At 69.9% G+C, this 57,373-nt stretch carries 49 protein-coding genes and 2 tRNA genes (1 of these 51 cut by a window edge); 18 read left to right on the top strand and 33 right to left on the bottom strand.

The window, feature by feature from the left end:
* The 3 genes from D7W81_RS03390 to D7W81_RS03400 form a co-directional block, all read left to right on the top strand.
* On the top strand, positions 1-784 hold a 784-nt coding region (locus D7W81_RS03390), incomplete at its 5' end, for an alkaline phosphatase family protein (RefSeq protein WP_120553860.1).
* 11 nt (positions 785-795) lie between these two features.
* Positions 796-1,767, top strand: a complete 972-nt coding sequence (locus tag D7W81_RS03395; protein WP_120553861.1) for a hypothetical protein — start codon at positions 796-798, stop codon at positions 1,765-1,767.
* 38 nt (positions 1,768-1,805) lie between these two features.
* On the top strand, positions 1,806-4,898 hold the full coding sequence (locus D7W81_RS03400; RefSeq protein ID WP_120553903.1) for an alpha amylase C-terminal domain-containing protein: 3,093 nt from the start codon (positions 1,806-1,808) through the stop codon (positions 4,896-4,898).
* Here D7W81_RS03400 and D7W81_RS03405 read toward each other — a convergent pair.
* From D7W81_RS03405 to D7W81_RS03415, 3 genes are all read right to left on the bottom strand, one after another.
* Positions 4,895-6,598: a TldD/PmbA family protein gene (locus D7W81_RS03405; protein WP_120553904.1), complete on the bottom strand. Its 1,704-nt coding sequence runs from the start codon at positions 6,596-6,598 to the stop codon at positions 4,895-4,897. The two genes, D7W81_RS03400 and D7W81_RS03405, sit on opposite strands and share 4 nt — an antisense overlap.
* Before the next feature lie 135 nt (positions 6,599-6,733).
* Positions 6,734-8,053 carry a nucleotide sugar dehydrogenase gene (locus D7W81_RS03410; protein ID WP_120553905.1) on the bottom strand — a complete coding sequence of 440 codons (1,320 nt, stop codon included), beginning with the start codon at positions 8,051-8,053 and terminating at the stop codon, positions 6,734-6,736.
* A gap of 72 nt (positions 8,054-8,125) precedes the next feature.
* Positions 8,126-10,201 carry an alginate lyase family protein gene (locus tag D7W81_RS03415; protein WP_208721140.1) on the bottom strand — a complete coding sequence of 692 codons (2,076 nt, stop codon included), beginning with the start codon at positions 10,199-10,201 and terminating at the stop codon, positions 8,126-8,128.
* A 280-nt stretch (positions 10,202-10,481) separates the two neighbouring features.
* Between D7W81_RS03415 and D7W81_RS03420 the strand changes: the two genes are divergently transcribed.
* The 3 genes from D7W81_RS03420 (at position 10,482) to D7W81_RS03430 (ending at position 12,415) form a co-directional block, all read left to right on the top strand.
* Positions 10,482-11,444 carry a histidine kinase dimerization/phospho-acceptor domain-containing protein gene (locus D7W81_RS03420; RefSeq protein WP_158621413.1) on the top strand — a complete coding sequence of 321 codons (963 nt, stop codon included), beginning with the start codon at positions 10,482-10,484 and terminating at the stop codon, positions 11,442-11,444.
* A gap of 123 nt (positions 11,445-11,567) precedes the next feature.
* Positions 11,568-12,212, top strand: coding sequence for a hypothetical protein (locus tag D7W81_RS03425; RefSeq protein ID WP_120553864.1), 645 nt, complete (start codon positions 11,568-11,570; stop codon positions 12,210-12,212).
* Complete coding sequence (locus D7W81_RS03430; RefSeq protein ID WP_120553865.1) at positions 12,209-12,415, top strand: hypothetical protein; 207 nt, start codon at positions 12,209-12,211, stop codon at positions 12,413-12,415. The genes D7W81_RS03425 and D7W81_RS03430 overlap by 4 nt, the downstream gene beginning before the upstream one ends.
* Before the next feature lie 98 nt (positions 12,416-12,513).
* Here the strand turns inward: D7W81_RS03430 and D7W81_RS03435 are convergent, their stop codons facing one another.
* The 6 genes from D7W81_RS03435 to D7W81_RS03460 are packed head-to-tail and all read right to left on the bottom strand — an operon-like array spanning position 12,514 to position 19,746.
* Complete coding sequence (locus D7W81_RS03435; protein WP_120553866.1) at positions 12,514-15,060, bottom strand: hybrid sensor histidine kinase/response regulator; 2,547 nt, start codon at positions 15,058-15,060, stop codon at positions 12,514-12,516.
* 16 nt (positions 15,061-15,076) lie between these two features.
* A complete protein-coding gene (locus D7W81_RS03440) occupies positions 15,077-15,658 on the bottom strand; it encodes a chemotaxis protein CheW (protein ID WP_120553867.1) in 582 nt (193 codons plus the stop codon).
* 11 nt (positions 15,659-15,669) lie between these two features.
* Complete coding sequence (locus tag D7W81_RS03445) at positions 15,670-16,083, bottom strand: response regulator (protein WP_120553868.1); 414 nt, start codon at positions 16,081-16,083, stop codon at positions 15,670-15,672.
* Positions 16,080-17,666, bottom strand: a complete 1,587-nt coding sequence (locus D7W81_RS03450; protein ID WP_120553906.1) for a methyl-accepting chemotaxis protein — start codon at positions 17,664-17,666, stop codon at positions 16,080-16,082. Before D7W81_RS03450 ends, D7W81_RS03445 begins: the two co-directional genes overlap by 4 nt.
* A 59-nt stretch (positions 17,667-17,725) precedes the next feature.
* Positions 17,726-19,186 carry a CheR family methyltransferase gene (locus D7W81_RS03455; RefSeq protein WP_120553869.1) on the bottom strand — a complete coding sequence of 487 codons (1,461 nt, stop codon included), beginning with the start codon at positions 19,184-19,186 and terminating at the stop codon, positions 17,726-17,728.
* Complete coding sequence (locus D7W81_RS03460) at positions 19,183-19,746, bottom strand: chemotaxis protein CheW (RefSeq protein ID WP_120553870.1); 564 nt, start codon at positions 19,744-19,746, stop codon at positions 19,183-19,185. Before D7W81_RS03460 ends, D7W81_RS03455 begins: the two co-directional genes overlap by 4 nt.
* Positions 19,747-19,996: 250 nt before the next feature.
* Between D7W81_RS03460 and D7W81_RS03465 the strand changes: the two genes are divergently transcribed.
* The gene (locus tag D7W81_RS03465; RefSeq protein WP_120553871.1) at positions 19,997-22,054 is read left to right on the top strand and encodes a TonB family protein; all 2,058 of its coding nucleotides are present in this window, start codon (positions 19,997-19,999) and stop codon (positions 22,052-22,054) included.
* 34 nt (positions 22,055-22,088) lie between these two features.
* Here D7W81_RS03465 and D7W81_RS03470 read toward each other — a convergent pair whose 3' ends face one another.
* Genes D7W81_RS03470 through D7W81_RS03485 form a run of 4 tightly spaced genes read right to left on the bottom strand, consistent with a single transcriptional unit; the run spans position 22,089 to position 25,269 of the window.
* Positions 22,089-22,808, bottom strand: coding sequence for an HAD family hydrolase (locus tag D7W81_RS03470; protein ID WP_120553872.1), 720 nt, complete (start codon positions 22,806-22,808; stop codon positions 22,089-22,091).
* A 9-nt stretch (positions 22,809-22,817) separates the two neighbouring features.
* On the bottom strand, positions 22,818-23,783 hold the full coding sequence (locus D7W81_RS03475) for a myxosortase-dependent metalloprotease, MXAN_2677/MXAN_2678 family (protein ID WP_120553873.1): 966 nt from the start codon (positions 23,781-23,783) through the stop codon (positions 22,818-22,820).
* Positions 23,780-24,688, bottom strand: a complete 909-nt coding sequence (locus D7W81_RS03480; protein WP_120553874.1) for a myxosortase-dependent metalloprotease, MXAN_2677/MXAN_2678 family — start codon at positions 24,686-24,688, stop codon at positions 23,780-23,782. Before D7W81_RS03480 ends, D7W81_RS03475 begins: the two co-directional genes overlap by 4 nt.
* Positions 24,688-25,269: a hypothetical protein gene (locus D7W81_RS03485; RefSeq protein ID WP_120553875.1), complete on the bottom strand. Its 582-nt coding sequence runs from the start codon at positions 25,267-25,269 to the stop codon at positions 24,688-24,690. The genes D7W81_RS03480 and D7W81_RS03485 overlap by 1 nt, the downstream gene beginning before the upstream one ends.
* Before the next feature lie 88 nt (positions 25,270-25,357).
* Here D7W81_RS03485 and gltX point away from each other — a divergent pair, with 88 nt between their 5' ends.
* The 4 genes from gltX (at position 25,358) to D7W81_RS03505 (ending at position 27,556) form a co-directional block, all read left to right on the top strand.
* Positions 25,358-26,809, top strand: a complete 1,452-nt coding sequence (gene gltX / locus D7W81_RS03490; RefSeq protein ID WP_120553876.1) for a glutamate--tRNA ligase — start codon at positions 25,358-25,360, stop codon at positions 26,807-26,809.
* A 46-nt stretch (positions 26,810-26,855) separates the two neighbouring features.
* A complete protein-coding gene (locus D7W81_RS03495; RefSeq protein WP_120553877.1) occupies positions 26,856-27,266 on the top strand; it encodes a hypothetical protein in 411 nt (136 codons plus the stop codon).
* A gap of 66 nt (positions 27,267-27,332) precedes the next feature.
* Positions 27,333-27,403 (top strand) — tRNA-Gln (locus D7W81_RS03500).
* A gap of 81 nt (positions 27,404-27,484) precedes the next feature.
* A tRNA-Glu gene (locus tag D7W81_RS03505) sits at positions 27,485-27,556 on the top strand.
* 132 nt (positions 27,557-27,688) lie between these two features.
* Here D7W81_RS03505 and D7W81_RS03510 read toward each other — a convergent pair.
* The gene (locus D7W81_RS03510) at positions 27,689-28,657 is read right to left on the bottom strand and encodes a response regulator (RefSeq protein WP_208721142.1); all 969 of its coding nucleotides are present in this window, start codon (positions 28,655-28,657) and stop codon (positions 27,689-27,691) included.
* A 72-nt stretch (positions 28,658-28,729) separates the two neighbouring features.
* Here D7W81_RS03510 and D7W81_RS03515 point away from each other — a divergent pair, with 72 nt between their 5' ends.
* A complete protein-coding gene (locus D7W81_RS03515) occupies positions 28,730-29,302 on the top strand; it encodes a hypothetical protein (protein WP_244226938.1) in 573 nt (190 codons plus the stop codon).
* On the opposite strand, the gene D7W81_RS03520 is transcribed toward D7W81_RS03515, so the two are convergent.
* The gene (locus tag D7W81_RS03520) at positions 29,280-30,437 is read right to left on the bottom strand and encodes a sensor histidine kinase (protein WP_120553880.1); all 1,158 of its coding nucleotides are present in this window, start codon (positions 30,435-30,437) and stop codon (positions 29,280-29,282) included. The genes D7W81_RS03515 and D7W81_RS03520 overlap by 23 nt on opposite strands.
* Before the next feature lie 135 nt (positions 30,438-30,572).
* Complete coding sequence (locus D7W81_RS03525; RefSeq protein ID WP_244226939.1) at positions 30,573-30,833, bottom strand: DUF2795 domain-containing protein; 261 nt, start codon at positions 30,831-30,833, stop codon at positions 30,573-30,575.
* Positions 30,834-31,028: 195 nt separating this feature from the next.
* Here D7W81_RS03525 and D7W81_RS03530 point away from each other — a divergent pair, with 195 nt between their 5' ends.
* Positions 31,029-31,235, top strand: coding sequence for a hypothetical protein (locus D7W81_RS03530; RefSeq protein WP_120553882.1), 207 nt, complete (start codon positions 31,029-31,031; stop codon positions 31,233-31,235).
* A 64-nt stretch (positions 31,236-31,299) separates the two neighbouring features.
* Here D7W81_RS03530 and D7W81_RS03535 read toward each other — a convergent pair whose 3' ends face one another.
* From D7W81_RS03535 to D7W81_RS03565, 7 genes are all read right to left on the bottom strand, one after another.
* On the bottom strand, positions 31,300-32,949 hold the full coding sequence (locus D7W81_RS03535; protein ID WP_120553883.1) for a pyruvate dehydrogenase complex dihydrolipoamide acetyltransferase: 1,650 nt from the start codon (positions 32,947-32,949) through the stop codon (positions 31,300-31,302).
* A gap of 6 nt (positions 32,950-32,955) precedes the next feature.
* Complete coding sequence (locus tag D7W81_RS03540; RefSeq protein ID WP_120553884.1) at positions 32,956-33,942, bottom strand: pyruvate dehydrogenase complex E1 component subunit beta; 987 nt, start codon at positions 33,940-33,942, stop codon at positions 32,956-32,958.
* Between the two features lie 54 nt (positions 33,943-33,996).
* Positions 33,997-35,124, bottom strand: a complete 1,128-nt coding sequence (pdhA, locus tag D7W81_RS03545; RefSeq protein WP_120553885.1) for a pyruvate dehydrogenase (acetyl-transferring) E1 component subunit alpha — start codon at positions 35,122-35,124, stop codon at positions 33,997-33,999.
* Between the two features lie 131 nt (positions 35,125-35,255).
* Positions 35,256-36,023: a hypothetical protein gene (locus tag D7W81_RS03550; protein WP_120553907.1), complete on the bottom strand. Its 768-nt coding sequence runs from the start codon at positions 36,021-36,023 to the stop codon at positions 35,256-35,258.
* Between the two features lie 45 nt (positions 36,024-36,068).
* Positions 36,069-37,685: a hypothetical protein gene (locus tag D7W81_RS03555; protein WP_120553886.1), complete on the bottom strand. Its 1,617-nt coding sequence runs from the start codon at positions 37,683-37,685 to the stop codon at positions 36,069-36,071.
* A 100-nt stretch (positions 37,686-37,785) separates the two neighbouring features.
* Positions 37,786-39,255 (bottom strand): MFS transporter, encoded by a 1,470-nt coding sequence (locus D7W81_RS03560; RefSeq protein WP_120553887.1) that lies wholly within the window; start codon positions 39,253-39,255, stop codon positions 37,786-37,788.
* 84 nt (positions 39,256-39,339) lie between these two features.
* Positions 39,340-40,020, bottom strand: coding sequence for an NUDIX hydrolase (locus D7W81_RS03565; protein WP_120553888.1), 681 nt, complete (start codon positions 40,018-40,020; stop codon positions 39,340-39,342).
* Positions 40,021-40,207: 187 nt separating this feature from the next.
* Between D7W81_RS03565 and D7W81_RS03570 the strand changes: the two genes are divergently transcribed.
* The 3 genes from D7W81_RS03570 (at position 40,208) to D7W81_RS03580 (ending at position 46,158) form a co-directional block, all read left to right on the top strand.
* Positions 40,208-42,547, top strand: coding sequence for a bifunctional metallophosphatase/5'-nucleotidase (locus tag D7W81_RS03570; protein WP_244226940.1), 2,340 nt, complete (start codon positions 40,208-40,210; stop codon positions 42,545-42,547).
* Positions 42,547-44,529 (top strand): single stranded DNA-binding domain-containing protein, encoded by a 1,983-nt coding sequence (locus D7W81_RS03575; protein ID WP_120553890.1) that lies wholly within the window; start codon positions 42,547-42,549, stop codon positions 44,527-44,529. The genes D7W81_RS03570 and D7W81_RS03575 overlap by 1 nt, the downstream gene beginning before the upstream one ends.
* Before the next feature lie 96 nt (positions 44,530-44,625).
* Complete coding sequence (locus tag D7W81_RS03580; protein WP_208721144.1) at positions 44,626-46,158, top strand: hypothetical protein; 1,533 nt, start codon at positions 44,626-44,628, stop codon at positions 46,156-46,158.
* Positions 46,159-46,236: 78 nt separating this feature from the next.
* Here the strand turns inward: D7W81_RS03580 and D7W81_RS03585 are convergent, their stop codons facing one another.
* The 7 genes from D7W81_RS03585 to D7W81_RS03615 form a co-directional block, all read right to left on the bottom strand.
* Positions 46,237-48,075: a GspE/PulE family protein gene (locus D7W81_RS03585; RefSeq protein WP_120553892.1), complete on the bottom strand. Its 1,839-nt coding sequence runs from the start codon at positions 48,073-48,075 to the stop codon at positions 46,237-46,239.
* On the bottom strand, positions 48,072-49,835 hold the full coding sequence (locus D7W81_RS03590; RefSeq protein WP_147445332.1) for an MYXO-CTERM sorting domain-containing protein: 1,764 nt from the start codon (positions 49,833-49,835) through the stop codon (positions 48,072-48,074). Before D7W81_RS03590 ends, D7W81_RS03585 begins: the two co-directional genes overlap by 4 nt.
* A gap of 71 nt (positions 49,836-49,906) precedes the next feature.
* Positions 49,907-50,668 carry a uroporphyrinogen-III synthase gene (locus tag D7W81_RS03595; RefSeq protein WP_120553908.1) on the bottom strand — a complete coding sequence of 254 codons (762 nt, stop codon included), beginning with the start codon at positions 50,666-50,668 and terminating at the stop codon, positions 49,907-49,909.
* 10 nt (positions 50,669-50,678) lie between these two features.
* Positions 50,679-51,620 (bottom strand): hydroxymethylbilane synthase, encoded by a 942-nt coding sequence (hemC, locus tag D7W81_RS03600; RefSeq protein WP_120553894.1) that lies wholly within the window; start codon positions 51,618-51,620, stop codon positions 50,679-50,681.
* Positions 51,617-52,957 carry a glutamyl-tRNA reductase gene (gene hemA, locus D7W81_RS03605; protein ID WP_120553895.1) on the bottom strand — a complete coding sequence of 447 codons (1,341 nt, stop codon included), beginning with the start codon at positions 52,955-52,957 and terminating at the stop codon, positions 51,617-51,619. Before hemA ends, hemC begins: the two co-directional genes overlap by 4 nt.
* A gap of 2 nt (positions 52,958-52,959) precedes the next feature.
* Entirely contained in the window at positions 52,960-53,772 is an 813-nt protein-coding gene (locus D7W81_RS03610; RefSeq protein ID WP_120553896.1) for a cytochrome C assembly family protein, read from the bottom strand.
* 45 nt (positions 53,773-53,817) lie between these two features.
* A complete protein-coding gene (locus D7W81_RS03615) occupies positions 53,818-54,183 on the bottom strand; it encodes a hypothetical protein (RefSeq protein ID WP_120601668.1) in 366 nt (121 codons plus the stop codon).
* Positions 54,184-54,363: 180 nt separating this feature from the next.
* Here D7W81_RS03615 and trxA point away from each other — a divergent pair, with 180 nt between their 5' ends.
* Both trxA and D7W81_RS03625 read left to right on the top strand, forming a co-directional pair.
* Positions 54,364-54,690, top strand: a complete 327-nt coding sequence (gene trxA / locus D7W81_RS03620) for a thioredoxin (protein ID WP_120553897.1) — start codon at positions 54,364-54,366, stop codon at positions 54,688-54,690.
* Between the two features lie 439 nt (positions 54,691-55,129).
* Positions 55,130-55,471 carry a hypothetical protein gene (locus D7W81_RS03625; RefSeq protein WP_120553898.1) on the top strand — a complete coding sequence of 114 codons (342 nt, stop codon included), beginning with the start codon at positions 55,130-55,132 and terminating at the stop codon, positions 55,469-55,471.
* Between the two features lie 16 nt (positions 55,472-55,487).
* On the opposite strand, the gene D7W81_RS03630 is transcribed toward D7W81_RS03625, so the two are convergent.
* The 3 genes in view from D7W81_RS03630 to mrdA are tightly spaced (at most 16 nt apart) and all read right to left on the bottom strand, a layout consistent with a single transcriptional unit that may run on beyond the window.
* Positions 55,488-56,084, bottom strand: coding sequence for a PilZ domain-containing protein (locus D7W81_RS03630; RefSeq protein ID WP_120553899.1), 597 nt, complete (start codon positions 56,082-56,084; stop codon positions 55,488-55,490).
* Between the two features lie 16 nt (positions 56,085-56,100).
* Positions 56,101-57,228: a rod shape-determining protein RodA gene (rodA, locus tag D7W81_RS03635; protein WP_208721146.1), complete on the bottom strand. Its 1,128-nt coding sequence runs from the start codon at positions 57,226-57,228 to the stop codon at positions 56,101-56,103.
* 7 nt (positions 57,229-57,235) lie between these two features.
* Positions 57,236-57,373, bottom strand: the end of a protein-coding gene (gene mrdA, locus D7W81_RS03640) for a penicillin-binding protein 2 (protein ID WP_120553901.1). It continues 1,923 nt past the right edge of the window; the window shows 138 of its 2,061 coding nt (coding positions 1,924-2,061); the start codon falls outside the window, past its right edge; it ends in the stop codon at positions 57,236-57,238.

Below are 57,373 nucleotides of genomic sequence, written 5' to 3' on the forward strand. Positions count from 1 at the left end.
CCCCACCTTCGGCGTGCCCGGCCGGCCCCAGTCCGCCTCCAACCAGACGGCCATCCTCACCGGCGACCCCGCCCCCGTCCTCGTGGGCGGCCACGTGCTGGGCTACCCCAACACCGCCCTGCGGGAATTGCTCGCGGAGCGCTCCATCGTGCGGCGCCTCAAGGCCGCGGGCCGCACCGCCACCTTCGCCAACGCGTACCCCGCGCCGTACCTGGACGCGCTCGGTGTTCCCCGGCGCCCGTCCACGTCCCCGCCGGAGTTCGCCCTGTCGGAGCGCGCCGCGCGCAAGGTGCGCCCCTCCGCCGCGAAGCTCGCCTTCGCCGCGGGCGGAGAACCGCTGCGCACGCTGGACGACGCGCGGGCGGACGACGGCCTCACCCACGACATCACCGGCGCCAACGCACGCGCGTACGGATTGGACGTGCCCCTCCGCACACCGGGCGAAGCCGCGGCCCTCTTCTGGCGCATCGCCGGGCAGGCGGACTTCACCTTCTTCGAGCACTACCTCGCCGACGAGGCCGGCCACGCCCAGGACTTCACGGCCGCCCGCCTGGCGCTCGACACCTTCGACGCCTTCCTGCGCGCCGTGGCCGCCACCCGGCCCGCAGAGGCACGGGTGTTGGTGTGCAGTGACCACGGCAACGTGGAGGACCTGTCGGTTCGAGGACACACCGTGCACGCCGTGCCCATGCTCTACTTCGGCCCCTCCGCGCCGGAGGTAGTTTCGTTCTCCACCGTCGCGGACGTGGGCCGCGCGGTGGTGCGCTGGCTCGGCGCCGACTGAAGGGACGTGGGATGCGGGTGGGCGGTACCGGACGATGGAGCCTGCTGCCCGCCCTGCTCGCGACGACGGCCCTCCTTTCCGCGTGCGCCTCCGTCCCCAAGCAGTCCGTCAACCCCACCGCCACGCTGACGCTGCCCGGCGGTGAGTTCCTCTTCGCGCACGCCACGAAGGACGCTCCCGCCGCGGAGATGATCCGCCGCGCGGTCGAAAACGCAGGGCCGCGCCTGGCCCGCTGGGGCGCCTTCCAGGAGCCCGTCACCCTGGTCATCCACCCCAACCACGCCGCCCTGGAGCGCGCCGCCCACCGCTCCGGCTACGACTTCCTGCGCGCCTGGGCCCGCTACGAACAGGTGGAGGTCCAGAGCCCCCGCACGTGGACGAGCAACGGCGCCACCCAGAAGCAGGTGGACGAGCTGCTCCTGCACGAGCTCACCCACAGCCTCATGTGGCAGGCGTCCGCCACCGTGTCGGACTGGACGAAGAAGGGCATTCCCCTGTGGTTCAGCGAGGGCATGGCCTCGTACACCGCCGGCCAGGGCTACCGCGTCCCTAGCCTGGAGGACCTGTCCCGCTTCCTCCACGACTACCCCCAGGCGGATCCGCTCGCCCGCGCCGAGTCCCTCTACGAGACGGAGAACGCCACCGTCTACGGCGCCGCCCACCACGCCTTCACCTTCCTCATGGAGCGCTACGGAGAGACGCGCGTCCGGGGCGTCCTCACCGCCATGCGCCGGGGCCAGGACTTCACCGGCGGCTTCCAGGAGGCCATCGGCCTGCCCGTGGACGCCTTCCTCCGCGACTTCCGCCGCTACGTCTTCCTCCGCGGCTTCAAGGGGGGCCGGCTGACCCCACCGCGGCTCCATCCACGCCCGGAAGGGCGCGGAATTCCTGGGAATTCAAAGCTCCCAGCGTCACCTGAACCACATTCGCCCACTTCCACGCCACCGGACACAACTCCGGAGGCCCCAAGCCCGACAAGTTGAGCAAGCCCGCTATGCGTGGGCCGCCGGAGGTCTCCCCCGTGACCGATTCGAAAATCAACCGCCCGAAAACCACCGTGTCCCCCACCACGGGCTCCTCCTCCGTTGATGCCGCGAAGCTGGCCGCGCAGCAGAAGGCTGCCGCCGCGAAGGCCGCCGCCGCGAAGCGCAACCAGTCCGGCTTCGAGTCCGCCCCTGCCACGGGCACGCGGACTCCCGTGGCCGGCACCGGCAACCTGGCCCGCTCCGCCAACGCGAGCGCGCTCCTGGGCGCCGCGCCCACGTCCGCGGTGAAGTCGAACGCGACGGTGGCGAACCCCACCACGCGCACCATCACGTTCACCTACGACGCGGGCCCGCACGCGGCGCTCAGCAACCCGAAGCTCAAGGGCAGCTGGGACGCGGACGGCCGCTTCAGCGCGCAGTGGGCCTCCGGCGGCATCCCCATGAAGTCGCTGGGCAACGGCAAGTACGAGGCCACGGTGAAGGTGGCGGACGACGGCCTGGCGCGCAACTGGGAGTGGGGCGTCAGCGTGGACGGCCCGTCCGGCAAGGACCAGTGGGCGGTGATGGGCGAGGGCAACCTCAAGCTGGACCTGTCCAAGCCCACCGCGTCCTATTCGCCGACGACGTACCACACGATGGGTGCGCAGAAGTCTGGCCAGGACGTGAACTTCAAGTTCTGGGCGCCGGACGCGCGGGCCGTGCAGGTGAAGGTGACGGACAAGCAGGGCCGCGAGCAGCGCATCCCCATGGCGCGCGACGAGGGCGGCAACTGGACCGCGCAGGCCAAGGGCGCGTGGGCGCAGATGGAGGGCAAGGCCTACGTCTACGAGGTCGTGGACTCCACGGGCGCCGTGAGCGACCGGCCGGACCCCTACGCGCGCCGGATGATGGGCGAGCAGCGCGGCATCGACCGGCTCTACCTGGACCCCACGCGCGGCAAGGAGGTGGACCGCTACTTCACCGGCGCCACCGGCCTGATGCGCTTCGACGTGGACGACGCCGAGGACGCGGACAGCGCGTACCTGGTCCTCAAGGACGGCGACGGCAACCCGCTCAACAAGAAGCAGCTCCAGGAGCGCCTGGGCACGTTCGACGACACCCTCATCGACAAGCTGCGCGGCGGGAAGTCCAACGACTTCTGGTCGCGCAACGTCACCGACGACGGCCGCATCAAGATGACGAACCAGGGCGGCGCGTGGACCACGCTCGTCAACGACCCGGACAAGCTCGCGGGCCTGCGCTACGAGTTCCAGGTCTTCGACAAGGACGCGGCGGGCAAGCTGCACCTGCGCGACGACGTGAACAACGACGGCAAGCTCTCCGACACGGAGCGCCTGGCGTCGTCGGAGAACGACCCCTGGAGCGACCTGATCACCACGGGCAGCGGCGTGTCCTTCCGCGGCTCCGTGCTCACCGACCCCACGGCGTTCCAGTTCAAGAACGACAACGTCCCGCGTGAGAAGGACCCGTCGAAGTGGGTGGTGTACCAGCTGCACGCGGGCAGCTTCCTGGGGCAGGCGGGCAACTCCAACCGCTCCACCATGGAGGACCTGATCAAGAAGCTGGATTACTTCAAGGAGCTGGGCGTCACCACGCTGGAGCTCCTGCCCACGAACGAGGTGGAGGGCCCGCGCAACTGGGGCTACCTGGGCGTCAACAGCCTGGCCGCGGAGAGCTCGCTGGGCTTCGAGGACGAGACGGGCCAGTGGGTGGAGGGCGATGAGGCCCTCAAGCGCTTCATCGACGCGGCCCACGGCAAGGGCCTCAACGTGGTGTCGGACGTCGTCTACAACCACGTCTTCGGCGACCACAACGGCCTGTGGAACGTGGGCGGCCCCAGCAACCCGTACTTCAACTGGGCCAAGGAGCCCGGCCAGTTCGAGCAGCGCGACACGCCGTGGGGCGCCGTGCCCGCGTACAACACGCCGCAGGTGAAGCAGCTCTTCGTCGACCACGCCGTGCAGCAGGTGGCGGAGCTGAAGTTCGACGGCCTGCGCTTCGACTTCACGGAGCCCATCAAGGGCACGGGCGGCAAGGACGGCTGGGAGATGCTCCGGGAGATCAACCGCCAGGTGCACTTCCTCAACCCGGACGTGTGGACCGTGGCGGAGCAGTTCGACTACGAGCCGGACATCTCGCGCCCGGCGAAGCCGGACGGCACGGGCGGCGGCTTCGACGCCCAGTGGTACACGGAGTTCCAGCACCGGCTGGTGCGCGACAACAGCAAGCCGGGCCTGGTGCAGGCCGCCGCGCGCGGGATGAAGACGGACGTGGACGCGTTCGTGAACCTGCTGACGAACCCGCGCGGCCTGGACGGCTGGAAGCACGCGCTGTCCATCATCAGCAACCACGACGAAGTGGGGAACGCGGAGCGCACCCTGGACACCGCGGAGGGCGCGAACCCCACCGACTTCCCGGACAACTGGTCGCGCGGCGCCGCCCGCTTCGCCGCCGGCATCGGCATGGCCGGACCCGGCATCCCCATGTTCTTCCAGGGTGACGAGTTCGGCGCCCAGAACCCCTTCAAGTGGGGCAACCCGTCCACCTGGGACAGCGACTGGAGCTGGCAGGACGTGGGCAAGGGCGTGGACTTCGGCAAGGTGACGTTCAACGACACCACCAAGGCCACCTACGAGCGGCTCTTCAGCCTCTCCCCGGACGCGCGCGCGAAGGACAGCGCGTACAAGGCCTTCTCCGCGGACGACAAGAAGCTGTTCGCGGAGGTGGCCGCCCTGCCCGCCTCCGAGCGCAAGGACGCGATGCTGGACGTCACGCGCCGGCAGTCCTTCAGCTTCTACAAGGACTCCATCGGGCTGCGGAACAGCAGCAACGCCTTCAGCGCGGCGGCGGAGGTCAAGCGCGTCTACACCCACAACGACGACAGCGTGATGGCCTTCACGCGCAAGTCGGGCAACGAGGAGTTCCTCGTGGTGGGCAGCCTCAACAAGAAGAACCTGGAGGGCTACTCGCTGCCGCTGCCCCCGGGCCAGTGGAAGGAAGTGCTGAACAGCGACGCCGCGGCGTACGGCGGCGGCAACTTCGGCAACTACGGCGCCACGCTGAACGGCGGGAACACCCCGGTGAACATCCCCGCCGCCGGCTACGTGGTGCTGAAGAAGGTCGGCTAGCGCTTCACGTCCGGGCCGGCCGCCGCCTTCGCAGGGGCGGCCGGACTGGGCAGCAGGGGCGGCCGGTCCTTGCCCTCCATGGTGCGCTGCAGCTCCAACTCCTGGAGCAGCACCGCGGGCGCCACGGTGGACACGGGCACGTTGCCGCTCTCCGCGCCGCAGAAGCCGTTGAACACGCCCAGCCGCTGGCCCGTGGCGAGGATGCGGTTCACCGACGACAGCGGCGTGCCGACAATCTCCACGCCGCGCACCAGCGTCTCCTCCCCTGTCTTCACGTCCACGCGGTACACCATGCGCGGCACGCCCTTGAAGGCCTGGTAGCCGTAGCTGGACGTGTTGGTGTTGCCGCCGGTGATGTCGCGGATGATGAGCCCGTAGGGCTTGCCCTGCCGCTTTGCCTCCGCGATCAGCAGCTTCTTCAACTCCGCGTCGCTCACCTGCTTCGTGCTGTCCACCAGGAGGTTGGCCATGCGCGCCACCGGCTGGAGCGTGCCCTGCCCGCGCCCGTGGCCGTTGGATTTGGGGAAGCCCTCCACCGGGTGACGGCTCATCAGGTAGCCCTTGAGCACGCCCTTCTCCACCAGGCTCACCGGCTGCCCCTTCACGCCCTCTTCGTCGTAGAGGTAGTAGCCGTTGAGCGGCTCGCCGTTCACCTCGCGCTTGGACGGATCATCCCGCAGCGACAGGAAGGCCGGGAGGATCTGCTTGCCCTCCTGTCCCTTGAACGTCTTGCCGTCGGTGTCGCCGTCCTGCCGGTCCGCCTCCAGCCGGTGGCCCAGCGTCTCGTGGAAGAGCACGCCCGCGGCCTCCGGCGCCAGGATGGCCGGGCCCGCGTACGGGGTGATGGCCGGCGCCTGCCGCAGCGCGAGCAGCTCGTCGATGACCTTCTGGGCCGCCGCGTGGACCCGGGCCTCGTCAGGCATGCCCGCTTCCGTGGGCAGGTAGAAGCTGCGCGAGTTGTCCAACAGCTGCCCGTCCGGCGCGCGCGTCACCGCGGAGACGTGGAACGCGTAAAGCGTCTCCTCCGTGATGAGGCGCGTGCCCTCCGACGACACGAACAGCCGCGTGGCCTTGTCCGCGGTGATGCGGACCTCGGAGTCGAACAGCTCCGGGTGCGCGTTGAAGCGCGCGGACACCTCGCGCGCCACGCGGCGCCACTTCTCGCGATCAAACGGGAACGCCACCGGCGGCTGAACGAAGGAGGCCGGCGTCTCCTTGGAGAAGGACGCGGGGCGCTTGGGGTCCTCCACCGTGTAGACGTCCTCGCCCTTCTTCTTCAGGTACTGGAAGAGCGCGGCCTTGTACTTCTCATCCGTGACGAGCCACAGCGCCGTGCGCAGCGCGAGCGGCGAGTCATCCAGCGGCCCGTCCTTGCGCGACGTGAAGCTGGAGCCCTTGCTGGTGCTGAAGCCGAAGTCGAGCGAGTCCGCCACGGAGCTGTCGTAGTCGTAGCTGCCCACGCGCACGTCCACGCCCAGCTTGCGCTCGCGGTAGTCGTCGTCCTGGAACAGCGCCCCGTAGCGCGCGATGAGCAACCGCGACTGGTAGTCCTTCACGCCATAGCTCAGGAAGTACGGCGCTTCATGGCCGGTCACCTTGAGCTGTTGTTGATTGCGCGTGAGCTCCGCGCCCATCGCGTCCAGCAACGGGACGCGGGGGTCGGACGCAGGCGCCGCGCCCATCAGGAGGGACGCGGCCATGAACAGCGGGAACAGGGGATGGGATTCGCCAGGCACGGCCGCGCACTGTAGCGAAAAACAGGCGAGGGCCCTCCCCTCACGCACGAAGCGTGAAGCGAGGACCCTCCTGCCCGCATGCCCTGTTCGCTACAGGCCTTAGGCCTTGATGATCTTCTCGCGGCCCTGGGTGACGGCCTTGGTCGCGTTGCGCGTGTCGACGACGATGTTCGAGCGCTGGACCAGCTCGTTGTAGTCGATGTGCGAGTGGTCGGTGAGGATCATCACCACGTCGTACTGGTTCAGGGTCTCCGGATCGAGCGGGACGGACTTCATCTCCATGTTGAAGCCGTGGCCCTTGTGCAGCTCCTTCACGAACGGGTCGTGGTAGGCGATGTCCGCGCCCTTCTCCTTGAGCAGCGTCATCACGCGCAGCGACGGGGACTCGCGGTGGTCGTCGATGTCCTTCTTGTAGGCCGCGCCGATGCAGAGGACCTTCGCGCCGTTGAGGACGCGCTTGTTCTGGTTGAGCGCCTCCATCGTGCGCTGCACCACGTAGTAGGGCATCTGCCAGTTCACCTCACCGGCCAGCTCGATGAACTTGGTGTGGAACTCGAACTCGCGCGCCTTCCACGTCAGGTAGAACGGGTCGATGGGGATGCAGTGCCCGCCCAGGCCGGGGCCGGGGAAAAACGGCTGGAAGCCGAAGGGCTTGGTGCTGGCGGCCTGGATGACCTCCCAGACGTCCACGTTCATGCGGTCGCAGAGCATCTTCATCTCGTTGACCATCGCGATGTTCACGCAGCGGTAGATGTTCTCCAGCAGCTTGGAGAGCTCCGCGACGCGCGTGGAGGACACCGGCACCACTTCCTTCAGGGCGCTGCCGTAGAGGGCGACCGCCACCTCGAGGCACGCGGGCGAGTAGCCGCCCACGACCTTCGGAATCGTCTTGGTGTTGAAGCCCTTGTTGCCCGGGTCCTCGCGCTCGGGGCTGAAGGCCAGGAAGAAGTCCACGCCAGCCTTGAGGCCGCCCTTCTCCAGCAGGGGCTTGAGGATCTCCTCGGTGGTGCCCGGGTAGGTGGTGGACTCCAGGATGAAGAGCTGACCGGGGCGCACGTACGGCGCCAGGGCCTCGCCCGTCTGGATGATGAAGGTCATGTCCGGCTCACGCGACGCGGTCAGCGGCGTGGGGACGCAGATGATGACGCAGTCGAGCTCGCGGGACTTCGCGAAGTCGTTGGTCGCCTTGAGCTTGCCAGCGTTGGTGAGCTCCGCCAGCGGCGCGCTGGGGATGTGCTTGATGTAGCTCTCACCCTTGGCGATCTTGTCGATCTTGCGCTGGTCCACGTCCAGCCCCGTGACCGGGAAGCCCGCTTCCGCGAAGGCCATGCCCAGCGGAAGACCGACGTACCCGAGACCCACCACGCCCACCTTCGCTTCCCGATTCTGAATCCGACCCAGCAACGGGTTGCCAACCATCACGCGCATTGTCGTTACTCCCCAGCAGTTGACGTGAGGCCTCGCCGGCTCACACGTCCCGACCCACACCAATCACCTGAAGACGAACACCCACCCCAGCCATGCCGGAGGCGTCAGCTGCCTCCGGAACTCCACCGACACCGCCGGCACCACGCGCCCATACCCGGGCGAGTAGCGAGACGGCACGAGCAGGGTCTCCAACCCCTGCCCGAAGAGCACCCAACCCTCGGGCGCCTCCGCCGGTCCAATCTCCAGGGCCCGTGCATCGAAGGCTTCCGGCCCTTCCTGCACACGCCCCGCCCGCGCCATGACTTCCGCCGCGGGCTTGCACCACCGCGCCTGCCCATCGGGCAGATGCAAACGTCCGACCACCTCATGACGGCCCGTTCCGACGAGCCGGTCCCCCACGGCCAGCGCACGCACGTGCCGGTCGAGGAAGAAAGTCCTCTCAATCCCTACCGGGGCCGGCAGGTGGCGGTAGCCGTCGTGGCGCACCACCAGCCGGTCATGCTTCGCGCCGGGCTGGAAGGCCACGACGCGAGCCCGGGCATCCTCCGGCAGCGCGAAGAGCCGCGCCGGATCCAACGGGGCCTGCTCCGCCCCATCCACCTGAAGCGTGTTGTGCGCCGCGGTGCTCCGCATCGCGTTGCGCAGGGCCGGATCCCGCGTGTACGAACCCGTGCCGGGGTCGACGATGACGGGACGGCCATTGAGGTGAAGCTCGAAGGAAAGCTTGTCGTTGTGGCTGTGTCCTCCGACGCCCCGCTGCCCCTGTTTTCCGGCCGAGACGGTGAGCACGACACCCTCACCGCGCAAGATGTGAAAGCCACCTTCCGCAAAGCTTACAGACACCGGCGCCGGAGCCACGGGCAGCGCGTTGAAACGCACGAGGCCCGCGCCGCCCAGCAGCCACGCCGCCTCGTCCGGAAACACGCCGCCGCCCAGGCCCGCGTCGTTGAAGAGCGCCGCGCCCAGCCCCGCCAGGTAGCTGTGATCACCGTCCGCGCGCTCCTGGAACGGGAACACGCGGCCGCTGTCGTTGTCGCCAATCTGCGGCGCCAGACCGGACTCCGAAGACCAGGCGCGGGCCGCGACGAACATCAGTCGCAGACGCGCTTCATACGCGGGCCCCAGCGACACGCCCGCGCCGCGAGCGACGAGGAAGGCCAGCGTGAACAGCTCCACCGACAGGCGGTGGTAGGGAATGGAGCCCTCGAAGGACGTGCCCTCGGGGTGGACCTGCGCCTCCATCTGCGTGCGCAGGCCGTTGGCCGCGAGCGCCACCTGCCGCGGCGCACCGGGCAGCTCCGGGAAGAGCGAGCCCACCACCACGAGCCCCACGTAGTTGGAGACCAGGTGGTTGTTGGGCACCGCGCTGGTGTCCTCCAGGTGGGCCTCCACCCACGCGCAGTGCTCCGCGAGCGCGCCCAGCACGGGCACCAGGAACTCCGGACGGCGCACCTCCGGCCGGTCCGCGAACATCACCAGCGCCTGCGCGAGGTTCGCCGCGCGCAGGGCAATCTCCATGGAGCAGGTCCAGTGGACGCCCATGCCCACGGGGTTCGCCTGCAGGAAGTCCAGCGTCTGCGCGACGAAGGCCGTGGCGAAGCGCGAGCGCTCCGCTTCCGTCTCCGCCACCCACGCGCCCTGGGCCAGGGCCACCACGCTGTCCAGCCGGCCCATCACCCACGGGTACTTCGGATCCATGCCCGTCACGTGCAGCGGCATGCGCTCCACGGGGTCCACGGGATAGTGCCGGCCGCTCACCGGCTCCAGGGACCAGTCCACCGGCTTGCCTTCACCGAAGGAGACCGGCGTGCCGAAGAGGTCCCACTCCTGACGGAGCGCCCGCGTGGCGCGCTCCAGCGTGCGCGCCTTCGCGCCCGGAAGCTTCTCGATGGCGGCGCGAGCGGACTCGCGCTGCGACAGCTCACACCAGGCGCGCGAGGTGCGGTGATCCAGCGCCAGCGTCACCAGCTCCTCGGCGCGGGTGGCGCCGAAGGACTCCAGCAGCTGCGCCTCGTCCACCTGCTCGCGGCGGCTGTAGAGCGCCTTGCGTGCGACGCCCTGGACCCGGCGGACCGCGCTCTTCGCGAGCGCCCCAGGCGCCATCCGAGCCATCGTCGCGTAGTAATCGAGAGTACCCATCCGCCCCTTCCCGCCCTGCCTGACGTGGGCAGGTGATAGCAAGCGGCTGGCCAAAACCTTTTCCCAGTGAGAGCAAGGGTTTGGCGCGAGGCACCTGCCCTTCCGGCGGTAAAAATGTCCGCTCGACCCGATCATGGGGGGTAAAGGATTGCTGCCTGACGTGGAAAGGAAGTGCTCCGCGTTGGAGCCGTTGCGCCTCCATGAAGGCATGACCATTCCTTGGCGCGTGCGGGCTGGGGCTTGGATGGGGCGGCGCATCGAGGACGACCTCGATGCCAGGATGGAAACGACGCTGACGGCGGTGGCCGAGCAGGCGCTGCGCGGTGGAACGCGCGCGGGCCTGGAGGCTCTGTTGAAGGCGTCCTTGCGGCTGACCGGCGCGACCGGCGCGGCCCTCTATGAAGGACGCGTGTGCGTGATGAAGGTGGGCAACGTCCCCGCCCGTCGCGCCGCGAACATCAAGGACAGGAAGTCCACGCAGCGCCCCTCCGTCCTGGAGGTGTGGCCCGCGCCGCTGACGACGTCGCAGCGCAGTGTGGTGGCGCGCTTCAGTGCGTTCGCCCCGGCGCTGCTCGCCGCGCACGCGCGCGAGGTGGCCCAGGGCGCCCGGCAGGCCCGGCTGCTGGAAGCGAAGCAGCGGCTGGAGCGCACCGTCGCGGCGCAGGACAAGCGGCGCTCACGCGCGGCGCACGACCTGCGCACGCCCCTGATGGTCATCAGGGGCTACGTGGACATGATGATCAAGGGCACCGGGGGACCGCTGGGCGCGCAGGCGCAGCGCTACCTGGAGCGGATCGCCAAGGTCGCCGCGGATCAGAAGGACCTCATCGACCGGCGCCTGGCGCCCTCCGTGCCGGGCCTGGACGACCTGCGTCCCGTGCTGGAGCACGCCTTCGCTCCCGTGAAGGGACGGGCCACCCCCACGCTGATGCTGCCGGGGGAGCGGACCGTGCCGGTGCAGGGCGCCCGGGCGGACTGGGAGCTGCTGGCGCGCACGCTGGCGAAGGGCACCACCGGCGCCGTGGCCGTGGACGTCCACCTGGGCCCGGCCCCGGAGGCCTCCCACTGGCTGCTGCGCGTCCGGGCCTGCCCTGGCGCGGCCCTGACGGCCCGGACGGAAGCCATGCTCCGGCAGCTCGCGGGACGGCTGGGAGGCACCCTGGCCGTGGCCGTGGAGCCCCGGCTGGAAATCACCCTGGTGCTGCCGGGGGATGACGCCTTCCCCGTACCCTCCCACCCTTGAGGGTATGAGAAAGCAGGAGGCGTCGGGGTAGCGCGCGAAAGGTAGGTGGAGGTCGCAACTCACCTACCCACCGATGCGATAAAAGGGAAAGCGGTTTTCCTTCCTCCCCCGAAGGCCTCCCCCATGAAGCTCAACCGAAGCTCGAGCGTGCGCTCCACGAAGTCCGACTCGGCGCTGCCCAGCACGCCGCAGCCGCCGCGCCGCAGCAACTCCGTGGATTCGAAGCCCAACACGACGACCTCGTCCGCGACGCCGGCGAAGCCCACGCGGACGAACTCGGCGCCTTCGACGGCCCAGCGGCCTCCCAGCGACATGTCCACGGGGAGCCCGTCGCGCACCCGCCCGCGCAACCCGGAAGGGGCCGCGAGCGTGAACAACGCGCAGGCGAGCGGCGCGAAGAAGCCCACGACGAACACGGAGATCCGCGCCTGGTACAAGCAGCAGATCGCCGGCATCCCCGCGAACGACGCGAAGCTCCAGGCGCAGGGGGCGTCGCTGGCGGAGCGCGCGAAGGCCGCGCATGCCATCCGTCACGAGGCCCGCGTGGGCGCGCGTGAGTTCATGGGCACGTTTGAATCCGCGATGCTCAAGGCGCGCGACTTCTTCAAGTACGGCCGGCTGGACGGCCCCTCGTTCGACCAGCTCGTCGGTGAGGCCAAGAAGAGTGGCTTGAGCGAGGCGCAGGCGTACGACAAGATCATCAACAGCTCGCAGCGCACCAACCAGGCCGTGGACAACATCTACGCCAAGCCGCAGGCAAAGCTATGACCGGTGATCAACTGCTGAAGCAGAAGCTGGAGTGGGTGAAGACGTCGGATCCGCTCCACCCGCTGCGCACCAAGGCGGAGGGCAAGGAGCTGCGCCTGCGCATCGGCGACTTCCCCGAGGAGTCCATGTACACGCTGCTCGTCGACGACCAGGAGGTCACCGAGTTCGACGACTGGCCCAAGGCGTGGGTCCGCCCGCGCTAGAGCGCGGAAACGCACTCCGGCTGAAAAAGCAGACGCCCTGTCCCTCGCTTCAAGGCGGAAGGACGGGGCGTCGTCGTTTCCGGGCCTCTGCCCTGCTTTCAGCCCGCGTAGCTGGGGAGCAGCTGGCGCACGAGCTCCAGGAGCTTGCCGCGCTCCACCTCGCGCTTGACGAGGTAGCCGTCCGCGCCCGCCTCCAGACCCGCGGCGCGGTCCTCGTTGCTGTCCAGCGACGTCACCAGGATGATGGGCGTGCGCCGGAACATGGGGTGGCCCTTGATTCTGCGCGCCAGGCCCACGCCGTCCAGCCGGGGCATCTGCCAGTCGCTGACCACCAGGTGGCAGTGCACGCGCTCCAGCACCTGCCACGCCTCCTCGCCGTCCGACGCCGTCACCACCGGGTAGCCGGCGATCTCCAGCAGGGACTTCATCGCGAAGCGCGTGGTGAGCGAGTCGTCGCACACCAGGATGCGCGGCATCTTGGATTCGCTCGCGGCGGTGCGCGTGTCCGGCTTGGCGGCGCGCAGCAGCTCCGGCGCGTTGAGCACCGGCACCACGCGCCCGTCGTCCAGCACCGCAGCGCCCGCCAGGTGCGTGACGTCCCGCAGGTGCTTGCCCAGCGAGCGGACCACCAGCTCCTGCTGCCCCACCACCTCGTCGATGGCGTACAGCACGCGCTCCTCGCCCAGCGACAGCAGCACCGCGGTCTGCCGCCGGCCCGACTCCAGCGCGAGCGGCATGCGCGGCAGGCCAATGGCCTCCGCGAGCGACAGGAACGTGAGCTGCTCGCCGTCCAGCCGCGCCACCACGCGCCCCGCCACCGTGCCCACGTCGTCCGCGTCCAGCCGCAGCACGCGCTTCACGGTGTCGGAGGGAATCGCGGTGATGGAGGTACCGGTGCGCACCAGCAGGCCCAGCGCCGCGGCCAGCGTCAGCGGCAGGTCCACGATGAAGCGCGTGCCCTTGCCCGGCGTGAACTCCACGTCCACGCTGCCCTGCAGCCGCTGCGCGGTGGCCAGCACGACGTCCAGGCCGACTCCACGACCGGACGTGGAGGTGACTTCATCGCGCGTGGAGAAGCCCGGCTGGAAGATGAGCCGCGCGGCCTGCGCGTCCGACAGCTTGTCCGCCGCCTCCTGGTTCATCAGGCCCCGGCGCACCGCCGTCGCGCGCACACGCATGGGGTCCAGGCCCCCGCCGTCGTCCTCCACGATGACGCCGACGCGCGTGCCCCGCGCCTCCACCCGCACCGCCAGCCGCCCCGTCTCCGACTTGCCCGCCGCCCTGCGCGCCTCGGGCATCTCCAGCCCGTGGTCGATGGCGTTGCGCACCAGGTGCACCAGCGGGTCCTTCAGCGCGTCCACGATGCGCCGGTCCAGGCGCACGTCGGTGCCGCCCAGATCCAGCGTCACCTCCTTGCCCAGCCGGGACGCCGTCTCGCGCACCGTCCGCCGCAGGGGCTCCAGCACCTGAGAGGCCGGCACCATGCGCAGGTCCCGCAGGTCGTCGCGGATGACCTGCGCCACCAGCGACTGCTGCTCGCCGTCGCGGTGCGCCTCCTTCGCCTGCTCCAGGAGCCGCTTCTGCATCATGCGCATCAGGCCCACGCCCGTGCGCAGCGGCTCCAGTGCGGGCCCGCCGCCGGACATGGCCAGCTGCGACGCGGCGCGCTCCAGGTGCAGCAGCACCTCATGCGCCTGATCCGTCAGCGAGCGGAAGCCCTCCGTGCGCCGTCCCTGCTGCGACCGCCCCGACACCAGGTGCTCCACCTGGAGCGCCAGCGAGTCCAGCGTCTTCACCGACACGCGCACCGCGCGGTCCACCGCCCCGCCGCGGCCTTCCGGGGCCGAGGCCGTCGCGCGCGCCGCGGGCTTCGCCGCCGGGGCCGGTGCGGGCTTCGAGGGCTCGGGCTCCCCGGCCGCGCCGGCGTCCTCCGTCACGCCCAGCGCCATGCGCAGGTCCACCAGCGCGCCCGCCACCTCCGACGCCGCCAGCCCCGCCGCGTCCCCGCCCTCCTCCATGCGCGTGAAGCCCAGCGCCGCGGCCTCCGCCAGCGCGGCCACCGCATCCGCCTGGACGGCCTCCGCGATGTGGCGCAGGGCATGCGCCTGGTCCACCGCCGCGCGCACCGCGCCCGCCCGGTCCTCCACCTTGGGGGACACCAGCTGGCCCAGCGCCGCCTCCAGCGCGGCCAGCGCCTTCGCTCCGTCCTCGCCCAGCGGGCCCGCGCTCACGGCGTCTTCGGAGACGGGGGCGGCCTGCTCCTCGTGGCCCAGGGCCTTGAGCAGCGCGGCCACGCCGTCCACCACGGGCTGTTCACCCGCGTCGCCCCGGTTGAGGGCGTTCTCGATGGCGGACAGCCCCCGCAGCATCGCCTCCACGGCGCCGCGCGAGATGGGCTCGTCCCCGCCGACGTGGGACAGCCCGTCCTCGATGGCGTGGACGATGCGTTCGATGTCGTCCAGCCCCAGGCTCGCCGCGGAGCCCTTGAGGCTGTGCACCACGCGCTTGAGGGACGGCATCAGGTCCGGCTCGCGCGCGGCGGCCGGCTGCTCCAGCCCCAGCACCTTCGACCCGATGGCCTGAATCTGCTCGCGCGTCTCCGCGGCGAACACCGGCCAGATGCTGCGCAGCAACTGCGGATCCATGAAGCCTCAGTCCCCTCTAGCCGCGCCGTGCGGCCGCCGGGTTGCCCAGCTGTGTGAGGTCCAGCACCGTGAGCCGGTCCGGCGTCAGGAACAGGAACGGGCCCGGCGGCGGCTGGGACAGCTCCGCGCGCGGCAACTCCAGCCTTCCGTCCACGACCTCCGCCGCCAGCCCGAACGCCTCGTCCTCCACTTCCACCACCACGACCTTGCTCAGGTCGGCCATGCCCCCGCCCTCCAACCCCAGCAACTGCCGCAGGTCCAGCACCGGCACGATGCGCGAGCGCGACAGCAGCGCCCCCAGCACGTGGCGCGGCGCTCCCGGCAGCGAGCACATCCCGCGCGACTCCAGCACGTGGTCCACGAAGTCGATCTTCACCGCGTAGCGCTCACCGCCCACCTGGAAGGCGAGGACGGTGACGACCTCCTGGCGCGTCTCATGGCGCGAGTTGGCCAGCGCCACCGCGCGCTGGTGCAGCACCTCGCGCCGCCTGTGGGCGCTCACCACCGTGGCGCCTTCGAGCAGCATCTGGGCCGCGTCGAGCGAGGCCTTCAGCTCGTCGAAGTCGATGGGCAGCAGCTTGCGGTCGTCGGTAGGCATGGGCGGGCGTATCAGTACTTCGTGGCCGGCAGCTTGAGGATGTCCCGCACCTTGGAGCGCAGGTCGTCCACGGATACCGGCTTGTTGAGGAACGCGCTCGCGCCCACGAGCTTTCCCTTCTGGCGGCTCGCGTCGTCCTTCAGCGACGTGAGCAGCATGAAGGGCGTGTCGTGCAGCTTCGAGTCCGCCCGGATGGCCGCGCACAGCGCGAAGCCGTCCATCTCCGGCATCTGCACGTCGGAGATGATGAGGTCCGGCTTCTGCTCGCGCGCCCGCTTGAGTCCCACCGCGCCGTTGGGCGCGTCCAGGAAGTCCAGCCCCCACCCCATCAGGTAGACCTGCAGGAGGTTGGTGATGGTCTTCGTGTCCTCCACGATGAGCACCTTCGCCGCCTTGCGTGCCCCACCCGTCACGTTGCTGTTCATAGCTGGTACCTGCCTACAAGTTCAGAGAAGCGCTTCGACAAGATGGAGAGGTTGCCGGCCACCTGCTCGATGCGCCGCGTCCCCTCCACTGAATCACTCATGGCGGACGTCAATTCGCCCATCGCCGTGGCGATCTGCTCCACGCCAATGGTCTGCTGCCGCGTGTTGCCCGCGATCTGCCGCGCCGCCCCGGACGACTCGCGGATGACCTCCGACAGGCCCAGGATGGTGGAGCCCGCGCCGCGCGCCAGCTCCATCGCCGCCTGTGCGCGCCGGCTGCCCTCGTCCGTGGTCGTCACGGCCACGCGCGTGCCCTTCTGCACTTCACCCAGCAGCACGCGCACCTGGTCGGCCGCCATGCGCGACTGCTCCGCCAGCGTGCGCATCTCCGTGGCCACCACCGCGAAGCCGCGTCCGTGCTCGCCCGCCTTCGCCGCCTCGATGGAGGCGTTGAGGGCCAGCAGGTTGGACTGCTCCGCCACGTCCTTCACCTGTCCGATGATGTCGCTGATCTGCAGCGTGCGCTCGTTCAGGTCGGTGATGGCCAGGGCAATGGCCTTCACCTGTTCCCCCAGCTTCTCCATGCCCTCCACGCTCTCCGTGACGACCTTCTGGCCCTGCGCGCTCAGCGACTCCGACTTCTGCGTCTGCGCGATGACCGCGTCCGCGTAGGACGTGGCCTGCTTGGAGGTCTGGGCGATCTCCGCCACCGTGGTGCTCGTCTCGTTGATGGCGGACGCCTGCTGGTGCGCCATGGCGGACTGCTGCGTGGACGTGGCCAGCACGCCCGCGGCCTCGTGCTCCAGGTCCGTGGCCGCGCCGCGCAGGTCGTGCAGCAGGTGCACCAGCGCGTCCGCCATGGTGGCGAAGCTGCGCGCCAGTTCGCCAATCTCGTCCGTGCCGTTGGTGTCGATCTGCTGGCGCAGGTCCCCCGCCGCGATTCCCACCGCCGCGCGGGCCAGCCGCTCCAGCGGCACGATGAAGAGGCTGGCCATGCCGGCCGCCGCGAGCACGCCCAGCACCAGCACCAGCAGTCCCAGCCCGGCGGTGCGCCAGGTGCTGGAGGACAGCGACTCCGACAGCGCCTCGCGGTCCAGCGCCAGCTGCACGGTGCCCACGCGCTTGAGCGTGCCGCCCGGCGGGCCGAAGAGGATGGGCGCCGTCGTCTCCACGATGGGCAGCTTGCCGGCCGTCAGCAGGCGGTCCACCACCCCCTCGCCGTCCGCGGGCTCCACGGTCGCGGCGGTCGCGAACTGCTCGTCCGCGGAGCGCGCCAGCACGTTGCCGTTCGCGTCGCGGATCACGATGTACGCGATGTCCGGCACGCTCTTGAGGGCCGCGTCGGCGCCCGCCTGGAGCATGGCCGCGTCGTTCGCCGCCGCGGACGCGCCCACGGCGAACGCCATGCCGATGCCCACCGCGCGCGAGCGCTTGGTGAGCTCATCCAGCAGGCCGTCGCGCATCTGCATCCAGAACGCGAACGTCAGGATGCCGACCAGCACGATGCCGAAGATGCCCGTGCCCCCGAGGATCTTCGTCCGCAGGCTGAGCCTGGTCGAATCCGCCCCTGCAGGCGACGTCATCTTCAAACCTTTCGCTTCCACGTTGTCCCTACCTCACGTGTACCGGCGCGCCCCACGGCTCAGCGCGCGCCCTGCCAGCCCATCTGCGAAGGCCGGGGGGCCAGCGCCTGCCTGAGCCCCCCCGCCGTCATCGTCGTCTCCACGCCTCGCAGCGGGTGCTCGTCATCCAGTCCATCCAGCGCACGCAGCGCGTTCTGCCGCGCGCGCTCCGCGTCCTCGCGCCGGTCCAGGCGGCTGTAGAGCGCCACCAGCGTCGCATGTCCCAGCGCCAGCTGCGGCTCCAGATACAGCGCCTTGCGCACCGCATCCACCGCCGCGTACAGGTCGTTGCGCGACTCGGCCACCATCGCCAGCAGCAGATACGCCTCCGGGGACAGCGCCCGCGCCGCCTCGCGCGCCAGCGCCTCTGCCTCCTCGAAGTGGCCCGCGTGCGCCGCCTCCAGCGCCCGCGTCAGCAGGCCCGCGTCCTGGGCCGCGCGCGCCGCCGGCGTGGAGGAGGCCGGGGCACGAGGCGTCTCCGGGACCGGCGTTGGCCGGGCCGTCCGCGCCGCATAGGCCGGCATGGGCGCGGGCGTGGGCCGGCGCGGCTCCAGCCGCACGCTGCCCGGCACCGGCGTGTCCCGGCGCAGCGAGGCGGCGGCCAAGGCGCCCTGCGTGTCGCGCCGAGGAGACGCGACCGCGGCCTCTCCGGCGGTCCAGGGCTCCAGGGGCATGCGCAGGACGGGGGTGCCGTCCACGTCCAGCGTCTCCAGGCCCATGCCGTTGGTGAGCGGCACCTCCGCGGGCGACACGAAGAGCAGTCCGCCCGGGGCGAGCGCGCCCACCAGCCGGCTCAGCACCGCGCGCACCAGCTCCGGCGTGAAGTAGATGAGGACGTTGCGGCAGAAGATGGCGTGGAAGCCCATGGACGGCACCGCGTCCGTGGCCAGGTTGTGGCGGCGGAAGTCCACCGTGCGCACGACCTCCTGAGCCACGGTGTGCTGCACGTCCTGTCCCGACACGCCCGGGTGCGGCACGAGGAAGCGCTTCTCCAGATCCGGCTCGATGCGCCGCAGCGACCAGGGGCTGTACACCGCGGACTTCGCGCGCAGCAGGGCCCGGCCGGACACGTCCGTCGCCAGCACGCGGAAGCGCCCGCCGTTGCCCAGCCCCGCGGCCATCAGCGCCATGGCGATGCTGTAGGGCTCCTCGCCGCTGGCGCAGCCCGCGCTCCAGACGTGGAACGGGCCGCCCTCGTGCAGCCGGGCCCGCGCGGCCAGCGCGCGCAGGTGCTCCGGGTGACGGAAGAAGTAGGTCTCTCCGATGACGGCCTGCTCGATGAACGCCTCCACCGCCGTCGGCTCGCGCATCAGCAGCTGACGCAGGAAGGTCGTCTCGGACAGGTTGCGGGACAGCGCGGCGCGGGACAGCGCGGGCTCCAACGAGCGGCGCAGGCTGCTCGCCAGCGTCAGGCCGCAGGCGCCCCGGAGCACCTCCTCGACCTTCGCGAGCGTTGCGTCGTCGAGCAGCCCTTCGCTCACAGCCCCTCCGTTCCATTCAGGAGCGCGCTCGTGCGCAGGAGCGGACGCAGCCCCTCCGGCGTGCGGCACAGCCCGGCCATCAGCCCGGTGCCGTCCCACGGCATCTTCTCCTCACCGCCCGGCGTGCCGTCCACCATCACCGGCGTCTCCACCAGGTCCTTCACCCGGTCCACCAGCAGCGCCACCATGCGGCCCGCGTCCACCACCACCAGCAGCGAGTCCAGATCCGGCGTGCGCTTGACGCCCAGCATGCGCGCCACGTCCACCACCACCGCCGGACTGCCGCGGTACACGAAGGAACCGGCCACGTGCACCGGCGCGCCGGGCAGCGGATCCAACGCCACCAGCCGCACGACCTCCTGTACCTGCTTCGCGGGAACGAGCGCGGTCGTGTTGCCTGCCTCCACGGTCAGGTAGAGACCGGGCAGGCGGACCTCGCCCTGCAAGGAGACAAGCTCCTGGCGCAACTTCACCTGCTCCGCCTCCAGCGCGCTCAGGCGCTGTTGCACGGAGACCCGGCGCACCTGCGGAGGAACGGGGACTCTGGGGGTTTCGGCCATCGAAGGAGAACTCCACCCGCCGCATGGCAGGCAGGAATAAAAACCGTAATCCGGGAGGCACGTCCAAAGCAATGCGGGCTTACCCGAAGGTCGCGACTCACATCCCCCCCTGCGACCGGGGTCGTGCTTGCCCCGACGTGGTGGATTCCAGACCCCCTTGGGGTGCGCCGCACCGGCGAGTTGTGCTTGGATACGGATCCGCTGCTTTTGCCGGAGAAACCATGCTTCACGTCGCTTCTAGGGGACACGAATGATCAAGAGCGATTCCCCGAGCCCTGAGGCCCCGGGAACGGATCCGCTCATCGGCCGGACGTTGAACGGCCGCTTCAGCATTCTAGAGCCCCTGGGCGTGGGTGGAATGGGCAAGGTGTACCGCGCCCTGCAGGCACCCCTGGAGCGCGTGGTCGCGCTCAAGGTGCTCAACCCCAACTTCCCCAGCAGCCGCGACCCCGGCTTCCAGAAGCGCTTTCTGCGGGAAGCGTCGCTGACGTCGAAGCTGCGGCACCCGAACACCGTCACCATCATCGACTACGGGCAGACGGACGACGGCATCTATTACATCGCGATGGAGTACCTGGAGGGGCGCACGCTCCAGCAGGTGCTGGGCCAGGCGGGTCCGCTGCCCTGGGCGCGCGCGGTGTCGGTGGCGCAGCAGGTGTGCCGCTCGCTGCGCGAGGCGCACGCGCTGGGCATCATCCACCGCGACCTGAAGCCCGCGAACATCATGATCCTCAATGAGGCGGATCAGGACCTGGTGAAGGTCCTGGACTTCGGCCTCGTGAAGTCCGTGGCGCCGCAGGAGGGGCCGGTCAGCCCTGAAATCACCCAGAACGGCACGTTCCTGGGCTCGCCGCAGTACATGGCGCCGGAGCAGGCGCGCAACGTGGCGGACGCGCGCAGCGACGTGTACTCGCTGGGCATCATGCTGTTCCAGATGCTGATGGGACGGCCGCCCTTCATCGCGCGCGACCACATCGAGCTCATCTTCGCCCACTACAAGGAGCCGCCTCCCACCTTCCAGTCCGTGCGCCCGGACCTCGCGGTGCCGCCGGAAATCGAAATGGTGGTGCGCCGCTGCATGGAGAAGGATCCGGCGCGGCGCTTCCAGACGATGGACGAGCTGCTGGAGGGCCTGCGCGAGGCGCACATGGCCGCGGGCGGCAACAGCGGCGTGTTCCGCCGGCTGGGCGGCGCGTCGACCACGGGGCCCTACCCCTCTCCGCCGACGACGGGCCCCTATGCGTCCCCGCTGTTCGCCAACGTGGGCAACGCGGAGCCCGCGGACGGTGGGCTCGCGGTGGACATCAGCGTGGACGTGCCGCCGGACGTGCAGCGCGCCCGCCAGCGCACGCTGATGATGGGCGCGCTGGGCGGCGTGATGGTGGCGGGGCTCGTGGGCATCACGCTGTTCTTCCTGCGCGGCGGCAGCCCGGAGGAGAAGTCCGCGCAGCCGGTGGCCCAGGCCACGGCCTCCACCCCGACGGCGCCGGTGGCGGAAGCGCCCACGGCCGCGCCCGCGCCGGGCAAGGTGCGCTTCCGGCTGATGAGCCAGCCGTCCGGCGCCCGCGTCTACTACAAGGGCAAGGAGAAGGGCGTGACGCCCTTCCTGATGGAGCTGCCGCTGGGCAGCGAGGGCAGCATCACCGCGGAGCTGACCTTCGCGCTGGAGGGCTACCAGACGGAGACCATCATCACGGGCGGCTCCGGCGAGGTCGTGCTGTCCCAGAAGCTGACCAAGCGCCGGGGCGGCGGCGAGCGCCCGAGCCGCGTGGATCTGGCCAGCGCATCCACCCCCGAGGACTTCGAGAACGTGGCTCCGGCGACGCCGGGCGGACTCGCGGCGCCGGTGATGATGCAGGCGAACCCGACGGCCGCCGCGGTGGTCCCCGCCACGACGACGGACAGGGCGCTGGGCGCGTTGGGCTCGTCGGCCGCGGCGCCGGTGAGCGCGGCGGGCAGCCTGGCGGTGCCGTCGCTGACGACCGGCGCGCTCGCGCCCGTCAACCCGAACGCCGTCATCCCCTTCAACGACGCCATGGAGCGGCCGACGCTGTTGGAAGAGGGCCGCGACATCGCCTACACGCGCGAGGCGCTCGCCATCAAGGCGGAGGGGCTCGTGGCGGTGCGCTGCACCATCACCAACAAGGGCCGCGTGGAGAACTGCCGCGTCCTGAAGATGGTGCAGCACATGGACCGGGCGGTGCTCGACTCGCTCCAGTCCCGCGTCTACAAGCCCATCCAGTACCAGGGCCGTCCGGTGAACGTGGACTACACCTTCACCATGCGGCTCGTGTCCCCGCGCCGCTAGAAGCGAGCGCGCCATGCGCCTCCACCGCGTCCTTTCAGGGGCCGGTGGAGGGCACGAGCGGCGGCGACGGCGGGACGGACGGGGTGGCGCCTCCGGGAGGCACGCCCCAGTCCACCACCGGCCAGCCCCGCCGCCGGGCCTCGCGGCGCAGGCGGTGGTCCGGGTTCACCACCACCGGGCGCCCCACCACCTCCAGCACCGGCAGGTCCGAATACGAGTCCGTGTAGAAGGCGCACGCGGACAGCGGCACCCCGGCCTCCTTCGCGGTGGCCTCCGCGTAGAACCGCTTGCCCTCGCCGAAGCAGACCTCGCCCAGCGTGCGCCCGGTGTGCAGCCCCGCCGCGTCCACCTCGAAGCGGTTGCACAGCACGCCGTCCAGGCGCAGCTCGCGCGCCACCAGGTCGGACAGATAGCCCGAGGACGACGTCAGCAGCACCAGCCGGTCTCCGGCCTCGCGGTGGGCCTCCAGCGCGGCCAGCGCGCCGGGCCGGTACTGCCCGCGCACGGCCTCCGCGTAGAAGGCCGCGGAGCGCGCCTCCAGGTCCTTCGCGTCGGAGCCCGTGAGCAGCGCCGTGGCGCGCAGGAGCACGTCCTGCATGGCCACGAAGCCCAGGTGGTAGCGGGCCAGCAGCAGGCTGGCGCGCAGGGCATCCCAGCGGGAGATGTGGCCCAGGGCCAGCTCGCGGCGCACCCACAGCGACGCGGAGTTGGCGGCGAGCAACGTCCTGTCCAGGTCGAAGAAGGCGACGGCCACGGCCACAGTCTAACCGCGCGGCCCGCCCGGGGCAGCACCTGGGGGACCGTCCAGCGGGGCCGCTGACCGCCTGCCCCTGCGCAGCAGCGCCACGCCCCAGAGCAGCACGGCGGCCAGGCCCGGACCTCCCGCGGAAGCGCCGCAGCCGGAGCCCTTCCCGTCCGCCACGAGCTTCAGGCCCGGGTCCTCCGGGATGCGGCACTGGGTGGGCGGCAGGCCGCGAGGATAGGCGGAGCAGAAGCCGGCCGCGGAGCCCGCGTCGATGACGCGCTTGGATGTCTCGCCCTGCGAAGCGGTGGCCTCCATGGTGGAGCCCGCGGAGAAGACATGGTCCAGCCCGACGACGTGGCCAATCTCGTGCGTCATCGTGTTCTGCACGTCCGTGGCGACGCAGTCGGTGGACGGAGTGCCCGAGCACGGCGGGCCGTTCCCGGTGGTGAACAGGAAGCTGGGGCCGTAGTCCGTCTCCGCCGCGTTGAGCTCGATGTCGGAATCCACCACGAAGCCGTCCTTGAAGCTGAACGACGACGTGGTGAGCCCGATGGTCGCGCCCCCGTGCGCCCAGCACTGGTAGACGTTGCCGCACGTCTCCTCCGCCCAGCACGCATCGTCCGGCGGGGCGACGTCCTGGCAGTTGCGCTCGCGGAAGGTGACGACGTTGTAGTTGTCGAAGGGGTGTTCCTCGTCGTAGCCGACCGCGACGGAGCGCGACCAGTCCTCGCCCCGGATGAAGCGGAAGTCGCTGCACGTCGAGGACAGCGCCCGCCACGCATCGAACGCCGCCTCGATGGCGGTGATCTCCGAGTCCCCGGGCGTGCGGGTGCTGCCGGCCACGTCCAGGTGGTAGACGTAGTCACGCCCCGGCCACACCAGACACAGCGGCCGGCCCGGCACCAGCGTGCGCTTGTAGTCCTGCTGCGCGCCCGCCGCTCCCGCGCACAGCAGCACTCCCAGGAGCAGCAGGCGACGGCTCACCGCGCCCCCCTCCGGCGGCGTGCGAGCAGCGAGGCGGCGGCCAGCAGCGGCAGCACGGCCAGCCCCCCGGATGCCGCGGAGCAACCGTCATCGTCGTCCCCGTCCCCATCGCCGTCACCGTCCCCATTGCCACTCCCACCCGGCACCGGGAAACACGGCTGGCTGGCGCTGCCCTTGGGATACGCGGCGCACACGAAGCTGCGCGAGCCGGAGTCGATGTTGCGCTTGGACGTCTCACCCGGCGGCGCGCTGGGGTTCATGGTGGAGCCCGTCGCCAGCGTGTGGTCCAGGCCCACGAAGTGGCCCACCTCGTGGGTGGCCGTGTTCTGCACGTCCGTGTCCACGCAGTCCGGGGCCGCCACGATGCCGCACGGCCCGCCGTTGCCGGTGGTGAAGTTGAAGCGCGCGGCGTTGAAGGAGATGTCCGAGTCGTACACGACGCCCGTGCGCTCGTCGTACGTGGTGAGCGTGATGGCGATGGTGCCGTCGCTGTCATCCCAGCAGTCGTACTTGTTCGCGCACGTGTCCTGGGTGAAGCAGGTGTCGCTGGAGTCCACGACCTCGCGGCAGGCACGGCCCCGGAAGAGGATGAGGTTGATGTTGTCGCCGGAGCGGTTGTAGCCCACCGTCCGGGAGTTCACGCGCGAGCCCTCCACCAGCGACAGGTTGCCGCAGCTGCTGAAGATGTCCTGCCAGCTCTGGAACGAGCGGGAGATGGCGTCGAACTCCGTGTGGTTCGTCACGTTCGGGTTGCCCACGGTGCTCTGCTGCCAGTTGACGCGCGTCTGCGTCCAGTACAGGCACTGCGTGGCCTCGTCCCCGGGGGACACCCGGCTGCGCACGTACGGCGCGGAGCTCTGTCCCATCACCGCCGCCAGCACCACCCACGACGCGAGCGCGCCCATCACTTCGCCCCCTTCTTCGCGGGCGCCGCCTGCTGGGCCTGGACCGCCGCGCGCACGGAGGCCTTCAGCTCCTCCAGCGTCACCGTCTTCGCGTTGGACACCGTCTCCTGGCGCGTCTTCGGATCAATCAGCACCGCGTCCCCGGTGGACGCAGGCACCGCCTTCGCGCCCGGACCGGTGCGCTGGACCTGGTACTTGCCCTGCGCCATGCCGGCCAGCTGGAACGCGGCCGCGCCGCGCTTCTCCAGGAAGACGACGACCTCCTCGCCCTCGGAGAATGACGCCAGGCCGCTCACCACCTGGCCAATGTCCCCCACCCGGCCTCCCGGCTGCGTGACGAGCACCGTGCCGCCAGGCTGGCCCTTGAGGGCCTCCGTCACTTGAATCTCCACGTCGGTGACGATGCGCTGATTGTCCCCGCTCCAGCGGCTCTGCACGCGCCGGACGACGCCCTGCACCACCGTGTCGGACGTCTGCGCCATCTGGGGCAGGTCCGCCCGCAGCATCGTGGTGGCCCCCACCGGCAGCCCTCCGAGCAGGGTGGCCAGCACCACCGTGCGAACCGCGTGTCGAATCGACATGGAAAGTCTCCTTGGCCGCGCAGCCTAACCCCAAGCGGGCGGCTTGCGTTGACCCTCGTGCACCCGTCCTGCTATCGCGCGCCTGCCCATGGCTCCGTCAAAACCCCGCGTCCGCTTCGCTCCGTCACCTACTGGATACCTCCACATCGGAGGCGCCCGGACGGCGCTCTTCAACTACCTCTACGCGAAGCGCTACGGCGGCACCTTCGTCCTGCGCATGGAAGATACGGACCAGGAGCGCTCCACGCCGGAGTCCGTGAAGGCCATCCTCGACGGACTGAACTGGCTGGGCCTGGACTGGGATGAAGGCCCCGGCAAGGAGGACCCGAAGTACGGTCCCTACTTCCAGACCCAACGGTTGGACACGTACCGCAAGCACGCCGACCAGCTCATCGCGCAAGGGAAGGCCTTCCGGTGCTACTGCACCCGCGAGGAGATCACCCAGCGCCGCGAGGCGGTGGAGAAGGCGAAGGGTCAGGGCAGCTACCGGTACGAGGGCACCTGCCACGACCTGAAGGGCCCGCCCCCCGGCAAGAAGCTGGAGGACGCCGTCATCCGCTTCCGCATGCCCGCGGGCGAGGGCACCGTGTCCTTCGACGACAAGGTGCTGGGCGTCATCACCAAGGCGCACTCGGACCTGGATGACTGGGTGATGATGCGCGCGGACGGCATCCCGCTCTACAACTACGGCTGCGTCATCGACGACCACCTGATGGAGATCGACCTGGTGGCGCGCGGCCAGGAGCACGTCAACTCCACCTTCCCGCAGCTGATGCTCTACCAGGCGCTGGGCTGGACGCCGCCGGCGTTCGCGCACCTGCCGCTCATCCTGGGGCCGGACCGGGAGAAGCTCTCCAAGCGCAAGCACCCGGAAGCGGACGTGATGCTGCACAAGCGCACGGGCATCATGCCGGAGGCGCTGCTCAACTTCGTCATCCGCCTGGGCTGGAGCCACGGCAACGACGAGGTCATCACCCGCGAGCAGATGGTGGAGTGGTTCGACTTCGACGGCGTGGGCAGCACGTCCGGCGTGTGGAACCCGGAGAAGCTCCAGTGGCTCAACCAGCAGTGGTTCAAGCTGCTGCCCCCGGCCGTGGTCGCGGAGCGGCTGGTGCCCTTCCTGGAGGCCCGAGGCTTCCAGGCGAAGGGCGACGCGCGCCTGGAGCCGCTGGTGCTCGCGCTGCGTGAGCGCTCGCGCACCCTGGACGAGATGGCGAACACCGCGTCCATCTACTTCAAGAGCGGCGTCACCCTGGATGAGAAGGCTGCCGCCAAGCACCTGAGCGGGGACTCGCTCAACCTGCTGCGCCAGGCCCGCGAGCAGCTGGCCGCCCTGCCCGCCTGGACCGTGGAGCCGCTGGACGGCGTGGTGAAGACCGTGAGCGAGGCCGCCCAGGTGGGCATGGGCAAGGTGGCCCAGCCCCTGCGCGTGGCCATCACCGGCAACACCACCAGCCCCGGCATTGGCGAGACGCTGCTGCTCGTAGGGCGCGAGGAAGCCCTCAAGCGCATCGACGCGGCGCTGGCTCGCGGGACGTGAGATTGGCGGTGGACGCGGGCATCGCCGGGCCCTATCTTGGCCGGCGATGACGCGACCGCTTGACAGCCTGAGACCGCATTTCTATAAGGCGCGCCCGCTCGGGGCGGTGCTGTTGGCCCTCTGGGCAACGGCCGCTGGCGCCGAGCTGGTGAACGGCGCCCAGATTCCGGATGGTGCCCAGAAGGTGGGCGAGAACCGGTACCGGGCTTCGCGCGACTTTGAAGCGACGCTCGACTACTACAAGAACGTGTACCCGACCTCGAGCTACCCGAGGCGGTCCGTGGTCAACCAGCCGGGCGTCAAGGCCGTGCACATCTCCAACCCCTCCGGGAAGAACTTCGAGGGGCTGAATATTTACGAAGCGAATGAAGAGGTTCGCATCTATGTCGTCCCGCTGCAGGGGGCGGCGAAGCCGGCGAAGAAGTCCGAAGGCAAGCCGGTCAGGAAAACGAAGTAGTTGAAGTCAGCAGCAGAAGCCGGTAGTAGAAGCGCCCGCAACACGCAGCCGCAGCACGCAGCGCCTTGGGGAATCGTCTAACGGCAGGACAGCAGACTCTGACTCTGCTTATCTAGGTTCGAATCCTAGTTCCCCAGCTGAAAATCTCCGGTTGACTGGTCAGAACGGAGAATGTAGGAAGCAGCAGCAGAAACGCAGTGATTGTAGGGAAGCAAGCCGGCCCTGTCGTCTAGTGGTTAGGACGGAGCCCTCTCACGGCTCAAACTCGGGTTCGAATCCCGGCAGGGTCACACTGAGACGCCCACCTTCGGAAACGAAGGTGGGCGTTTCGCTTTGCGGGCTTCGCCCTCCCCGTTCCTCCTCCTCCTCCGGCTCCGGAGACGCCGCGCCCGTGCTGCTGGGCGCGGTCCGGGGACTCCCCTTCAGTTTGGCGTCGCGATGCTCTGGCGGAAGGTGTCCAGCGCGGCGGTGAGCCGCTGCTGGGCGCGCTGGATGCCCCGGCGCATCAGCAGCATGCGCACCTTCTCCGGCAGGACGCGGGCGGCGTTGGACTGGCCGTAGCCCACCAGGTCCATGCGCAGGGTGATGGCCTCCAGCAGGTCGCTCAGGTCCGCGTCCGCTCCGGCCAGGAGCACCACGTCCGGCGAGCGCCCCTGGAGCCGCTCCGCCAGCGTGTGCCACTGCGGGTCGCCGGTCTCCACCACCACCACGTCCGCGCTCTCCAGCTGGGGCGAGTACGGCGGCAGTTCCACCACCTCGAACTCCGCGTCGCGCAGCACCTTCACGGCTTCCGCGCTGCCCACCACCGCGACGTTGCCGGTGTGGCCCATGCGCACGGCCTGCTCGTAGTTGCGCAGCTCCGTCTCCAGCGCCTCGTGCGCGGGCTCCGGGGCGTCGCGGCCCGCGTCCAGCAGCACCGCGGCCTGCCGGGCCATCTCCCGGGCGCCGTCGCGCGTGCGCACCCGCTCCGAGCGGCGCTCCAGCGCGGCGCGCACCTTGGCCCGCAGCACGCGCAAGTCATCGAAGGGCTTCACGATGTAGTCGCTGGCGCCGGCGGCGAACGCGGCGATGACGGACTCGGAGCTGGCGTAGGCGGTGATCATCACCGCCTCCAGCGCGGGCTGCATCCGCCGCGCCTCGGCGATGAGCTCCACCCCGCCCATGCCGGGCAGGTTCTTGTCCGTCACCAGCACGTCGAAGCGCTGGTCCTTCAACAGGACGAGCGCCTCCTCCGCGCTGCCCACGGGGGACACGATGAGGTCCGCTTCCCGCGCCAACAGGCGCACGCAGATGTCGAGCACCACCGGCTCGTCATCCACCAGCAGCACCTTCGAGGCGAGCGTCCCCCGCCCTTCCCCTTCACCTTCGCCGGTCTCGAACGGGAGATCCATGAATTGGGAGGATCGCACAGCTCACGTCCAACTTCGAGGGTGGGAAACAGGCGCGCCCACTATGCTCGCCGAGTGAGCTTCGAAGACGCGCTCCGGGAGAACCGGGTGCCGCCGCGGCTGGGCGACGTACGGCTTTTCTACGACGGGGGCCGGCTGGTGGGTGAGTCCCTGCCGCCGCCCTGGACGCTGCGGCTTTTACCCACGCTGCTCGTGGCCCTGGCCGCCGTGTGCACGGGGGTGGGGCTCTTCCTGCTCGTGCTGGACACGGCCCGGACCCCGGGCACCGCGACCCTGCTGCTGGTGCTGGCGGGGGCGATGGTGGGCGGCGCGCTGTTGCTGGAGGCCCGGCTGCGGCGGCGGCGCTTCGTGCTGCACTTCAAGACGGAGTCCCTGCGGCTGGAGACGCTCGCCTGGGCCCCGGGAGCGGCTCGCACGGAGACGTTCCCCTTCGACGACGTGCGCGCCGTGCACATCCTCCAGCCTCCGAAGGGCGGATACGCACTGGTGGTGGAGTACGGCCCGGAATCCGCGCCCCGGCGCGCACTCCTGGTGCGGGACGTGCGGCCGCAGGAGAGCGACACCCTCTACCGGGTGTGGCGGCTCTTGCACAACGCCTTCGGGCTCAAGGGAGCGGGGCTCGCTTGAAGGTGAGCTCGATTTCGGTGCCCTCGCCCGGCGTGGACGACAGGCGGAGCTGACCTCCAAACTGCGTCACCAGCTCCCGGCAGATGGACAGGCCCAGGCCCGTTCCAATGCCCACGGGCTTCGTGGTGAACAGCGGCTGGAACACGCGCTCCTGGAGCGCCGCGGGGATGCCGCACCCGTTGTCCACCACGGACAGCACCACGTCCTCGTCGCGCGCCCCCCACCGCACGTCGATGCGGCCCGGCCGGCCCGTGCCCTCCATGGCCTGCGCCGCGTTGACGATGAGGTTGAGCAGCACCTGGCACAGCTTCACCGGCCCGAAGACGATGCGGATGGGCTCGCCGGTGCTGGTGAGCCGTGCCCGGTCGCGCACCTCCGCCCGCGCCAGCTTCACCGCGAAGGAGACGACTTCCGCCACGTCCGCGGTGGCCTCCATGTCCTCGCCGCGCGCCTGCGCGCGCAGGCCCAGCGCCACCCCGCGCAGGTGGCTGGCGCCCTCGGACAGGTCCTTGATGAGCGCCGGCAGGTCCTCGATGGTGGAGGACACCTCCGCGTCCGGATCCGTCGCCAGGTGGCGCGACACGTACTGCACCACGCGGTGCATGTCGCGCTCGAGGGACGACACGTTCTGCGTGAGGTAGCCCACCGGGCCCATGAGCTCGTGCGCGATGCCCGCGGTCACCTGCCCCAGCGTGGCCAGACGCTCGGACTTCATCATCCGGCCTTCCACTTCGCGGATGCGCAGCTCCAGCCGGGCAATCTTGAGCGCGTCCTCCAGCGCCGCCAGGAGCTCCGCGCGGTCCCACGGCTTGACGAAGTAGCGCGTCACCTGGCCGCGGTTCACCGCGTCGATGACGGCCTGCATGTCCGCGTACGCCGTCACCAGCATGCGCTTGGCGTCCGGCGCGATGGTGCGGGCCTTCTCCAGCAGCTCCACGCCCGTCATCCCCGGCATGCGCTGGTCGGACAGCACCACGCCAATCTCCCCGCGCCGCTGCTCCAGCAGCGCCAGGGCCTCGTTGGGGGACGAGGACCGGAAGATGCGAAACCGTTGCCCGAAGTTGGCGTCGAACACCCTCAGGTTGAGGGCGTCGTCGTCCACGTACAGCACGGCGGGCAGGTCCGAGGCGTTCATGGAGCTCCTCCAGACCGTGGCTTCCTCATCCGGAAGACAGGCTGGTCGCGCCGAACATAACGCGCACATCCGACTGCGCGCCTGGGGGTACCTTGTACCCAGGCCGGAGACGAACGTCGCAAACAGCACTCCGCCTCAGACGGAGGCGTTCTCGAGCGCGAGGGACACCGTGTCCACCGAGGGGAAACGGCCCCGGGGCAGCGTGCCCAGCAGCGACACCACGTGCGGCGGCGCTTCGTTCTCACGCGCCACCCAGACCAACTGCTCCGCGGTGAGCGGATACACCGCGCCGCGAAGCGCCTGCTGAAGCGACTGCGCCAGGGACACCACCGGAGTCAGGGGGGCCGGTGAAGGCTCCACCTCCCGCAGTCCAAGTCCCAGGCGCTCACGAGTCATGTCGTCGTTCATTGAGTGAGAAGTTAAGCAGCGAACCGCGTCGCCTGCCGACCTTTTTTCGCCGTCCGAAGGGAGTCAGGCAGGCAAGCGCTCTGCGCCTCCATCCCACCGGGTGGCCACTCGGGTGTGGGCATCCCACCGTACCGCCACGGAAGTTCCATCCACGCCCCCGTTTCCGGGGAGGAGTGACGCACCATGGCGAACAAGAAGAACGAGGATGTGAAGCCCGTGAAGCACGTCGAAGCCACGCGCCCGGAGCCCTGGCCCGGCATCCAGGGCCGCTCCCAGGAGCACGAGGAGGACCTGGAGACGGGCACGAAGCGCGCGGACCAGGCGGACGTCACCGAGGCGCAGCGCAAGCTGGAGAAGGAAGTCGAGTCGGACGAGCCGACGCGGGAGTAGTCCCCGCCGTGCTTTCGCCCCCGTGCGTGTCGCACGGGGGCGAAGGCGGCGGACCGCTCGACCGCTAGAACAGCAACCGCGAGGGGTGCTCCAGGAGGCCCTTCAGCTCGCGGAGGTACTCCGCGCCGGTGGCCCCGTCGATGACGCGGTGGTCACCCGACAGCGTCACCGTCATCATCTTGCGCACCGCCAGCTGGCCGTCACGCACCACGGCCTTCTCCGCCACGGCGCCCACCGCGATGATGGCGGACTGGGGCGGGTTGATGACGGCGATGAACTGGTCGATGCCGTACATGCCCAGGTTGCTCACCGTGAGCGAGCCGCCCGTGTACTCGGCGGGCTTCAGGGAGCGCTTGCGGGCGCGCTCCGCCATGTCGCGGGACTCGGCGGAGATGGCCTGCAGGCCCTTGAGGTCCGCGTCGCGGATGATGGGGGTGATGAGCCCGTCCTCGATGGCGACCGCGATGCCCACGTCCACGGTGCCGAAGTGCAGCACCTGATCGCCCTGGAGCGACACGTTCATCTTCGGTGAACGGCGCAGCGCGATGGCCGCCGCCTTCACGATGATGTCGTTGACGGACACCTTGAGGTCCAGCGCCTTGGCCTCCTCGCGGATCTTCACCGCGGCGTCCATCTCCACCTCCACCGTGAGGTAGAAGTGCGGCACGCCGGGCTTCACTTCCGACATGCGCTGGCCAATGACCTTGCGCATGGAGGACATGGGCACCGCCTGCGGCTCCGGACGCGTGCCGAAGGCGCGGACTTCCGGCTGCGCGCCGGCCTTCTTCGCCGCCGGCGCCTGCGCGGGGGCCTTCGCCAGACCCTGGCCCAGCGCCTGCTCCACGTCGCGCTTCACCACGCGGCCCAGCGGGCCCGTGCCGCGCACCTGGGTGATGTCCAGCCCGCGGTCCTGGGCCATGCGCTTCGCCAGCGGGCTGGCGCGCAGCCGGCCGCCAGCGCCAGAGGCCTGGGCCTCGCGGCGCGGCGGAACGACCTGTCCCCCGGCGGGCGCGGACGGAACCGCGGCGGCGGGAGTCTGGGCAGGCGTCTTCGCGGCGGACGGAGCCTGGGGCGCGGCCGCCGGAACGGAGGCCCCGGCCTTGGCGCCCTTGGGCGTGAGGAACGCGATGGGCGCTCCGACCTTGGCCATGTCGCCCTCGCGCACGGTGATGCGCGCGAGCGTGCCGTCGTCGTACGCCTCCACCTCGAGGTTGGACTTGTCCGTCTCGACCTCGGCGATGGCGTCCCCGGAGGAGACCTTGTCCCCCTCCTTCTTCAGCCACTTGACGATCTTCCCCTCCGTCATCGTCGGGGAAAGGGACGGCATCAGGATGGCAATCCCCTCACCCGAGCCGCTGGCGGCGGGAGCCGGAACCTGCTCGGGAGGCTTCGGGGCGGCGGCGGGTGCCGCGGCCTTCGGAGCTTCGGTCTTCTGGGGCGCCGGGGCCGCGGGAGCGGAGGCCCCGGCCTTCTCACCCTTGGCGCCGAGGAAGCCGATGGGCGAACCCACCGTGGCGACCTCGCCCTCGGGCACGGCGATTTCAATGAGGTAGCCGTCGTCGAAGGCTTCCACCTCGAGGTTGGACTTGTCCGTCTCCACCTCGGCGATGGCGTCTCCGGAGGAGATCTTGTCTCCCACCTTCTTCAGCCATTTGACGATCTTCCCCTCCTTCATCGTCGGGGAAAGGCTGGGCATCTGAATGGGCGTCGCCATACGCGTTCAGGCTCCCTCGCGGTACAGCACCTTCTTGATGGCCGCGATGATCTTGGGCGCGTCCGGCTGGGTCGCGTTCTCCAGGTTCGCCGCATAGGACATGTTCACATCCAACCCGGTGACGCGCACGACGGGCGCGTCCAGGTCGTCGAACGCCTGGGACTGGATGAGGTCCACCACGGACGCGCCAATACCGGCCAGCGCCCAGCCCTCCTCGCAGATGACGGCGCGGTTCGTCTTGCGCACGCTCGCGAGGATGGCCTCCTCGTCCAGGGGCCGCAGGGTGCGCAGGTCCAGCACCTCCACGCTGATGCCTTCCTTCGCCAGGGCCTCCGCGGCCTCCATGCAGAAGTAGTACATCCGGCTCCAGGTGATGAGCGTGACGTCCGTGCCCTCACGCTTCACGTCCGCCTTGCCCAGGGGGACGATGTGCTCGCCCTCCGGCACCTCGCCCTTGATGGCGTAGAGGCGCTCGCCCTCGAACATGACCACCGGGTTCTCGTCCCGGATGGCGCTCTTGAGCATGCCCTTGGCGTCCGCCGGGGTCGCCGGGGCAATCACCTTCAGGCCGGGGAAGTGCGCGTAGTTGGCCTCCAGCGCCTGGCTGTGCTGGCTGGACAGCCGGCCGCCCGCGCCGCCCGGGCCGCGGAACACGATGGGGCAGCGCAGCTGGCCGCCGCTCATGTGGCGCAGCTTGGCCGCGTTGTTGACGATCTGGTCCATCGCCAGGATGGCGAAGTTCCAGGTCATCATCTCCACCACGGGGCGCAGGCCCACCGCCGCCGCGCCAACGCTCAGGCCGGTGAAGCCCAGCTCGCTGATGGGCGCGTCGATGATGCGCGCGCTCCCGAACTTGTCCAGCAGGCCCTGGGACACCTTGAACGCGCCGTTGTAGCGGCCCACTTCCTCGCCAATGAGGAACACATTGGCGTCGCGCTCCATCTCCTCGGCGAGCGCCTGGTTCAACGCTTCGCGATACATCAACTCGGGCATCGTCGGCTCCGAACTCGAATCTCGAAAGGGTAGTGGCTTGGGGAGGCGTGAGCGCTAGCGGCTCAGGCCCGCCTTCTTGTCCGCCTGCTCGGCCTCGGCGCGGGGCTCCAGGTCCCAGGTCACCTTCAGCTCCTGGCCCGTCGGGTACTTCGGCCAGTTGGTGACCTTCACGCCCAGCACGCGCTCGCGCGGGCGCACATCCTGCTCGCCCTCTTCCACGATGGTGTCGCGCCACAGCTCGTCCACGCTGGGCTCGGGGGACTCGTCGGCGAACTTCACCGCCGCGTCCACCGCGCGCTTCTCCTCCTCCTCGATGGCCTCGAAGTCCGCGTCGGTGAGCTTGAAGCCCTGCTTCATCGCGAACTCGCGCAGCTTGGGGATGGGGTCGTTCTTGCGCTCGTCCTCCACCTCCTGCTTGGTGCGGTAGTTCGCCGGGTCCGCCATCGAGTGGCCGCGGAAGCGGTACGTGTTCGCCTCCATCAGCACGGGGCCCTTGCCCGCGCGGCAGTACTCGGCGGCGTCCTTCACGGCCTCGTACATCTTGAGGACGTCCATGCCGTCCACCGCTTCACCGCGCATGCCGTACGCGGAGGCGCGCTTGTGGATCTCCGGCACCGCGGACGTGCGCGCGATGGCCGTGCCCATGCCGTAGCGGTTGTTCTCGCAGATGTAGATGACCGGCAGCTTCCACTTCTGCGCCATGTTGAAGGTTTCGTGGAACGCGCCCTGGTTCGCGGCCGCGTCGCCGAAGAAGCACACCGTGACGCGGTCTTCGTTGCGGTAGCGCGCCGCGAAGGCCATGCCCGCCGCGAGCGGAATCTGCCCGCCGACGATGCCGTAGCCGCCGTAGAAGTGGTGCTCGATGTCGAAGATGTGCATCGAGCCGCCCTTGCCCTTGCTGTAGCCGGAGCCCCGGCCGAACAGCTCCGCCATGATCATCCCGGCGTCGCTGCCACGCGCCAGCGGCTGGCCGTGGTCGCGGTAGGCGGACAGCATGTAGTCATCCGGACGGATGGCCTCGTTGCAGCCCACCGCCACGGCTTCCTGGCCGATGTAGAGGTGACAGAAACCGGCGATCTTCCCCAGCGTGTACTGCTGGCCGGCCCGCTCCTCGAAGCGGCGCAGGAGGTACATCTTCCGGTACATCGTCAACAACAGGTCCTTCGAGTACGCGCTGGCCACCGCGGCATGCCTCCGTCTGGGCCGCCCCTGGGGACCCGAGGGGGAAAGGGCGGCGAACGCCGTGCGCCTCTTAGCGCGCGGCCAAGGGACTTCCAAAGCCTTTCAGAAACCGTCTCTCCCCCGCCTTTCTTTCAGGCGCGGTGCGTCACGTCCTCCATGGAGAAATGGGGAACAGACACGATGCCATCCATCAGTTCCACGGCCCGTCCCGAGTGGTCCGTGGCCAGGTGGATGACCGTCGCCTCCGGGAAGCGGTGGCGGTAGTCATTGGCGTGCGTGGGTTCATTGTCGAACGCCGCCACCACGGTGCCCATGCGGCCCAGGCGCGCGTGCGCCTCGCGCTTGAACGCGTCATCGTTCTCCGCGAGCGTGGGCTTCATCACCAGGTGGACGCGGTCCTCCGGCCCCGGGGGCGTCACCATCCCGCAGCGCGCCAGGCACGCGATGGTGCCCTCGCGCATCGCCTCGTGGCGGCCCGTCAGGTAGACGACCTGCGCGCCCGTGGCGGCCACCGCCTGGGTGAAGGCCGCCGCCCCTTCAATCGCCTCGTCGGAGACGCAGTAGGCGCTGGTGAAGAAGCGCTCCTGCCAGAAGGCGCGCGCGTCCGCGTAGCGCTGCTCCACCTCCGCGTCCTCCATGCCGCACGCCCGCATGGCGGCGCGCATGTCCCAGCCGGTGTCCCAGTGGCGGGGCTCGCACACGGAGAGCAGGCCCAGCGAGCGCGCGTCGCCGTACTCGCGGAGGATGCGGGCCTGGCGGGGCCGGTTGTCGAAGAGGGTGGAGTCCAGGTCGAACGCCAGGACCGCCTGGGGGCCGAGCGAGCGGGCCTTCTCCAGGATGCCCTTCAGCGTGTCGCGCCAGTCCGGCCGCACGCGTTGCTTGAGGTCTTCAAAAGCCATGTGCGCCGGAAGATACATGCCCCCGGCGGAAGGCTGGCCATCAAATCACGCGCCCGCGCGCCATGCGGCCGGCTGGATGGGCACCGACCCCGCGGGCTCCGAGGCCTGGGGGGACCCCGCCGGAGCCTCGGCCGGAGCCTCGGCCGGAGCCTCGGGGGCGCGGATGAAGTTCTGCATGCGCTGGATGCCGTTGCGGTCCAGCACCAGGCGCACCAGCTGCGCGGACTCCTTGCGCACGCCCGCCTCCATGACCGTGAAGCGGAACACCAGGTCCACCGGGTAGCGCTTCGCGCCCCGGATGTGCCCCACGGAGAAGTCCTCCAGGTCCACGTACTCCAGCGCGAACTCCGGCTCGTCCATGTCGCGCAGGAAGCGCCCCACGTGCAGCCGCAGGATGTCCGTGACGCCGGTGAGGCCCCGCTCGGAGCGCGGCAGCAGGCGCGCGTCCAGCACGATGCGCTTCTGGTAGCGGATGACCGCTTCCGACAGTTCGCCCTGGGACACGGTGAGGAAGTCGTCGTGCAGCCGCAGCGCGGACACCGCCTGCGGCACCTTCACCGCCGCGCCGTAGTCCACGCGCTCCTCGCAGATGCCAATGGCGCGCGCCGTGACGGGGTCCACCAGGTCCGTGGTGCGGTCGTACAGGTGCGTGGCGGCCACGCGGCTGAACATGCGCCGCAGCCCTTCCTTGATGCGGTCCTTCATCATGTAGCCGACCACGGCCACCAGGAAGAAGTTGAGGCTCACCTGCGTGTAGCGGACCTGCGCCCAGAGCGCCACGGACGTGGCGAAGGCCATGGCCACGCCCGCCGCGATGGCGAACAGCACCTCCTCCCAGCCCTGCCGCCGCTGGCGCCGGCGCGAGGACAGGAAGAGCACGTTCATGCAGAACTTCTTCAGGAAGCCCAGCCGCTGCATGTACTCCTCGTTGTCCCCCGTGGGGCTCAACACGGAGCGCAGCCGGTGTTCCTTGCGGTAGGACTCCTCGCGCAGCACGGCCTCCATGAGGCCCTTGCGCAGGGGCAGCCACGGCCCCGTGCGCGGCAGCGCGTCCATGTCCGCCACCGCGCGGCGGAAGAACTGCTCCACCAGCAGGCTCACGTACTCGTCCACCAGCCGCAGCGACGCGCGCGTCTTCTCCTGGAGCTTCGCCTCGCCCGTGGCGCGCAGCCACGCGCGGAAGCGCTCCAGCGCCACGGGCACGGAGTCCCCCGCCGAGCGCACCACCGACTCCAGGTCCACCTTGCCGGCCTCGCCAGGCTTGGCGTCACAGCGCGTCTCCACCGTGGTGGCGAACCGGCGCAGCGCGCCGCGCAGCACGCACGAGAAGAGCTTCGCCTGGTAGACGACGTCCGACTCCGGCGCCAGCCCCGTGCGCTGCCACGCCTCCAGCTTCACCAGCGGCGAGGCCTCCGAGGACAGGATCTCCCCCAGCTCCATCACCGGCGTCTTGAAGCGCACGTAGTTGTGGATGTCCGCGTAGAAGTCCGCGCGAGGGTACGTCTCCGCGTCGATGTTCAGGCTCGACGGCAGGAAGAGGTAGGCCTCCACCAGGTAGCGCGTCTCGTCCGCGCCCGTGGGCTGGTACTCGAGCTTGATCTCGAATTGCTTGCGATCGTGGACGTCGAACCGGCTGTGGAGCGCTTCGGGGGCCTGGGACACAAACTCCAGTCTACGTCACACGCCTGTCACACGGGAGCCACCCCTACCTGGGGACAGGGGAGCGTCCGGGGTGCCACTCCCGGAGCGCTCCGCGGGTGCCTCAACCGTTGGTGCCCGTACGAGACGATCCACCCTGCACGGCGCCCGGGACGACGTCGCCCACCGGCAGGGGGGCGGCCCTGGGCTGGGGCTTCGCGTTCCACACCCGCGACGCCAGCACCAGGCCCAGGACGGCCAGGGGCAGCATGGCCAGGGGCCACGGCTTCCAGTTGGCGGGGTCCTTCATGGCCTCGCCCGTGGGGAGGATCTTCCCGTAGACGAGCGCGTGGATGGCCGTGCCCGCGTACACCGCGCCGTCGATGATGCCCACCACGATGCCCGCGTTCTTCTTGCCGCCGAAGTCCATGGTGGCCGTGCCGGACAGCATGCCGTGCACGCCGATGACGCACAGGGACATGAACACCACGGACCAGCCGGCTCCGGCCGTGCCCAGGAGGAACACCGCGCCCACCGCGCCCAGGAGCAGGCCCGCGTAGAGCACCGTGGACACGGGGCCGCGGCGCGAATCGAAGATGCGGTCGCTGATGACGCCCGCGAACATGCCGCCCAGGATGCCCGCCACGCAGGACAGCATGCCCCAGTTGGAGGCCACGAAGCCGCCCGCCTCCCCCACCGCCTTGGCGTACTTGGGGTACCACTGCATCACCGCGTTGCGCAGGAAGCCGCTGCAGAACTCCACGCCCAGGATGATGAGGATGACGCGGTTGCTGAGCAGCTTGCCAAAGAGCTGCGGCACGCTGAGCGCCGGGCCCGTCTCCCCGCTGGACGCGTCCGCCGTGTCGAAGTCCGGGTGGCCCGTCTGGGACGGCGTGTCGCGGATGACGAAGAAGTCCAGCACCAGGAAGGCCACGAGCAGCGCCGCGGGCACGAAGAACACCCACCACACCGGCGCCGCGTCCGCGATGAAGCGGCACCAGTCGAACGCGAAGTAGAGCCCCAGCGAGATGAGGATGCCGAACACGCCGCCCAGCTGGCCGCGCTCGCGCACGTGGAACCACGACGCGTTCACCTTGACGATGGAGACCGCGCCAAAGCTCTGGAAGTACATGTTCACGCTGTAGAGGGCCGCGAGCCACGCCACCACGCCACCCGGCGGGGCCCAGCCGTTCTTCAGCACCGCGTACACCAGCCCGCCCATGGCGATGTTCGCCACCGCGCTGCCGCCCGCGGACAGCAGGATGGTGAAGCGGCCGCCCAGCTTGTCCGTCAGCGGGCCGTTGAGGAGGAAGGCCGCGCCGTACGTGAGCGTCCCCCAGAAGAAGATGGTGGCGAAGTCCGCGTTGGACGTCTGCGCGCCCATGGCGCTCGTGGCCACGTTGACGTTGTAGCGCCCCATATAGAGGAACGCGTACGTGAGCCCCAGCGGGAACCAGTTCATGAAGCGGCGGCGGCGGAACGCATCCGTGTGCCCCAGCTCCACCTTCGGGAGCCGCGAGAGCACCAGGCCAATGGCCCCGAGCAGGATGACGATGGGCAACAGCTGGGCCAGCCACGGGGGCAGGGACGACATGCGACGAACCTCGCCTGGAGGAGGAAGCGGAACGGGGCAGCACCCTACCCCGTCCATCCTCACCCCGGAAACAGCAAGCGGCTTTCAGGAAAGCCGGGCGAGCAGCCGCGTGAGGGAGACCTCCGTCTTCGCGTCCGCGATGTCGCCGCGCCGGCACGCGTCCAGCACCGCCAGGAGCGGCCGCCACTGCAGGTGGATGCCCTCCTCCAAGGGAGAGCCGTCCCCCGCCACCTCGCCCTGCTCCACGCCGGTGACGTCCACCGCGGCGGGGAAGACCTTCTCCGACAGGATGCCCGGCGCGAGGAAGAACGCGCCGCCCAGCAGCTGGATGTCCTCCGGCCGCACCGTGTAGCCCGCCTCCTCCTTCACCTCCTCGGCCGCGCGGCGGCGGAGCCCCTCCTCGCCCTTGTCGGAGGGCTCCAGCAGGCCCGCGACGATCTCCTCCACGCGCAGATAGCTCGCCGTGTCAGGCACCGTCATGGACGCGGTCTGCTCGCGGCGGAAGTACGCCGCGGGGCGCAGGTTCATCCGAGTCAGGACTTCCACGTTTCCATCTGACGCGCGGCGGTAGATGAGCACCGACACCGCGTCCAACCGGGGCCGGTCCACCACATCCACCCGGTACACGGAAGAGGAGGAGCCGTCCGCGCGCCGGTTGCGGCAGCGCAGACGACGCACCCGGAGGAAGCCTTCGTCACAACGCGCCGTGGCGGAGAAATCCTCGATGATCTCGATGTCAGTCACATTGGAACTGCTGGGACGCATGTCTGGCTGCTCTCCTGGTGCCCAAGTAGGTGGAGGTGCCACGGTGGCGTTGCTTGCCCGTGCACCCTTGATCCCGTAGGTTGCGCCGTCCTCAAGTCGTCACTCCCTACGAATCACGGATCCGTCACGAATGTGTCGCGCACTGCTCGGCCTCTTCTGCGCCTGTGCCCTGGCTCTCGCCTCGTGCATGCCTGTGCTGGAAGGCCAGGACTACCACCTCGAGGGTCAGGAGGTGCGGCTTACCCTCCTTCATACCTCTGACATCCACTCGCGGCTCGTGCCGTACGACTTCACACCGCTGAAGACGGACCAGGACCTGGAGCTCATCCCGGAGGCCGGTCCCTTCGGCGGCGCCACGCGCATCGCGTCCATCCTCAAGCGCGAGCGCAACAAGGGCGACCGCGTCCTGCACCTGGACTCCGGTGACTGCTTCCAGGGCGCGCCCATCTTCAACGTGAACACGGGCGAGGCGGAGTTCCGCTTCCTGTCCGAGTCCCGGCTGGACGCCGCCGTGGTGGGCAACCACGAGTTCGACGCGGGCGCGCTCAACTTCGTCCAGAAGGCCCGCAATTTCGCCAACTTCCCGCTGCTGGCCGCCAACTACTTCTGGGACGACCCGAAGACGACGGGCAACAACGGCGCCGCCATGGTGACCAACCCCTACACCATCCGGACGGTGAAGGGCCTGCGGGTGGGCATCATCGGCATGGCGAACATCTCCTCGCTCAACTCCATCGTGGAGGGTGGCAACAGCCTGCAGGTCACCCCGCTGGAGCAGAACGAGGCCGCGCGCGGCTACGTGGAGCTGCTGCGCCCGGTGACGGACCTGATTGTCATCGTCAGCCACCTGGGCCTCACCGAGGACCAGGATCTCATCCAGGGCTACGAGGCCTACTATGAGTACGGCCGCGCGAAGCCCTTCATCGAGCGTACGCACGACCAGTGGAAGGTGCTGGAGTGGTTCGGGCCGGAAGGCAACGACAAGTCGGTGGTGCGCGTGCACATCGCGGGCGTCAGCGGCATGGACGTGGTGATGGGCGGCCACCTGCACGTGGTGCTCAACCCGCCGCAGCTCGTGACGGACCCCAGCGGCCGCAAGGTCGTGCTGTCGCACTCGGGCGCGTTCGCCAAGTACGTGGGCCGCCTGGAGCTGGTGGTGAAGATGCCCCAGCAGCAGGGCGATCTCGACGGCGCCGAGGTCCTCAGCCAGGACTACCACGCGTTCCCGGTGGACAGCCTCTGGTGCAACGAGGCGATGCGCAAGTACCGCTTCGACGACGCCATCTTCTGGGACCCGGGCAAGTTCATTGAAGCGCCGGGCGTGCGCGAGGCCATCGCGGAGTGCGGCCGTCAGGAAGACGCGCAGACGACGGACCTGCTCATCCCGTACCTGCTGGGCATGGACGTGAAGCTGCAGCTCACCTCCATCTTCTCCTACGCCCCGCTCGACGTGCAGCGGCGCAACAACTCCAACGGCGGTGACTCGCCCCTGGGCAACATCGCCGCGGACTCCATGCGCAAGCGCAACCGCGTGGAAGCGGAGATGGCGCTCACGAACTCGCTGGGCATCCGCGACAACCTCTACGCGGGCGTCGTCACGCAGGAGGCGATGTTCAACGTGTTCCCGTTCGAGAACACCATCAACATCATGTACCTGTCCGGCGCGGAGATGCAGGAGATGTTCGACTTCGTCACCGAGCGCTCCGCGGAGCGCGGGTGCGTGAGCCAGGCGCAGATCTCCGGCGCGCGCTTCACCATGGACTGCGCCCAGGTGCAGCTCAACGACCTGCGCATCGCGTGCACCCCGGCCACGGTGGCCACGGATTGCCCCCAGGAGGGCCGCGAGGGCCACGCGCCGTGGACCTGCCTGGAGGACACCGCGGGTTCGCGCTGCTGGGCGCACCCGGGCATCGACATCAACATCAACGGCCGGCCGCTGGACACCAACGGCACGTACAAGGTCGCGGTGAACGACTACATCGCCAAGGGCGGCTCCGGCTTCGCGGTGCTCAAGCGCAACACCACGCGCATCGAGACGGGCATCAGCCTGCGCGACTCGCTCATCGGCTACATGCAGGGCTTCTGCAGCTGCGACGACCTGCTCAACGGCCGGGAGACGTCCAGCAACGGCACGCGCTGCGGCTCGCTGGTCAACGGCCAGTGGACGGTGGATGAGAAGACGTTGAACTCCTGCAAGGTGTCCAAGGCCTTCGAGGAAGGGCTCGACCGGACGGTGGGCAGCTGCTCCTGCCGGGATGTGCTCAAGGTGCCCACGGACGCCACCGAGCAGGCCAAGGCCATGGCCCAGTGCGGCCTGCCGGACATGACGCGGGAGGCGGCGCTGGCGGAGTGCGCGCTGCCGCAGGGCCCGTACACCGGCCGCTGCACCTGCCGCGACCTGCTGACGGGTGGCAACCCCACCTGCGGCACCGTGACGAGCCAGCTTCGGTCGTTCTGTGAGAAGCCCACAGCCATGCCCATCGCGAGCGCCATCGAGGATGGCCGCATCGGGCGGAGGGTGAAGTAATGAAGCGACTCTTCCTGCTGTCCACGCTGGCCCTGGCGGCCGGCTGCTACACGAAGGAGTCCGAGGCTCCCACCGGGCTCACCTCGTTCCGCGTGGAGGTGACGTCCATCACCACCGGGGACTCGGCCGCCACGCTCTTGCCGGTGGTGAACGCGTGCGCCGCGAAGTACGGCAACGACCAGGCGGCGGTGCCGCCCGCGGTGCGCGGCTCGACGGACTGCCCCTACACCCTGCCCCGCACGAACGTGGACATCGGTCTGTCCATCACCGCGCTGGACGGCACGGGCGGGGAGATGACGTCCTTCAACGGGCCGGTGTCCTTCCGGGTCATCCCGGGCGACCTCACCGGTGAATACGGCAAGCGCTGGGCGCAGCTCACCAACGGCAAGGGCACCGGCAGCGTGCGCGTGGCCCACCTGTACGGCGAGACGCACGTCTGGGTGCAGGACCAGGACCTGGAGCTGGACTACGCGGACGGCGGCGTCGTGGGCGACCTGGCCCAGCTGCCCCAGGAGCCGGACATCCGCACGCTCGCGACGGGCCTGTCCCCGAGCATCCGGTTCGAGGAGCCCGCCCTCTCCACCATCAACCTGCCGGAGGGCGGCTTCGAGACGAGCGTCTTCATCAAGCAGTTCATGCGCGTGGGCCGCGCGCCGGAGGCCGGCGAGCCGCTGACGCAGAACTGCGACCCGTCCGACCCCAACAACGGCCAGCAGATGAAGCTGCTGGTGACGGGCACGGACTCCAGCGGCTTCTACGTCACGGACATGACGGCCTGCCGCGTGCTGGAGAAGAGCGTCGCGGGCGCGAACGTCCAGACCCCGGAGCCGGACGGCTACAACCCCGGCCGCTTCAACAGCATCTACATCTACAACTACTCCTTCCCGGAAGGGCTGGACTCCGGCGACCTGCTCTGGACGCTGTCCGGCACGGTGGCGGAGTTCACCAACACCACGCAGATGAGCTTCCCCGCCTGGACGCTGCGCGAGAACGTGCGCCTCCTGCCCCAGGACCAGTGGAACAAGTACCTGAAGGATGTACCGCCGGTGGAGGTGAACGGCCGGCTGTGTGGCTACAGCGCGTCGCCGTACCTGGACGACATCCTGTGTGGCTACAGCTACAAGAACTACAAGATGGAGAGCCTGGAGTCCTCGCTGGTGAAGCTGCGCCGGGTGAAGTTCCCCAAGGTCTTCCGCAACTGCGACGCCAACGGCAACAACGAGATGCCCATGTTCTGCCCGGTGGGCAGCAGCGCGTCCCGCAGCTGGCAGAACTGCTTCGCGGAGCCGCCGGATGATCCGGACCTGCCGGAGCGCCAGTGCGTCATCGACTGCACGCTGGGCATTGGCGAGTACGCCGGTACCATCTGCGCGGAGAAGACGACGTACACGAGCTTCGGCCAGTTCGTGGTGGAGATGAACGCCACCGGTCCCGCCGCCCTGGGCATGGACGAGTCCGTCCCCAACCGCATCAACACCGTCACGGTGGGCACCACGTCCGTGAAGCCCTCGAAGTCGATGCCGCAGGGCTACCGGATGAACATCCACTGCACCCAGCCGGTGCGCGCCCGCTTCGGCGGGGACAACGTCACGGTGGACCAGACGGGCACGCTCATCCCGGCGAACACCCGCTTCGAGTACACCCTGCAGGGCTCCGAGGTGACGGTCGCGCTGGTGCGTGACGCTGGCGCCACGGCCAACGCCTCCTGCACGGTGTCTCCGGACACGCGCTCGCGCATCAGCCTGCAGATCAAGGACGCGGTGCCGGACCTGAACCCGGACTGCAATGAGAACGACGCCGACGCGGCGAAGGCGCTCCAGTGCAAGCAGCTGCGCGCGGCCACCTTCGACGTCGTGGGCCACCTGAAGCACGTGGGTCCCGCGCGTCCGCGCTGGAACGTCCTGCCGAGAGACCAGGACGACCTGTGCTGCTACCCCGGGCCCGGGATGGAGTGCCCGAAGCCCATCAAGCCGTGCCCGTAGTCGCCATTCACCTTTGAGCAGTCGCATTGAGCGCCCCGGCTGAATGCCGGGGCGCAGGGAGGAGCGGTCTCCCCCGGACCGCTTCCTGGAGGGAATTTGAAAACGTTGCAGACGCTGGCCCTGACGGGCCTGACAGCCCTTTCCGCGCCCGCATGGGCCGGGGACTTCGTGGACACCCGTTTGTCGTTCGTCTTCGCGGACGACAACGTGCTCGCGGGCGCGGGAGAGACCACTCCCAACAGCCCCAACGCACGCTTTGGCGCGGGTAACCAGAACACGCAGTTCTACGACAACTTCAACACCAAGTTCTCCGGGTTCGAGTCGCTCTCGAACGTCGTGCTCTACAAGCGCATGCCGGCGTTCTTCGAGGGCCTCACCACGGAGGCGGCCCTCACGCTGCTGGTGCTGGAGCGCCCGTCCGGCGGTGTCGACATCCTGGACAACTCCAGCTACGTGCGCCTGAACTACCAGCCGCCGGGCTGGGGTGAGAAGGAAGGCATCTCGCTCACCGGCTTCCCGGTGTCCGCGGACCGCTTCCGTCTGGGGTACGCGTACCGCATCTCCTGGGGCGGCAGCCCCATCTTCACCAACCGCGCCACCGCGGCGGGTGTGCCGGGCGCCAAGCTGCAGCTGACGCGTGACCGCTGGTACGCGTACCTGGGCGGCAAGACGGCCCTGGTGCTCAACGACCTCATCCTGGAGCAGGAGACGCTCTACGGCGTGATGGCCGGCGCGGGCTGGGACGTCCTGGAGACGCTGCGCGTGGAGGCCGGCGGCGGCTACTTCCAGAAGGGCATCGTCCCGGGTCTGGCGAACCAGTCCATCGAGGCGGGCGTCAACGCGGCCGGTATCTCCGGCCAGATTGTCTACCACGTGGGCGTGCCGGTGGGCACGAGCGTGGACTTCCGGCTCTACAAGAACGACCCGGAAATCTACCAGCGCTTCTTCGCGCCGGAGACGTACCCGGGCGGCCTGTCCTACTCGGTCTCGCTGGAGGGCAGCTACCTCACGCAGACCCTGCAGGACCCGGACAAGTTCGGCGCCACCAAGCCCCAGGGGGCCACGGCGTTGGCCTTCCAGGGCCGCGCGAAGCTGAACCGCTTCCGCTTCAACGCGCTGGCGCTGGTGCGCAGCCTGTCCTTCATCCAGTTCGACGTGCCGGGCTTCCCCCCGTTCCAGGACTTCCCCACGGGCACGGTGCTGAAGCCGGAAGTCTTCGGCGCGCTGGGCGTGGACTACAACATCGCGGGCCTGCACCTGACGCCGGGCTTCATCATCGGCGCGCAGCAGCCGGCGTCCTTCCGCAGCCCGGTACCGCTCGTGGGCGGCAGCAACCCGCCCCCCAGCCTCACCGGGACGCGCACGGTGGTGGTGCGTGACGCCAACCAGCTGAGCATCCTGCCCAGCACCTGCGGCGGCTCCAACGCCTGCGAGGCGGAGCTCATCTGGTCCGCCAAGGCCACCTTCCGGTGGGACCTGTCGGAGACGGTCGCGGCGGTCGGCGAGGTCTACTACACGTACGACACCAACCGGACCACGTTCGAGGACGACGTGACGGGCATCGCGCAGCCGAACTTCGAGAAGCCGCACGCGCTGGGCTTCAACACGCTGCTGCAGGCGCGCTTCTAGTCCACCCTGCCCTTGCCGGGTGTCACGCGGGGCCCGCCAGCGGTACGGCGGGCCCTTCGTGTTCGCGAAGAGGCCCGGCTAGAAGGCGGACGTCATCCGCACCACCTCGTCGAAGGCGGTGAGGCCCTGGGCCAGCTTGCGCACGGCGGCCTCGCGCAGGGTGCGCATGCCGCTCCTGCGCGCGGCCTGCACCAGCTGCTCGTAGGACGCCTCGCGGGCAATCAGCTCGCGCACCTCGCGGTTGGTGGAGACGATTTCGAAGACGCCGGTGCGGCCGGAGAAGCCGGTGCCCCGGCAGCGCACGCACCCCGCCCCCTTGGACAGCTTCACGCCGCCGGGCAACAGCGGCAGGGGCGCCTGGAGGGCCAGCAGCTCGTCCGGCGTGAGCACGGCTTCCTCCGCGCAGTGCACGCAGACGCGGCGGAGCAGGCGCTGGGCCATGACGCCCAGGAGGCTCTGCGCCAGGAGGAAGGCCGGCACGCCCAGGTCCTTCATGCGCGCCACCGCGCCCAGCGCGTCGTTGGTGTGCAGCGTGGAGAGCACCAGGTGGCCGGTGAGCGCGGCCTGGAGCGCGTTCTCCGCGGTCTCCGCGTCGCGGATTTCGCCCACCATGATGACGTCCGGGTCCTGGCGCAGGATGTGGCGCAGTGCCCCCGCGAAATCCAGGCCCACCTTGGGCTGCACCTGCACCTGGTTGAAGGTGTCCCACACCATTTCGATGGGGTCCTCAATCGTGGTGACGTTGACGTCCGGCCCCGCCACCGCCTTGAGCGCGGAGTAGAGCGTCGTCGTCTTGCCGCTGCCCGTGGGGCCGGTCACCAGGATGAGGCCGTGGGGCTGGTCAATCCACGACTCGAAGTGGCCCTTCTCATCCGGTTCGAAGCCCAGCTGGGCGATGTCCTGCACCAGCGTCTCCGGGTCGAAGATGCGGATGACCACCTTCTCGCCAAAGGCGGTGGGCAGCGTGGAGACGCGCAGCTCCACCTCGCGGCCGTCGCGCTCCGTCTTGATGCGGCCGTCCTGGGGGCGGCGCTTCTCGGAGATGTCGATGCGCGCCAGCATCTTCACGCGCGACACGATGGGCGGGTGCACCTGCGCGGGCAGCGAGTACACCGGGTGCAGCACACCGTCGATGCGCAGGCGCACCACCGCGGTGGCCCGCTTGGGTTCGATGTGGATGTCCGACGCGCGGTTGTCGAAGGCGTAGCGCAGCAGGTAGTCCACCGCCTGCACCACCGGCCGGTCCGACGCCTCCAGTTCCTGCGTGCCGCTGAGCGACACCAGCTGTTCGAAGTTGGCGACCTGCGACTGCGCGTCGCCGAAGTCGTCCGCGGCCTTGGCCAGCGTCTTCTTGAAGCCGTAGATGTCCGCGATGGAGCGCAGGATGTCCGTCTTCGCGGACAGCACGGGCTCCACCGGCTCGCCGGTGAGGCGGTGGAAGGACTCGAAGAGCTCGCGGTCGAAGGGGTTGGCCACCGCCACGCGCAGCCGCCCCTGTTCGGTGCGCTCCAGGGGCAGCAGCACGTGCTTCTGCGCGTAGGGCCGGGACACCGTGCGGGTGGCCAGCGCCATGTCCATCTTCAGCGGATCCAGCTTGCGGTAGGCCAGCCCCGCGGCGCGCGCGGCGGCCTCCGTGACGCGGTCCTCGTCCAGCACGCCCCGCCCTCCCGGGGCGGGAATCTGGAAGGCGGCCACCACTTCCACGGGCGACACGTCATAGCGGGCCGCGTCCTTGCCCGTTCCGCCCTGCGCCTTGACGACGCGGGCGCGCGCGGCGGGCTCGCGGGCCTGGACCTCCAGCGCCTGCTGAGGGGTCAGCAGGCGCTGGGCCACCAGGGCTTCCAGGAGGAAGCCCAGGGTGAAGTCCGTGGCGCCGCGCGAGGGGCCGCTGCTGCCGGGGGGAGCCGCCTGGGTCAACCGTTCCTCCTTCTGCGGGTGGCCAGGAGCAACACCCCGAGCCCCACGAGGAATGCCGCGGACGTGGGGGCGCTCTGGCAGCCGCAGCCGCCGGGGCCGTTCGACGGGTCGTCCGTGCCGCCGTCCAGGGGCGGAGGCGGGGGCGTGCCGCCGTCGCTGCACAGGGTGCAGGTGCCGCCGTCCGTCGGCTGCGCGTAGGGGTCGTAGCACTGGCCGCCGCTGCCGCAGTACAGGCCGTTGGGGCAGTCCTGGTTGGTGCGGCAGGGGGCGATGCAGGCGGTCCCTTCCGCGAACGGCACGCACTGGAGCGGCGAGCCGCAGGTGCCCGCGCCGCAGTCACGGAAGCAGAAGCGGTCCTCGCCGGTGCCCGCCGGGCGGCAGGTATTGCCGGGGCTGCACGTGCAGGTGGCCACCGAGCACGGCTCCGCGCAGACGCCCTGCGGGTTGCCGTTGAGCTTGAGGCACTGCTGGTTGAAGCCGCACTCCGAATCCTGGAAGCACGGGTCGCCCACGTTGCGCGTGCCGGTCATCTGCGCCACGCAGGCGTGGTCGCACGAGCGGCAGGCGTAGCTGGAGCCGCAGTCGTTGTTGGTGGCGCAGTCCGCGACGCACACGTCGCCCCCGTTGTTGGGCAGCGTGTTGCAGGTATAGCCCTCGCGACAGTCGCCCTTGCCCGGGCGGCAGTTCTTCAGACAGCGCTTGCCCACGGAGCCCACCGTCGTGCACGTGGAACCGGTGGGGCAGTCCGCGTTGGCGATGCAGGACTCCGTGCAGTAGCCGGCCGTCCACGCCGGGAAGGCGGTGGTCTTGTCCGCGGCCGTCAGGCAGCGCGACTCCGCCGCGCCGCACGTGGTGGCGTCCTCGCAGGGGTTGCCCACCTTGGTGCCCGTGCCGATGGCCTCCGGCAGACACGCGTACTGCGAGCCGGAGATGACGGTGGAGGCGCGGCACTGGTAGGGGTCCGGGCAGAAGCCCGGCGTTCCGGACGGGCACGCCTTGGAGCAGATCTTCTGCGAGGCGCCGCTGGTGGTGGACTGGGCGGTGACGCAGGTGAGCCCCGCGCCGCACGCGGTGGTGTCACACGGCGAGCCCACCGCGCCCGTCTGGGGGTAGCGCTGACAGAACGCGCCCCGGTCATAGGACGACAGGGTGCGGCGCTGCTCGCCGGGGTTCAGCGAGAAGAACATCACCGAGTCCGGGTAGACGTACGTGCTGCCCAGGCCCAGGCAGTGCCCCACCTCGTGCATCACCGCCGACTGGATGTCGATGAAGCCCGCTGGCGTGGGGGAGAGCGTGGTGAACTTGTGGGTCGCGGCGTCGAGGAAGATGTCGCACTGGAAGACGAGGCCGCCGTGGCTCAGCGGCACCGCCGCCGACACGCTGTCACCGCCGTTGAGGACCTCCCTGAACTCGACGCTGTCGCGGTTGGTGACAAAGATGGCGGCGACGCTGAAGCCGTCCAGCCGGTCGTTCACGTTCGGGATGGGCTTGATGGTGGAGCGGCCCTGGTAGGTGAAGGCGGGCCACGCGCAGTCCACGTCCTGCCAGGCCTGGAAGGCCTTCTTCACCGCGTCTTCCACCTTGGACAGCTCATTGTCCCCGGGGCTGTTGTTGGTCGCGTCCAGGTAGTACGGGAACGGGTCCTGGCTGTTGTTGAGCACCCAGTGATCCAGGAACTGGTAGCCCTCCTGGGCCTGCGCCGTCGCGGCCAGCGTCAGCAATCCAAGGAGGAAGACACTCCGCTGCAACGCACGAATCATCACCCGCACCTCTTCGTGTCACGTCCCCACGGGGCGCCTTCCTGGCGCCCGGACGTCACCGGGCGGACAGTCTATCCGTGAACGGCGCGGACGGTGGCATCCACCAGCGCTTCGGGCGTGGGGCGCTCCGCGACGGCGGCCACGGCGATGCCCAGCTGCGTCAGCGCGGTCGCGGTGGTGGGGCCAATGGCCACCACCTTCGCGGAGGCGAGCGGCGCACGCCCCACGCCCTCCACGAAGGCCTCCGCGGTGCGCGGCGAGGCGAAGAGCACCACCTGGGGCGGGGCCCCGGCCAGCTGGGACAGGGCCTCCGGCTCCAGGACGGCCGGGGCGCTGCGGTAGGCCGTCACGCGGGTGACGCGCACGCCCAGGTCGCGCAGGCCGTCCTCCAGCTCCCGCCGCCCCTCCTCCGCCGCCGGCAGGAGCACGTCGTCGTCCGGCCCCAGCACGTCGCGCAGCGCGGTGAAGAGCGCCGCGCCGGTGCCCTCATGGGGTTCGGCCTCCACCTTCAGGCCATAGCCCTCCACGGCCCTCGCGGTGCGCGGCCCCACGGCGGCCAGCTTCACGCGGGACAGCCGGTCCAGCGTGCCCGCGAGCCGCAAGGCCTCCACGAAGGCCTCCACGGCGGAGGGGCTGGCGAAGACCACCCAGTGGTAGCGCTGCACGTGCTCCGCGGCGGACGCGAGCGGGCGCGGGTCCTCCGGGGGGTGCAGCTCCAGGAGCGGAAGGCTGAGGACCTCCGCGCCCTCGTCCTCCAGGAGGAAGCACAGCTCCTCGGCCCGCTCACGGGGGCGCGTCACCAAGATTCGGATGCCTTCCAGTCGCCGGTCCACGGCCGGCACTCTAGGCGCGCGGCGCGCCTTCGCGGCGGCCGAAATCGCGCAGGATGTCGCCAGCCCCGCGCGACAGGAGCTCGTCCGCGAGCGCCTCGCCCAGCCGCTCCGCTTCCGGTACGGGGCCCTTCACTTCCCCCCGCACCACCAGCGAACCATCCGGCCGGCCCACCAGTCCGCGCAGGTACACCTGGCCGTCCTCCACCGTGGCGTGGCCGGCCAGCGGCACCGTGCAGCCGCCCTCCAGCTTCGCCAGGAAGGCGCGCTCGGCCCGCACGGCGTTGCGCGTGAGGGCGTCCTCCAGGGGCTGAAGCAGCGCGCGCACGTCCGCGTCCGCCTCGCGGCACTGGATGGCCAGCACGCCCTGCCCCACCGCGGGCAGGCTGTCCGCCACCGGCACCACCTGGGTGATGTGGTGATCCAATCCCAGGCGCTTGAGCCCCGCCGCCGCGAGCATGGCGCCCGCGAGCCCCAGGTCGCGCGTCTTCTGCAGGCGCGTCTGCACGTTGCCGCGCAGGGAGACGATCTCCAGGTCCGGCCGGCGCGCGTGCAGGATGCAGCTGCGCCGCAGCGACGACGTGCCCACCTTCGCGCCTGGAGGCAGCATCGCCAGCGTGTGCCCGTCCGGGCTGCAGAACGCGTCGCGCGGATCCTCGCGCGCCGGCACCGCCGCCAATATCAACCCGTCCGGAAACACCGACGTCATGTCCTTGAGGCTGTGCACCGCCAGGTCCGCGCGGCCGTCGAGCAGCGCCTGCTCAATCTCCTTCACGAACAGGCCCTTGCCGCCCACCGCGGACAGCGGCGCGGACAGGAAGCGGTCGCCCTCGGTGGTCATCTCCACCAGCGACACCTCCAGCCCGGGGTTGCGCTGGGTGAGGAGCGAGGCCACGTGCCGGGCCTGCCACAGCGCCAGCGGGCTCTGCCGCGTCGCGATGCGCACGTGCTTCATCGCCGGCTCCCGGTGGCCACCACGGTGTTGCGCGCTTCCACCGCGGGCGCGGGGCCCTCTTCCGGAGCCATGGCGGCGGCCTCCGCCTCCGTGAGGCCGAACAGCTCCGCGGCGGCGCCCGCCAGCCGGTTGCCCTCGCCCTGGGGACCCACGGCGCGCAGACGCGCGGTGGGCTCATGCAGCAGCTTGTTCACGATGGCGCGTCCCATGGCCTCGATGCTCTTCTTCTGCTTGTCGGTGAGCCCGTCGCCCAGCCCCAGGAGCGTGCGCTCCACCTCCGCGCGGGCAATGGCCTCCGCGCGCTGACGCAGGCGGGCCAGCACGGGCATGCCGTCGCGCAGCGCGCGCTCCCGGGCGAAGCGCGCCACCTCCTGCGCCACCAGCCCGCCCGCCTTGTGCGCCTCTTCCGCGCGCGCGGCGGTGTTGTCCGCGACGAACTTCTGGATGTCGTCCACGTCGTACGCGTGCACCCAGTCCAGCGTGCCCACCGCCGGGTCGATGTCTCGCGGCACCGCCAGGTCCACCATGAACAGCGGCCGGCCCTTGCGGCCCTTGCCCAGCGCGCCCACGTTGTCGCGCGTGAAGATGGGCACCGGCGACGCGGTGCTCGTCACCACCACGTCCGCGGCGGCGACCAGCGTGAAGAGTTCCTCGTAGGGCCGCGCGACCCCGCCCACCTCCGCCACCAGCGCTTCCGCGCGGGCCAGCGTGCGGTTGGTCACGATGAGCTTGCCGGCGCCCGCGTTCTTCAGGTGCCGCGCCGCCAGTTCGCCCATCTCTCCCGCGCCCACCACCAGCACGGTCTTGTCCTTGAGCCCGTCGAACACCTTGCTCGCCAGCTGCACGGCCGCGGACGCCATGGACGTCGCAGCGCGCCCCACCGCCGTCTCCGTGCGCACGCGCTTGGCGCAGCCGAACGCCGCCGCGCACGCGCGCGTCAGCTCCCCGCGCACCGCGCCCGCGCCCTGGCCGCGCTCGAAGGCGTCCTTCACCTGCCCCAATATCTGCGCCTCGCCCAGCACCATGGAGTCCAGGCTGGACGCCACGCGGAACAGGTGCACGAGCGCCGCCTCGCCCTGGTGCTCATACAGGTGCTCCAGCGCCTCCGCGCCGCCCAGCGAGTGCAGCGTCTCCCGCGCACGCTCCCGCGCCAGCTCCGCGCTGGGGGCCGCCAGGTACACCTCCACGCGGTTGCACGTGGACACCCAGAGCGCCTCCACGGGCGCCTGCGCCAGACGCTGCAACACTTCCGTCTGACGCGCTTCGGGCAATGCCAACCGCTCACGGACGCCCAGGGGGGCGGTGCGGTGCGACACGCCGATACAGATGATTTCCATGGCTACGGCATCCCCGGGCCAGCGGCGGACAGGTCGTAGGACGACAGGAAGGAGACCAGCACCAGGCAGAAGCCCGCCATGGTGAGCAGCGCCACCCGCCGGCCCCGCCAGCCGGCGAAGATGCGCGCGATGACGAGCGAGGCGAAGACACCCCAGGCGACGAACGTCGCCACCTGTTTCTGGTCCAGGTTCCAGGCGAGCCCCGGCACCGTGGTGACGAACAGGGCCCCGGTCGCCAGCGTGAGCGACAGCGCGATGAAGCCCCACACCACGAGCCGCCGGTTGAGCGTGTCCAGGAACTCCAGGGACGGCAGCCGGGAGAAGAGCAGCCCGAAATGCTTGGCCTTCACCTCCCGCTCCATCAACACGTACATGACGCCCACCCCGGCCGCCACACCGAAGGCCGTCATGCCCAGCAGCGCGATGGTGACGTGCACCGGCAGGAGCGGCTGGCGCATGGCCGCCGGCAGCGGCACGGCGCCGCCATGCAGCAACATCCCGATGAGCAGCACCGCCACCGCCAGCGGCGTGAGGAACGCGCCGATGACAGGCTTGCGGTAGCGCAGGTCCAGCGCCAGGAACAGCGCCAGCAGCAGGAAGGCGAAGGTGGACATGCCCTGCGCGGGGCCCACCAGCCGGCCCCCCTGCACCCCCAGCATTTCAATGAGGGCAACGCAATGCATCAGCAGACCGGTCCCCACCAGCACCCGGCCGGTGACGGCGAGCACCTGGGACTGGCGGACCAGGAAGGCGAGGTAGACGAGCGCAGCCAGGCCGTAGGCGTGGCAGGCAAGCGAGACGAGCGTATGGCTCATGGCGGCAGGCTCATAACCCCGGCCGAGGAGGCATTCACTCCTGCCTCAGCCCATTTTATTGAGAATGAAGGCCGCCAGCAGGTCGGTCTCCGAATTGGGCTTGCGCTCGGGGGCGGGCGCACCCACCTCCGTCACATAGCCCGGAACGACCTCGTAGGCGGAGTCCCCCACCAGGATGGAGTCGGCCATCTGTTCGGCGCCCAGCCGGCCGAGCTGCTCCTCGGTCTTCACCCGTGACACCAGCTGGTGGGTGTCCTCCCCCGACACCAGCTGCACCACGTGGACGGCGGGTGTGAGCGGCCAGTCGCTCCCGCCCTCGGCGGCGACCACCAGGCGGCCCTCGCGCAGGTCTGCTTTGTCCGCCAGCGCCCACTCCTCGAGCTGGGCCTGGGACAGGAAGAGCTTCGTCACGCCTTCCAGCCTACACCAGCCTCCCGTCCGGGGGGCCTGGAAATGGCGTGCAACCGCCGGCGGGATACAGCATCCGTTCCCCCGAGGCCTTCCGGCTCCCCGGACCCTCGAGGACGACTTCAGGGGCGCGAAGCCCACAAGACGCAGCACCTGACCCAAGCAAGTACACCAGGAGACGACATGGCTGGCGACGTGATCAACATCGGCGACTCGGACTTCCAGAAGCAGGTCCTGGATGCGCAGCAACCCGTGCTCGTGGACTTCTGGGCCACGTGGTGCGCTCCCTGCCGCGCCATCGCGCCCTCCGTGGAGGCGCTGTCCGCCCAGTACAAGGGCCAGGTGACGTTCGCGAAGATGGACATCGACGCGAACCAGGACACTCCCCAGAAGTATGGCGTCCGCTCCATCCCCACCCTGCTGCTCTTCAAGGGCGGCAAGGTCGTGGATCAGATTGTCGGCGCGGTGCCCAAGGCGCGCATCGAGGACGTCGTGAAGAAGAACCTCTGAGCCGCCGTGTTCCCGGTGACGGCCCGCGCACCGCGGCCGTCACTCACGTCCCCTCCCACCCACGACGCGCCTGGCCTTCAGCGCCAGCAACCGCGCCCGGTGAGAGGGGACGCTTCATGTGTGGCTCCCAACCAGACACCGGGACGTGACAAGGCTCCGGGTTCGGTCTGTCTGTAGAAAGACAACTCACCGCGACGGTAAGGGCTTTCACTTACCGGGTGCCCTCCGCCCCCCGACGGAAGACGTTTCTCTGCAATTGAGACAAACGCCCGCCTGGGACAGCTGGGCGATCCTCCCGTCGTGTTTTGTTCAACAGACATTGAAATTGCATTACGAGTCAAACACGACCCCAATATGTCTTGTTGACAGAGTTCGCCACACCAGACAGAAGTCACGGATACACGCCTGTCTTGATTGGCGAGTTTCAACAGGAGTTTTCATGGCACGCCTTCGCAAAGAATTGACCTCGCAAGCACCGCTGACCCCTGCCCTGACGTCATGGGCGGAGGCGCTGGGGGATGCGATCGGCCGCGGCATGCTGCGCGCGCTGAACACGGGGATGCCGGGCATGGGCAGCGTCGCCGCGTCGCCGGGCAATGGCGCGGTGATGGCGGGACGCCGCCGCGGCCGTCCCCCCAAGACGGTGGCGGGTGGGCCGGTGCCCATGGACCGCCGCTGCACGGTGAATGGTTGCACCCGCGAGCAGCGCTCCAAGGGCCTGTGTTCCGCGCACTACCAGGCCGAGCGCCGCAGGCAGATCGCCACCGGCAAGCCGGCCTGAAGCCGCCTCCGGAGCCCTACTCGCCGCGCCAGGGGTCTCCGGGCGTGGTGGCCTTGAGCAGCTCCCAGGCCGCCATCACGTCGATGACCCGCTCCAGCTCGTTGGGCAGGGAGCGGGCGCGCTGGGACTTGAGATAGTCCTCCGTGAAGGCGCGCAGGCGCATGCCCAGGAAGAGCCGGGCGAGCGCCACCTCCGTCTGCCCAGAGAAGTCCAGGAAGCGCAGGGCGAACCCGCTGCGGCCCTCCTCCTCCGGGCCGCGCTCCTCGCGGACGATCTCCGCGCGAGCCTCCACGGGGGCCGCCCCCTCCTCCAGCGCGAAGCGTGCGCGCACCACCGTGCCCATGGGCAGGAAGAAGGTGCTCGCGAGGAAGGCGCCGCTGACGCTCACGTTGATGGACACCAGGTTGGCGGAAAAGCGCCGCCCACCCGCGCCGTCATCCACCCAGAGGTCGAAGTGCGTGGCCAGCTGCGCGCGCGGGAAGTGCCGGTGCTCGGGCTCCCCCTGGTTCATCTCGATGCGAGGCCCCGCGCCGGGCGTGGGCGCGACGCGCGTCGTGCCCACCGCCGTGCCGGCCTTCACCGTCGTCGTCGCACCCTTCCTCTGCACCGCCATCGGAAGCCTCCGGCCGTCAGAACATGTGACGGCGCATGCTGATGTTCACCAGCAGCCCGATGCACAACATCACTGACAGCATCGAGGAGCCGCCGTAGCTCATGAGGGGCAGCGTGATGCCCGTCACCGGCAACAGGCCAATGACCATGCCGATGTTTTCGAACACCTGCCAGAAAAGTGTGGCCACCACCCCCACCGCGACGAACGCTCCAAAACGGTCGCGCGCGCTGAAGCCCACGCCCAGCCCGAGAATGAAGATGCCTCCGTAGAGCAGGAGCAACAGGAGACAGGAGAAGAAGCCGTGCTCCTCGGCCCACACGGAGAAGATGAAATCCGTGTGCTGTTCCGGCAGGAAGCGCAGCCCTGTCTGGGTTCCCTCGCGCCAGCCCTTGCCGGTGAGCCCGCCGGAGCCCACGGCAATCTTGGATTGGGCGGCGTGGTAGCCGCTGCCGCGCAGGTCCGCTTCGGGGTCCAGCCACCCGGAGATGCGCTGGCTCTGGTGTTTCTTGAGGTAGTGGCGCACGACGGTGGTGCGCGGCTCGGGCATCTCCCGGACGTAGTCGTTCCAGATGATGAGGCCGCCCACCAGCACGCCCGCCACCAGCGTGGCGGCCAGGTACCAGCGCACCTTGCCAAAGAGGATGACGGTGCCCGCGGACAGGAAGATCATCAGCGCGGTGCCCAGGTCCGGCTGCACCAGCACCAGCACGAAGGGCACCATCACCACCAGCACCGGCTTCCACAGCCGCACGATGCCGTAGGACGGCTGATTGGGCTGGAAGTCGTCGTGGTAGACCTTGGCCAGCATCAGCACGACGCCAATCTTCATGAACTCCGCGGGCTGCAGGCGGAACGGGCCAATGACGAACCAGCTCTCCGCGCCCTTCGCCGTGTGCCCCACGAGCCGCAACGCCAGGAGCGCCAGGATGTTGAGCACGTAGATGGGGAAGGCCATCCGCTGGATCCAGCGGTAGTCCACCAGGCACACCATCAACACCGCGCCCAGGCCCACGCCCAGGTAGAGCGCCTGGCTGGTCCACACCGGCGCCATGGGCGGCCGGGAGGCGGACGCCAGGTTCCAGATGCCCAGCGCGCACACGCCCAGCACGCACACGATGAGCCCCCACGGCACGTGGGGCATCATCCGGCGCTCAATCCGCAGTTGCACTGTCGTCTCCGGTTTCCGAGGGCGGCTGGATGGGCTCTCCCGGCAGGTTCACCCGCGGCGGGGGCACCACGGCGCGGGTGAGCGCCGCTTCATCCAGGCTGGGCGCCGGCGGCAACGACGG

Origin of the sequence: Corallococcus aberystwythensis, assembly GCF_003612165.1 — a bacterium.
Lineage (GTDB): Bacteria > Myxococcota > Myxococcia > Myxococcales > Myxococcaceae > Corallococcus > Corallococcus aberystwythensis.

Coding starts and splice junctions, on each gene's coding strand:
- D7W81_RS03395 (WP_120553861.1), top strand. CDS start 796: ATGCGGGTGGGCGGTACCGGACGATGGAGCCTGCTGCCCGCCCTGCTC.
- D7W81_RS03405 (WP_120553904.1), bottom strand. CDS start 6,598: ATGGCCGCGTCCCTCCTGATGGGCGCGGCGCCTGCGTCCGACCCCCGC.
- D7W81_RS03410 (WP_120553905.1), bottom strand. CDS start 8,053: ATGGTTGGCAACCCGTTGCTGGGTCGGATTCAGAATCGGGAAGCGAAG.
- D7W81_RS03415 (WP_208721140.1), bottom strand. CDS start 10,201: ATGGGTACTCTCGATTACTACGCGACGATGGCTCGGATGGCGCCTGGG.
- D7W81_RS03420 (WP_158621413.1), top strand. CDS start 10,482: ATGGAAACGACGCTGACGGCGGTGGCCGAGCAGGCGCTGCGCGGTGGA.
- D7W81_RS03425 (WP_120553864.1), top strand. CDS start 11,568: ATGAAGCTCAACCGAAGCTCGAGCGTGCGCTCCACGAAGTCCGACTCG.
- D7W81_RS03430 (WP_120553865.1), top strand. CDS start 12,209: ATGACCGGTGATCAACTGCTGAAGCAGAAGCTGGAGTGGGTGAAGACG.
- D7W81_RS03435 (WP_120553866.1), bottom strand. CDS start 15,060: ATGGATCCGCAGTTGCTGCGCAGCATCTGGCCGGTGTTCGCCGCGGAG.
- D7W81_RS03440 (WP_120553867.1), bottom strand. CDS start 15,658: ATGCCTACCGACGACCGCAAGCTGCTGCCCATCGACTTCGACGAGCTG.
- D7W81_RS03445 (WP_120553868.1), bottom strand. CDS start 16,083: ATGAACAGCAACGTGACGGGTGGGGCACGCAAGGCGGCGAAGGTGCTC.
- D7W81_RS03450 (WP_120553906.1), bottom strand. CDS start 17,666: ATGACGTCGCCTGCAGGGGCGGATTCGACCAGGCTCAGCCTGCGGACG.
- D7W81_RS03460 (WP_120553870.1), bottom strand. CDS start 19,746: ATGGCCGAAACCCCCAGAGTCCCCGTTCCTCCGCAGGTGCGCCGGGTC.
- D7W81_RS03465 (WP_120553871.1), top strand. CDS start 19,997: ATGATCAAGAGCGATTCCCCGAGCCCTGAGGCCCCGGGAACGGATCCG.
- D7W81_RS03480 (WP_120553874.1), bottom strand. CDS start 24,688: ATGGGCGCGCTCGCGTCGTGGGTGGTGCTGGCGGCGGTGATGGGACAG.
- D7W81_RS03485 (WP_120553875.1), bottom strand. CDS start 25,269: ATGTCGATTCGACACGCGGTTCGCACGGTGGTGCTGGCCACCCTGCTC.
- gltX (WP_120553876.1), top strand. CDS start 25,358: ATGGCTCCGTCAAAACCCCGCGTCCGCTTCGCTCCGTCACCTACTGGA.
- D7W81_RS03495 (WP_120553877.1), top strand. CDS start 26,856: ATGACGCGACCGCTTGACAGCCTGAGACCGCATTTCTATAAGGCGCGC.
- D7W81_RS03510 (WP_208721142.1), bottom strand. CDS start 28,657: ATGGATCTCCCGTTCGAGACCGGCGAAGGTGAAGGGGAAGGGCGGGGG.
- D7W81_RS03520 (WP_120553880.1), bottom strand. CDS start 30,437: ATGAACGCCTCGGACCTGCCCGCCGTGCTGTACGTGGACGACGACGCC.
- D7W81_RS03525 (WP_244226939.1), bottom strand. CDS start 30,833: ATGACTCGTGAGCGCCTGGGACTTGGACTGCGGGAGGTGGAGCCTTCA.
- D7W81_RS03530 (WP_120553882.1), top strand. CDS start 31,029: ATGGCGAACAAGAAGAACGAGGATGTGAAGCCCGTGAAGCACGTCGAA.
- D7W81_RS03535 (WP_120553883.1), bottom strand. CDS start 32,949: ATGGCGACGCCCATTCAGATGCCCAGCCTTTCCCCGACGATGAAGGAG.
- D7W81_RS03540 (WP_120553884.1), bottom strand. CDS start 33,942: ATGCCCGAGTTGATGTATCGCGAAGCGTTGAACCAGGCGCTCGCCGAG.
- D7W81_RS03550 (WP_120553907.1), bottom strand. CDS start 36,023: ATGGCTTTTGAAGACCTCAAGCAACGCGTGCGGCCGGACTGGCGCGAC.
- D7W81_RS03560 (WP_120553887.1), bottom strand. CDS start 39,255: ATGTCGTCCCTGCCCCCGTGGCTGGCCCAGCTGTTGCCCATCGTCATC.
- D7W81_RS03565 (WP_120553888.1), bottom strand. CDS start 40,020: ATGCGTCCCAGCAGTTCCAATGTGACTGACATCGAGATCATCGAGGAT.
- D7W81_RS03570 (WP_244226940.1), top strand. CDS start 40,208: ATGCCTGTGCTGGAAGGCCAGGACTACCACCTCGAGGGTCAGGAGGTG.
- D7W81_RS03575 (WP_120553890.1), top strand. CDS start 42,547: ATGAAGCGACTCTTCCTGCTGTCCACGCTGGCCCTGGCGGCCGGCTGC.
- D7W81_RS03590 (WP_147445332.1), bottom strand. CDS start 49,835: ATGATTCGTGCGTTGCAGCGGAGTGTCTTCCTCCTTGGATTGCTGACG.
- hemC (WP_120553894.1), bottom strand. CDS start 51,620: ATGAAGCACGTGCGCATCGCGACGCGGCAGAGCCCGCTGGCGCTGTGG.
- hemA (WP_120553895.1), bottom strand. CDS start 52,957: ATGGAAATCATCTGTATCGGCGTGTCGCACCGCACCGCCCCCCTGGGC.
- D7W81_RS03610 (WP_120553896.1), bottom strand. CDS start 53,772: ATGAGCCATACGCTCGTCTCGCTTGCCTGCCACGCCTACGGCCTGGCT.
- trxA (WP_120553897.1), top strand. CDS start 54,364: ATGGCTGGCGACGTGATCAACATCGGCGACTCGGACTTCCAGAAGCAG.
- D7W81_RS03625 (WP_120553898.1), top strand. CDS start 55,130: ATGGCACGCCTTCGCAAAGAATTGACCTCGCAAGCACCGCTGACCCCT.
- D7W81_RS03630 (WP_120553899.1), bottom strand. CDS start 56,084: ATGGCGGTGCAGAGGAAGGGTGCGACGACGACGGTGAAGGCCGGCACG.
- rodA (WP_208721146.1), bottom strand. CDS start 57,228: ATGATGCCCCACGTGCCGTGGGGGCTCATCGTGTGCGTGCTGGGCGTG.